This window comes from Nostoc sp. ChiVER01, assembly GCF_034531155.1.
Classification (GTDB): domain Bacteria; phylum Cyanobacteriota; class Cyanobacteriia; order Cyanobacteriales; family Nostocaceae; genus Nostoc.
Map to the genome: position 1 here is coordinate 1 of NZ_JAVRBS010000004.1, position 57,671 is coordinate 57,671.

57 protein-coding genes, 1 tRNA gene and 1 pseudogene are annotated in these 57,671 nt (G+C 41.5%); 31 read left to right on the top strand and 28 right to left on the bottom strand.

Annotated elements, in window-relative coordinates:
- The 4 genes from RMY00_RS06765 to RMY00_RS06780 form a co-directional block, all read left to right on the top strand.
- Window positions 1-609: HEAT repeat domain-containing protein (locus RMY00_RS06765; protein WP_322646812.1), on the top strand; the 609-nt coding region annotated here is incomplete at its 5' end.
- Between the two features lie 300 nt (window positions 610-909).
- The gene (locus RMY00_RS06770; protein WP_322646813.1) at window positions 910-1,155 is read left to right on the top strand and encodes a hypothetical protein; all 246 of its coding nucleotides are present in this window, start codon (window positions 910-912) and stop codon (window positions 1,153-1,155) included.
- A gap of 36 nt (window positions 1,156-1,191) precedes the next feature.
- Entirely contained in the window at window positions 1,192-1,395 is a 204-nt protein-coding gene (locus tag RMY00_RS06775; protein ID WP_322646814.1) for an antitoxin family protein, read from the top strand.
- 160 nt (window positions 1,396-1,555) lie between these two features.
- Window positions 1,556-2,755, top strand: coding sequence for a PEP-CTERM sorting domain-containing protein (locus RMY00_RS06780; protein WP_322646815.1), 1,200 nt, complete (start codon window positions 1,556-1,558; stop codon window positions 2,753-2,755).
- Window positions 2,756-2,895: 140 nt separating this feature from the next.
- On the opposite strand, the gene RMY00_RS06785 is transcribed toward RMY00_RS06780, so the two are convergent.
- Window positions 2,896-3,180, bottom strand: a complete 285-nt coding sequence (locus RMY00_RS06785) for a DUF427 domain-containing protein (RefSeq protein ID WP_322646816.1) — start codon at window positions 3,178-3,180, stop codon at window positions 2,896-2,898.
- A 299-nt stretch (window positions 3,181-3,479) separates the two neighbouring features.
- On the opposite strand from RMY00_RS06785, the gene RMY00_RS06790 reads away from it, so the two are divergent.
- Complete coding sequence (locus tag RMY00_RS06790; RefSeq protein ID WP_322646817.1) at window positions 3,480-3,647, top strand: hypothetical protein; 168 nt, start codon at window positions 3,480-3,482, stop codon at window positions 3,645-3,647.
- Window positions 3,648-3,762: 115 nt separating this feature from the next.
- On the top strand, window positions 3,763-4,134 hold the full coding sequence (locus RMY00_RS06795; protein WP_322646818.1) for a hypothetical protein: 372 nt from the start codon (window positions 3,763-3,765) through the stop codon (window positions 4,132-4,134).
- Window positions 4,135-4,247: 113 nt separating this feature from the next.
- Here the strand turns inward: RMY00_RS06795 and RMY00_RS06800 are convergent, their stop codons facing one another.
- The 4 genes from RMY00_RS06800 to RMY00_RS06815 form a co-directional block, all read right to left on the bottom strand.
- The gene (locus RMY00_RS06800) at window positions 4,248-6,443 is read right to left on the bottom strand and encodes a transglycosylase SLT domain-containing protein (RefSeq protein ID WP_322646819.1); all 2,196 of its coding nucleotides are present in this window, start codon (window positions 6,441-6,443) and stop codon (window positions 4,248-4,250) included.
- Between the two features lie 196 nt (window positions 6,444-6,639).
- Window positions 6,640-6,819, bottom strand: a complete 180-nt coding sequence (locus RMY00_RS06805; protein WP_322646820.1) for a hypothetical protein — start codon at window positions 6,817-6,819, stop codon at window positions 6,640-6,642.
- A 75-nt stretch (window positions 6,820-6,894) separates the two neighbouring features.
- A complete protein-coding gene (locus tag RMY00_RS06810; RefSeq protein ID WP_322646821.1) occupies window positions 6,895-7,308 on the bottom strand; it encodes a type II toxin-antitoxin system VapC family toxin in 414 nt (137 codons plus the stop codon).
- A complete protein-coding gene (locus RMY00_RS06815; RefSeq protein WP_322646822.1) occupies window positions 7,305-7,601 on the bottom strand; it encodes a hypothetical protein in 297 nt (98 codons plus the stop codon). Before RMY00_RS06815 ends, RMY00_RS06810 begins: the two co-directional genes overlap by 4 nt.
- Window positions 7,602-7,860: 259 nt before the next feature.
- Between RMY00_RS06815 and RMY00_RS06820 the strand changes: the two genes are divergently transcribed.
- On the top strand, window positions 7,861-8,481 hold the full coding sequence (locus tag RMY00_RS06820) for a Uma2 family endonuclease (RefSeq protein WP_322646823.1): 621 nt from the start codon (window positions 7,861-7,863) through the stop codon (window positions 8,479-8,481).
- Here the strand turns inward: RMY00_RS06820 and RMY00_RS06825 are convergent.
- From RMY00_RS06825 to RMY00_RS06845, 5 genes are all read right to left on the bottom strand, one after another.
- Entirely contained in the window at window positions 8,463-9,737 is a 1,275-nt protein-coding gene (locus RMY00_RS06825; protein ID WP_322646824.1) for an FAD-dependent hydroxylase, read from the bottom strand. The genes RMY00_RS06820 and RMY00_RS06825 overlap by 19 nt on opposite strands.
- 810 nt (window positions 9,738-10,547) lie before the next feature.
- Window positions 10,548-11,306: a YebC/PmpR family DNA-binding transcriptional regulator gene (locus tag RMY00_RS06830; protein ID WP_322646825.1), complete on the bottom strand. Its 759-nt coding sequence runs from the start codon at window positions 11,304-11,306 to the stop codon at window positions 10,548-10,550.
- 404 nt (window positions 11,307-11,710) lie between these two features.
- A complete protein-coding gene (locus RMY00_RS06835; RefSeq protein WP_322646826.1) occupies window positions 11,711-13,279 on the bottom strand; it encodes a metallophosphoesterase in 1,569 nt (522 codons plus the stop codon).
- A gap of 147 nt (window positions 13,280-13,426) precedes the next feature.
- Complete coding sequence (locus RMY00_RS06840) at window positions 13,427-13,852, bottom strand: type II toxin-antitoxin system VapC family toxin (RefSeq protein ID WP_322646827.1); 426 nt, start codon at window positions 13,850-13,852, stop codon at window positions 13,427-13,429.
- A gap of 7 nt (window positions 13,853-13,859) precedes the next feature.
- Window positions 13,860-14,075, bottom strand: a complete 216-nt coding sequence (locus tag RMY00_RS06845; protein ID WP_322646828.1) for a hypothetical protein — start codon at window positions 14,073-14,075, stop codon at window positions 13,860-13,862.
- A gap of 543 nt (window positions 14,076-14,618) precedes the next feature.
- Between RMY00_RS06845 and RMY00_RS06850 the strand changes: the two genes are divergently transcribed.
- From RMY00_RS06850 to RMY00_RS06885, 8 genes are all read left to right on the top strand, one after another.
- A complete protein-coding gene (locus tag RMY00_RS06850) occupies window positions 14,619-15,773 on the top strand; it encodes a sulfate ABC transporter substrate-binding protein (protein WP_322646829.1) in 1,155 nt (384 codons plus the stop codon).
- A gap of 85 nt (window positions 15,774-15,858) precedes the next feature.
- The gene (locus RMY00_RS06855; protein ID WP_322646830.1) at window positions 15,859-16,860 is read left to right on the top strand and encodes a PstS family phosphate ABC transporter substrate-binding protein; all 1,002 of its coding nucleotides are present in this window, start codon (window positions 15,859-15,861) and stop codon (window positions 16,858-16,860) included.
- Window positions 16,861-16,906: 46 nt separating this feature from the next.
- Window positions 16,907-17,848, top strand: coding sequence for a phosphate ABC transporter permease subunit PstC (gene pstC, locus RMY00_RS06860; RefSeq protein ID WP_322646831.1), 942 nt, complete (start codon window positions 16,907-16,909; stop codon window positions 17,846-17,848).
- Between the two features lie 6 nt (window positions 17,849-17,854).
- Window positions 17,855-18,754 (top strand): phosphate ABC transporter permease PstA, encoded by a 900-nt coding sequence (pstA, locus tag RMY00_RS06865; protein ID WP_322646832.1) that lies wholly within the window; start codon window positions 17,855-17,857, stop codon window positions 18,752-18,754.
- Between the two features lie 51 nt (window positions 18,755-18,805).
- Window positions 18,806-19,633: a phosphate ABC transporter ATP-binding protein PstB gene (gene pstB, locus RMY00_RS06870; protein WP_322646833.1), complete on the top strand. Its 828-nt coding sequence runs from the start codon at window positions 18,806-18,808 to the stop codon at window positions 19,631-19,633.
- A gap of 142 nt (window positions 19,634-19,775) precedes the next feature.
- On the top strand, window positions 19,776-20,000 hold the full coding sequence (locus RMY00_RS06875; protein ID WP_322646834.1) for a hypothetical protein: 225 nt from the start codon (window positions 19,776-19,778) through the stop codon (window positions 19,998-20,000).
- Window positions 20,001-20,365: 365 nt separating this feature from the next.
- On the top strand, window positions 20,366-20,791 hold the full coding sequence (locus RMY00_RS06880; protein ID WP_322646835.1) for a hypothetical protein: 426 nt from the start codon (window positions 20,366-20,368) through the stop codon (window positions 20,789-20,791).
- 81 nt (window positions 20,792-20,872) lie between these two features.
- The gene (locus tag RMY00_RS06885) at window positions 20,873-22,987 is read left to right on the top strand and encodes a single-stranded-DNA-specific exonuclease RecJ (protein ID WP_322646836.1); all 2,115 of its coding nucleotides are present in this window, start codon (window positions 20,873-20,875) and stop codon (window positions 22,985-22,987) included.
- 461 nt (window positions 22,988-23,448) lie between these two features.
- On the opposite strand, the gene psb30 is transcribed toward RMY00_RS06885, so the two are convergent.
- Window positions 23,449-23,592 (bottom strand): photosystem II reaction center protein Ycf12/Psb30, encoded by a 144-nt coding sequence (gene psb30, locus RMY00_RS06890; protein ID WP_114086065.1) that lies wholly within the window; start codon window positions 23,590-23,592, stop codon window positions 23,449-23,451.
- 260 nt (window positions 23,593-23,852) lie between these two features.
- Here psb30 and RMY00_RS06895 point away from each other — a divergent pair, with 260 nt between their 5' ends.
- From RMY00_RS06895 to RMY00_RS06905, 3 genes are all read left to right on the top strand, one after another.
- Window positions 23,853-24,203, top strand: a complete 351-nt coding sequence (locus RMY00_RS06895) for a YkgJ family cysteine cluster protein (protein WP_322646837.1) — start codon at window positions 23,853-23,855, stop codon at window positions 24,201-24,203.
- Window positions 24,204-24,304: 101 nt separating this feature from the next.
- The gene (locus RMY00_RS06900; protein ID WP_322646838.1) at window positions 24,305-24,733 is read left to right on the top strand and encodes a TMEM165/GDT1 family protein; all 429 of its coding nucleotides are present in this window, start codon (window positions 24,305-24,307) and stop codon (window positions 24,731-24,733) included.
- Between the two features lie 90 nt (window positions 24,734-24,823).
- Window positions 24,824-25,126, top strand: a complete 303-nt coding sequence (locus RMY00_RS06905; protein WP_322646839.1) for a TMEM165/GDT1 family protein — start codon at window positions 24,824-24,826, stop codon at window positions 25,124-25,126.
- Between the two features lie 300 nt (window positions 25,127-25,426).
- Here the strand turns inward: RMY00_RS06905 and RMY00_RS06910 are convergent, their stop codons facing one another.
- Window positions 25,427-26,353, bottom strand: a complete 927-nt coding sequence (locus tag RMY00_RS06910; protein ID WP_322647128.1) for a cobalamin-binding protein — start codon at window positions 26,351-26,353, stop codon at window positions 25,427-25,429.
- 669 nt (window positions 26,354-27,022) lie between these two features.
- Between RMY00_RS06910 and RMY00_RS06915 the strand changes: the two genes are divergently transcribed.
- Entirely contained in the window at window positions 27,023-28,804 is a 1,782-nt protein-coding gene (locus RMY00_RS06915) for an ATP-binding protein (RefSeq protein ID WP_322646840.1), read from the top strand.
- Between the two features lie 410 nt (window positions 28,805-29,214).
- Here the strand turns inward: RMY00_RS06915 and cysK are convergent, their stop codons facing one another.
- Window positions 29,215-30,177, bottom strand: a complete 963-nt coding sequence (gene cysK / locus RMY00_RS06920) for a cysteine synthase A (protein ID WP_322646841.1) — start codon at window positions 30,175-30,177, stop codon at window positions 29,215-29,217.
- 18 nt (window positions 30,178-30,195) lie between these two features.
- Complete coding sequence (locus tag RMY00_RS06925) at window positions 30,196-30,666, bottom strand: Rrf2 family transcriptional regulator (RefSeq protein WP_322647129.1); 471 nt, start codon at window positions 30,664-30,666, stop codon at window positions 30,196-30,198.
- A 227-nt stretch (window positions 30,667-30,893) separates the two neighbouring features.
- Here RMY00_RS06925 and cysE point away from each other — a divergent pair, with 227 nt between their 5' ends.
- The gene (gene cysE, locus RMY00_RS06930; protein WP_322646842.1) at window positions 30,894-31,619 is read left to right on the top strand and encodes a serine O-acetyltransferase; all 726 of its coding nucleotides are present in this window, start codon (window positions 30,894-30,896) and stop codon (window positions 31,617-31,619) included.
- Between the two features lie 207 nt (window positions 31,620-31,826).
- The gene (locus RMY00_RS06935; protein ID WP_322646843.1) at window positions 31,827-32,414 is read left to right on the top strand and encodes a Crp/Fnr family transcriptional regulator; all 588 of its coding nucleotides are present in this window, start codon (window positions 31,827-31,829) and stop codon (window positions 32,412-32,414) included.
- 6 nt (window positions 32,415-32,420) lie between these two features.
- Here the strand turns inward: RMY00_RS06935 and RMY00_RS06940 are convergent, their stop codons facing one another.
- Together RMY00_RS06940 and RMY00_RS06945 are read right to left on the bottom strand one after the other, a co-directional pair.
- Window positions 32,421-32,759, bottom strand: coding sequence for an NIL domain-containing protein (locus RMY00_RS06940; RefSeq protein WP_322646844.1), 339 nt, complete (start codon window positions 32,757-32,759; stop codon window positions 32,421-32,423).
- A 22-nt stretch (window positions 32,760-32,781) separates the two neighbouring features.
- Complete coding sequence (locus tag RMY00_RS06945; protein ID WP_322646845.1) at window positions 32,782-33,444, bottom strand: NIL domain-containing protein; 663 nt, start codon at window positions 33,442-33,444, stop codon at window positions 32,782-32,784.
- A gap of 591 nt (window positions 33,445-34,035) precedes the next feature.
- On the opposite strand from RMY00_RS06945, the gene RMY00_RS06950 reads away from it, so the two are divergent.
- Window positions 34,036-34,260, top strand: a complete 225-nt coding sequence (locus RMY00_RS06950; protein WP_322646846.1) for a hypothetical protein — start codon at window positions 34,036-34,038, stop codon at window positions 34,258-34,260.
- Between the two features lie 181 nt (window positions 34,261-34,441).
- On the opposite strand, the gene RMY00_RS06955 is transcribed toward RMY00_RS06950, so the two are convergent.
- From RMY00_RS06955 to purE, 7 genes are all read right to left on the bottom strand, one after another.
- Window positions 34,442-34,708, bottom strand: coding sequence for an NIL domain-containing protein (locus tag RMY00_RS06955; RefSeq protein WP_229461634.1), 267 nt, complete (start codon window positions 34,706-34,708; stop codon window positions 34,442-34,444).
- 149 nt (window positions 34,709-34,857) lie between these two features.
- Window positions 34,858-35,733 carry a sulfate ABC transporter permease subunit CysW gene (gene cysW / locus RMY00_RS06960; protein ID WP_322646847.1) on the bottom strand — a complete coding sequence of 292 codons (876 nt, stop codon included), beginning with the start codon at window positions 35,731-35,733 and terminating at the stop codon, window positions 34,858-34,860.
- The gene (gene cysT / locus RMY00_RS06965; protein WP_322646848.1) at window positions 35,720-36,580 is read right to left on the bottom strand and encodes a sulfate ABC transporter permease subunit CysT; all 861 of its coding nucleotides are present in this window, start codon (window positions 36,578-36,580) and stop codon (window positions 35,720-35,722) included. The genes cysW and cysT overlap by 14 nt, the downstream gene beginning before the upstream one ends.
- A 213-nt stretch (window positions 36,581-36,793) precedes the next feature.
- Window positions 36,794-37,984, bottom strand: a complete 1,191-nt coding sequence (locus tag RMY00_RS06970) for a sulfate ABC transporter substrate-binding protein (RefSeq protein ID WP_322646849.1) — start codon at window positions 37,982-37,984, stop codon at window positions 36,794-36,796.
- A 654-nt stretch (window positions 37,985-38,638) separates the two neighbouring features.
- Window positions 38,639-39,418: a class II glutamine amidotransferase gene (locus tag RMY00_RS06975; RefSeq protein WP_322646850.1), complete on the bottom strand. Its 780-nt coding sequence runs from the start codon at window positions 39,416-39,418 to the stop codon at window positions 38,639-38,641.
- A gap of 161 nt (window positions 39,419-39,579) precedes the next feature.
- On the bottom strand, window positions 39,580-39,879 hold the full coding sequence (locus RMY00_RS06980) for a putative quinol monooxygenase (protein WP_322646851.1): 300 nt from the start codon (window positions 39,877-39,879) through the stop codon (window positions 39,580-39,582).
- 19 nt (window positions 39,880-39,898) lie between these two features.
- Window positions 39,899-40,417 carry a 5-(carboxyamino)imidazole ribonucleotide mutase gene (gene purE, locus RMY00_RS06985; RefSeq protein WP_322646852.1) on the bottom strand — a complete coding sequence of 173 codons (519 nt, stop codon included), beginning with the start codon at window positions 40,415-40,417 and terminating at the stop codon, window positions 39,899-39,901.
- Between the two features lie 158 nt (window positions 40,418-40,575).
- On the opposite strand from purE, the gene nagA reads away from it, so the two are divergent.
- On the top strand, window positions 40,576-41,796 hold the full coding sequence (nagA, locus tag RMY00_RS06990) for an N-acetylglucosamine-6-phosphate deacetylase (RefSeq protein WP_322646853.1): 1,221 nt from the start codon (window positions 40,576-40,578) through the stop codon (window positions 41,794-41,796).
- Between the two features lie 101 nt (window positions 41,797-41,897).
- Here nagA and RMY00_RS06995 read toward each other — a convergent pair whose 3' ends face one another.
- Both RMY00_RS06995 and RMY00_RS07000 read right to left on the bottom strand, forming a co-directional pair.
- On the bottom strand, window positions 41,898-43,022 hold the full coding sequence (locus RMY00_RS06995; RefSeq protein WP_322646854.1) for a site-2 protease family protein: 1,125 nt from the start codon (window positions 43,020-43,022) through the stop codon (window positions 41,898-41,900).
- Window positions 43,023-43,313: 291 nt separating this feature from the next.
- Window positions 43,314-43,733, bottom strand: coding sequence for a DUF6220 domain-containing protein (locus RMY00_RS07000; protein ID WP_322646855.1), 420 nt, complete (start codon window positions 43,731-43,733; stop codon window positions 43,314-43,316).
- A gap of 111 nt (window positions 43,734-43,844) precedes the next feature.
- On the opposite strand from RMY00_RS07000, the pseudogene RMY00_RS07005 reads away from it, so the two are divergent.
- Window positions 43,845-44,172: pseudogene (locus tag RMY00_RS07005) on the top strand (LuxR family transcriptional regulator); the annotation flags it as partial.
- A gap of 249 nt (window positions 44,173-44,421) precedes the next feature.
- On the opposite strand, the gene RMY00_RS07010 reads toward RMY00_RS07005, so the two are convergent.
- Window positions 44,422-46,134 carry a putative bifunctional diguanylate cyclase/phosphodiesterase gene (locus RMY00_RS07010; protein ID WP_322646857.1) on the bottom strand — a complete coding sequence of 571 codons (1,713 nt, stop codon included), beginning with the start codon at window positions 46,132-46,134 and terminating at the stop codon, window positions 44,422-44,424.
- A 670-nt stretch (window positions 46,135-46,804) separates the two neighbouring features.
- On the opposite strand from RMY00_RS07010, the gene RMY00_RS07015 reads away from it, so the two are divergent.
- Window positions 46,805-47,473, top strand: a complete 669-nt coding sequence (locus tag RMY00_RS07015) for a SnoaL-like polyketide cyclase (RefSeq protein ID WP_322646858.1) — start codon at window positions 46,805-46,807, stop codon at window positions 47,471-47,473.
- Between the two features lie 159 nt (window positions 47,474-47,632).
- On the opposite strand, the gene RMY00_RS07020 is transcribed toward RMY00_RS07015, so the two are convergent.
- Complete coding sequence (locus RMY00_RS07020) at window positions 47,633-48,310, bottom strand: phosphorylase (protein ID WP_322646859.1); 678 nt, start codon at window positions 48,308-48,310, stop codon at window positions 47,633-47,635.
- Between the two features lie 181 nt (window positions 48,311-48,491).
- Here RMY00_RS07020 and RMY00_RS07025 point away from each other — a divergent pair, with 181 nt between their 5' ends.
- The 4 genes from RMY00_RS07025 (at window position 48,492) to RMY00_RS07040 (ending at window position 54,215) form a co-directional block, all read left to right on the top strand.
- Window positions 48,492-51,200, top strand: coding sequence for an efflux RND transporter permease subunit (locus RMY00_RS07025; protein ID WP_322646860.1), 2,709 nt, complete (start codon window positions 48,492-48,494; stop codon window positions 51,198-51,200).
- Window positions 51,200-52,216, top strand: a complete 1,017-nt coding sequence (gene hpnA, locus RMY00_RS07030; RefSeq protein ID WP_322646861.1) for a hopanoid-associated sugar epimerase — start codon at window positions 51,200-51,202, stop codon at window positions 52,214-52,216. Before RMY00_RS07025 ends, hpnA begins: the two co-directional genes overlap by 1 nt.
- Before the next feature lie 64 nt (window positions 52,217-52,280).
- Complete coding sequence (gene hpnH, locus RMY00_RS07035; RefSeq protein WP_322646862.1) at window positions 52,281-53,300, top strand: adenosyl-hopene transferase HpnH; 1,020 nt, start codon at window positions 52,281-52,283, stop codon at window positions 53,298-53,300.
- Window positions 53,301-53,753: 453 nt separating this feature from the next.
- Complete coding sequence (locus RMY00_RS07040) at window positions 53,754-54,215, top strand: tRNA (cytidine(34)-2'-O)-methyltransferase (protein WP_322646863.1); 462 nt, start codon at window positions 53,754-53,756, stop codon at window positions 54,213-54,215.
- A 378-nt stretch (window positions 54,216-54,593) separates the two neighbouring features.
- Here the strand turns inward: RMY00_RS07040 and RMY00_RS07045 are convergent, their stop codons facing one another.
- Complete coding sequence (locus tag RMY00_RS07045) at window positions 54,594-54,767, bottom strand: hypothetical protein (protein WP_322646864.1); 174 nt, start codon at window positions 54,765-54,767, stop codon at window positions 54,594-54,596.
- Between the two features lie 239 nt (window positions 54,768-55,006).
- On the opposite strand from RMY00_RS07045, the gene RMY00_RS07050 reads away from it, so the two are divergent.
- Both RMY00_RS07050 and RMY00_RS07055 read left to right on the top strand, forming a co-directional pair.
- A complete protein-coding gene (locus tag RMY00_RS07050; RefSeq protein ID WP_322646865.1) occupies window positions 55,007-57,310 on the top strand; it encodes a peptidoglycan DD-metalloendopeptidase family protein in 2,304 nt (767 codons plus the stop codon).
- 165 nt (window positions 57,311-57,475) lie between these two features.
- Window positions 57,476-57,549 (top strand) — tRNA-Met (locus tag RMY00_RS07055).
- Window positions 57,550-57,671: the final 122 nt, after the last annotated feature.

The window sequence follows — 57,671 nt, forward strand, 5'->3', positions numbered from 1 at the left end:
GAAATTGCGATCGCCGCCTTGGTGCAACTGCTGCAATCAACTACTGTGGATGACTCCACCCGTAGCCTGGCAGCAGATAGCTTAAGGAAAATCGACCCTGGCAATGAAATTGCGATCGCCGCCTTGGTGCAACTGCTGCAATCAACTACTGTGGATGACTTCACCCGTTGGCTGGCAGCATCAAGCTTAGGGGAAATCGACCCTGGCAATGAAATTACGATCGCTGCCTTGGTGCAACTGCTGCAATCAACTACTGTGGATGACTCCACCCGTAGGCGGGCAGCATCAAGCTTAGGGGAAATCGGCACTGGCAATGAAATTGCGATCGCCGCCTTGGTGCAACTGCTGCAATCAACTACTGTGGATGACTCCACCCGTAGGCAGGCAGCATCAAGCTTAGGGGAAATTTTACAGAATAATGAGCATTATTTTGAGGTGGTCAAAGCCTTAAGTGGTTATTTGCAATTAGATAATAATTGCTACAGTATTATATGGAAATGCGCGCAGAATATGCCTTATCCCGATTTCTATCAAGCTTGGCATCAGCATAACGTTGCTACTCCTGCGATGCGAAGCTTAAAGAAAATCCTCTTCACAAGAATAATTTAAGTACTTTTGCAGCAACGTTAAAATGACGTTCCCATGATGACGGCAGCTTGCCCATTTGTTACCAATACAAGTTGTTTCGTTCAGAACGCTTATCCGTTGTTAACGAAAACTTGTCTGTTCGTTAACAACACAAGTTGTTTTGTTCAGAATGCTTATCCGTTGTTAACGAAGACTTGTCTGTTCGTTAAGAACACAAGTTGTTTCGTTCAGAACGCTTATCCGTTGTTAACGAAGACTTGTCCGTTCGTTAAGAACACAACTTGTTTTGTTCAGAACGCTTATGTTTTCGTGACAAAACTTATGCGATCATTAACAACGCTTAAGCAAAGCTTATCAATTAACTTGTTTCGTTACCAGAGCTTATCTATTAGTGGCAAACGCTTATGCGATCGTTACCACAGGCTAAAAGCATCCTCTAAAACGATCGCAAATAACGATTTCTACAATGGGCTACGCCTACGTGCAATTTTGCTTCTGCCAATTTTCGGACTATATTATCATGATTGTGGAAGCGCGATCGGGTCAGCTTCGGATACTTTAGATTAGCTCACACAACTGCTGCACAAGTTTCAGAGGTTTTTTATGAACAAGAGAGTAACAGTTGTATTTGACGGGGGTGTTTTGCGCCCAGATGTCCCTTTAGATTTAGCACCTAACACGCGTTATGTAATTACAATTCAAGAGTTCAAAGAAACATCATCATCCGGCGATGCTTGGGATGTGCTGGAAGCGATCGCGGGAACTATTGACGCACCAGAGGATTGGTCTAGCGAACACGATCATTAAAGGCAAGATTTCACAGGTTTATGAAAATTATTCAATTAGATTTTGAATTTCTGAGTTATCGAAACCCGCTTTGCAAATTAAATTTAAACATTATGATGTATCTATGTAATTGTACAAGTGGCTTTTTTATTTTTTGACAAATTAATACGAGGAGTTTTAGGTGACAAAAAATAATACAAAAAAGGCTGTCGCTCAAGCTATTTCCACAGCTGTTGCTCTGGGTTGGGTAATAATGCAAGTGGAATCAGCACAAGCTGCTACGTTGACGGTTAACAATCTCAATGACAGTGGCGTTGGCTCGTTGCGAGACACCATCAACATTGCAAATAACAATGACGTAGTAGATTTCTTAGTAGAAAGTCATCCTAGTACAATTAGCCTAACAAGTGGGCCACTTGCGCTCACTAAAAACCTAACTATTAATGGCCCAGGTGCTAACTTACTTACCATCAGTAGCAATAATCACTTCCCGGTGTTTGACATTAACGCCGCCGATGTTAAATTTTCTGGGCTAGCGATCGCTGGTAGTTTCAATGCTTACAATTCTAGTAACCTAACCTTTACCAATAGCACTGTTAGCAGCGACAATTTTAAAATAGATAGTAACTTAAGACTTATCAATAGCACTATCAACAGCAACAATATTGAGATTAATGCTGGTGATGTGACGCTCACTGATAATAGTCAACTAGTTAGCAGCAACGATATTAAGATTAATGCTAATAATGTGACGCTCACTGATCATAGTCAACTAGTTAGCAGAAATGATTCAGGAGCAGCAGGCAGTATAACTGTTACAGCTAGTGAAGCTATAACTATTACAGGCAGTGATGTTTTACCGACAAGAGTACCCGAACCAAGCGCAATCGCTGCTGGTAGCAATCATTCAGGACTAGGAGGCAACATAACTATCAACTCTGGCGCTTTGATATTGAGACCCGGTGCTACTATATCCAAACCAGTACCCAAACCAAGCGCGTTAGCGAAGCTCGCCGTAGGCATCGCTGCTGGTAGCAATCATTCAGGAGCAGGAGGTAACATAACTCTTAGAATCCCTGATCTTCTTATATTGAAACCAGTACGCAAACCAAGTGCGATAGCTGATGATAGCAATAATTCAGGATTAGGAGGCAACATAAGTATCAACTCTTCTTTCATAATCGCACCACCTAACGAACCAAGCGCGATCGCTGGTGATAGCAATAATTCAGGAGCAGGAGGTACTTTAACTGTTACAGCCAGTAGCATTTCGCTGACAAAAGTACCTGAACCAAGTGCGATCGCTGGTAGCATACTTGCTTGTAGTATGGCTTTGCTAGCGAAGAGAAAGCAAGGAGCGTTTCGCAAGGCGAAGATATAATTAGATATTAAAATCAATTTACAAATAGTTTAAATAATTAGCCCGCGCAGACATGAGCCTGAGTGGGCTAATTATTTATGGGCAATTAGTCAGACATAATATCAATGTCCCTGAAACTAAAATTCTTTCAGGAACCTGTATCAAGCCTCAACTTTTACACCTTTCCAAAATGCTACATAACCCTCAATATTCTTAGCTTTCTCCTTGGCGCTGGGATAATACCAAGCAGCATCTTTGTTGATTTGCCCATCAACTTCAATACTGTAATAGCTAGCGACACCTTTCCAAGGACAAGTACTGTGGGTGCTACTGTCTGTGAAGTATTGCTTGTTAATGCTGTCAGCAGGGAAATAATGGTTGTTTTCCACAACTACGGTATTATCGCTCTCGGCTAAAACTGCGCCATTCCAAATTGCTTTTGGCATAAGTGAGTTTGCAAATAAACTATACACTTAACATTTTGACACGATCGGCTTATTTTATCCTCTTTAACGGCTAACTGATACCATTCATCAGAGCTTCAAGCAAATGGTCAGTAAGGTTTATAGAAAATTTTCCAATGCCACTATTAATTGGTATCACTTTTGTTTATCAAATTAAAAATTAAAAGTATTTGTTTATCTTATGAATATTTCCTAGCATATTGCTATGGAAACTTAATTAGCAAAAAATGAATTTCAGTTTAGAACTGAAAGGGAAAAACATGTATAAGAAGATTAATTTCATGCCTAAAATCACTAGCGCTCATACAGCCAAAAATAAAGAAAATGACGCATCAATGAACACAGCCGCCAACTCTGACATTTTATCTAGCTATTCCAAGAAGGTAAATTATCTCCAATCCTTTGATACTGCGTTTATTGCATATCAGATGATGGGTCTGAGTGAGTAGTTTGGATGAAATAAAAGTTCAGAAGATAATAACTTGATATCAAGATTCTAAGATTGCTAAAAAATCAGGTTTTATTACTAGGTAAAACTAATTAACCTAGCTCAAGGAGAAATTTATGAAGATTACAAATTTGATAAATTCTGCACTTATTGTTGCTTGTATTGCTTTTGTACCTGTAATTGTTGACGCTCAAACAGTTAATAACAGCAACAGTGTCGGACAAATCAACAGAGATTCGCCTAAAACCAGCTATCTTCAACCTTTCAATATTGCCTTTCTAGCTTATCAAGGTGCTTTTAAAGAGCAGGGTATTCCCAGTGCAGGTAATTTGATATTTCGATTTCAAACAGGAAAGCTGACAGCCAAAGATGTGGTTCAGGCTGCTATCAAGGCTAATAAGTTACCAGCACAAGTTTTGAACGATGAAGGTTATGTTAATGCGGTCGAGTCGCAGTTTACATCAATGATCAATGGTAGTAATGATTGATATAGGTAGCTAAGTACAGATAAAAACTCCACGCCACTTGTGGGATGGAGTTTTTAGGCAGGGAGAGAGTAATCAAACTCACGTATCCAACTTGAGCATCTCATTGGGCAAAATTACTGCGTCGGCAATTTTGGGTGTGTAGTCGAGTACTTTGCTACGACTCCAGAAATCTCTGGGTTGTAAAGTCTCAAATAATTCCAATAGTTGCCCAATACTTGACGCACATAATTTTTGGTTTCATCAAAGGGAATTTGCTCAACAAACTCATCTGGATCTTGTGTGGTTTGAGTTTGCAGCCATTTGGAGACATTACCGGGCCCAGCATTGTAACTGGCGATCGCTAACAGTGAGTTATTGTTATATTGATCGTGGGTATGACCCAAATACCATGTACCCAGCATGATATTATCGTTGGGATTTTCTAGATTTATGGTTTTGATATCTACCTTGATTTGTGGAGCAATCCATTTAGCTGTACTCGGCAACACCTGCATTAAGCCAGTAGCATCAGCGACGGATTTGATTTTTGGCTCAAACCGCGACTCTTGACGCATCAGAGCAGTTACTAGCAGAGGATTAAGTTTACGCTCAATAGACCACTTTTCAATCTCTCGCAGATAGGGAAATGGATAACGTGCTTGCCAGTAGCTGATCTGTTTGCTCAAAGCCTGATATTGGGCAACTTCTGATGATATTTCTCGATCTTCCAATTTAGAAATTGTATCAATTCCGATGAGATTATCTCCCCTTGCCAGTCGCACCAACCCTTCGGTAAATTGCTCTGCTACAGTTGGCTGAAGTTTATTCTGAAATTCTGTCTGCCATTGTAACCAGGCATCGCGGTCTTGACCCAGCAGATATAATTCTTTGAATGTCTCAGAACCAGCAGGCGGTACTGAACGCTGGGGTGTGATTACTTCCGGGTTCATGACGCGCACATTGTCAAAGTTGCCAACATTCAGCCCCAGCATGTTAGCGGCTCTCCATGCATAGTATGAGTATGGGAACTGGCTAATCACATACTCATAAGCAGTTTGAGATTCTTGCTGTTTGCCTAGTGAAGCTGCCCATTTCCCTACCCAAAAGCCAGCTCTTGGAGCCAAAATACTGTTGGGGTTGTTGTTGACAATTGGTTCTGCCCATTGCCAAGCACCGACGTAATCTTTAGCATTGGCTTTACCTTGGGCGATTTTCCAACGATACTCTGCCGCTTCATCAGAATTGCCGTATTTGGCTATGAGTAATTGCCACGCCTGGCTAGCTAACTTTTGATTATTAGTGGCTTGGAGAATTTTAGCTTTTTGTACTAGTGCAGTACCAGCTTGTTTGGGAAATTTACTAATTACCTGCTCAAGATAAGGTAAGCCGTCTTTAGGTGTTTTTGCGGTTTCTGCTAATCGTAGTAATGCAGTTCCAGCTTCCTCGCTGTTGGGAAATTGCTGTACTAGTTGTTTATAGGTAGCGATCGCTTTTTCTTTATCTTTGCCCCCAACCTGTAACCCTCGTGCGATACGGTAGAGGTTACGCGATGTTTTCGGTGCATTGACATAAGCATTGGCGGCTTTGAGAAATTGACTATTTTCCCAATAGCCTGTACCAATTAGTTCCCAGTCTTCGGGTTTGAGGGTAGGCTGTTTTACTAGCTGATCCAAAACGCCCACTATGCCAGGTTGGTCATAGGCATATTTAGCCAAAATCAATTGTAATTGTGGCTGATTGGGATTTGCTTGCAAGCGTTTACGAATGATTTCCCAAGTCAGAGGGTTGGAAGGAAATTGAGCGATCGCTGTTTCCTGTTGTTTTGGTTGAGCAATCAGATATAGGGCTTTGACTGTGGCCGCTTCTTTGGGATACAGTTTCAACACACTTCGTCTAAGATCCGAGGCTTTGCCGTCCTCGCCCAAGATATCTTGTGCCTGCGCCTGTTTCAGCAGAATATATGGTGCGAGGAGGGGATAGTCTCTATCTAGCCCGTCTAGTAAAACCAGCGCTTTTTTCGCTTGGGTTCTTTCAATGTAATCACTCGCCAAAAGATAACGAGCGCGATTTCGGTCTAGCGATCGCGACTGTCCGGCAATTTCTGCTAGTTTTGCCGCCCTTTCTGGCAGAGATTGTGACACCAGTGGAAAGACGGCTGATTTAGCAATGCTACCCTCTGATGTTTGCTCTGTTTGATTTTGACTCAGTTTGAGCCATTTCCCCAGAGACTTACCAATCTGAGGTGCTGATACCATTGCGCCAGCTAAAAAGGCAAACAGTGCCGCACCCGCAATTATCGAAATTTGCTTTTTCTGTAATTTCTTCAGCATGAATACTCGCTGAAAAGTTCCGGTGAATTTCTTGAAACTTTAACACTCTTAACCATCAGTGTTACCAATTTTTAGTTTTAGATTTTTAATTTTATGTAGAAAAATACTAATTTTCAATCCTACTGTTGGCAGTAATGAGTAATTAACACATATTAGATACTATTGCATCTATCTTTGGTATGTCATAACAGTTCAGTTAAGCAATTTTTCCTTCTCTTTCTTCTCTCTGTGTTCTCTGCGCCTCTGTGGTAGCCTGCGGTAAGCCGATGCAGCGTCTATGCAAAAAAAAGACTTTGACAAACAGGAGTAAAGCGATCGCTGACAAAATACTACTATGCGTAGGCGTAGCTAGCCATAAACATGGTTTTGATAACAATTGAGTTATTCTGCGCTGCTACTAAGCTGCTGGGAGCAAATCATCTAACTTTCAAATTTTTCAATAGCACGATTCTCATTCAGGAAATAAAATATCAAAGCCTTCCTGAGAAAAGTGTTTATCATGGGTCAAAACCTCGATAATTCCCAATTGCTGCATGGTGTTCATTGAGATGCAGTCAGTTAGGCTATAACCTTTATCAAGCCGATTCTCATACAAAGTTAAACCAGCCAAAAAAGATTCGTGAGTTTGTTGTTTAACCTCAATATCTGGGCTGTCCAAAATATCTCTGACTAAATTGGCTACTCTTTGCCGCAACTGAACACCTGACTTTGAGTAAAAAGCAAGCAGTTCGACCAGAACTTCATCTGTAGTGATCAGTTTGCAAGGCTCAAGCTGCTTGAAAGCCTGTCTAACCCTTCTGTACCAAGCATCTGCTGGATTAACAAATGCTATCCAGTAAAAAGTATCTGCAAATATGAGCCTCATGCCTCAATTTTTGGAGTGCCGTAAATATAATGGTCGTGTTGCTCTGCACCGTCCGATGGAAGCTTGCTGAGTTCTTCTTCAGGGATATTTTTGACGAAATCTTCTGCAATTTGCCAAATAGACTTTCCTCTCTCAGGAATCTCCTTCGCTTGAGTATTGTCTGGCTGGGAAAGTTTTGGATTTACCTGCGTGATCCCACTCAATTTCTGAGCCAAATGAGCAATTAGTTTTAATTGTTCCTCTGCTGAAAGATTTTCTGCTTGTTGAATTAGTTGAGCTAACTTGGGAGACATTGTTTCTTCCTCTGTCTTTCAATTTCACTATTCGTTCTCAATACCCTGAGAACTTCAAGCAAATCAAAGATTATATTGTTGAATATAATTTGGCCGAATAACTAGCGTAGGTGTAGCCCGCTATAGGCATTGCTTCCAAAATACTACTATGCGATCGCCGAAATAACAAATAGAGTCGCCGATATAAGCGTGGTGAAAAAGCTGTCCGCAGTCGCCTAAATTAGAGATAATACTTCCAAAGCAATAACTTTTAAAAGCCATGACTCAAGCCATACCCAAGCTAGTAACCTTTGAGGAATTTGTCGATTGGCTACCCGAAATTCGACGAGTCCGCTACGAACTACATAAAGGAGAAATTGTTGAAATGGCCCAACCAGTAGGGGAACATGAAGATGTTAAAGGATTTTTGACAATAAAGCTTAGTGCTTTAATTGACCGATTAAACCTTCCTTACACTATCCCCAACCAAGTTATAGTTAGACCTCCTGAAAAAGATTCTGGTTATTTCCCTGATGTGTTAGTGCTAAATCGTGCAAATCTGGCAAACGAAAAATTATGGAAAAAAGAATCTACCGTTAGTTTGGGTGCATCAATACCTTTGGCAATTGAGGTTGTATCAACCAACTGGCGGGACGATTATTATTTAAAGTATGCTGATTACGAAGAGATGGGTATCCCAGAATACTGGATTGTCGATTATGCTGCCTTGGGTGGACGTAATTTTATCGGCAACCCTAAACAACCGACAATCACTGTGTGTAATTTAGTTGATGAGGAATATCAAATAAGTAAGTTTCGAGATAATGAGCGCATTATTTCCCAAACTTTTCCTGAATTAAATCTTACCCCAAACCAGATTTTTCAAGCTGCTGTGGTGTAGCGTTTATGTTTTGCTAATTCTGGAATCCGTCCCTTCAAACCGATCATCAACTTCAGCATAAAAGTCTTTAATACAGGTACTCGCTGCAAAAACCATAAACCCAGGCGACGCACCAATACTACAGGTAAGAAGTTATTAGAAAACATCCGATCTAATAAATCGGTGAAACCTAAAATTGTCAGGTTTTCCAGCTTGCGCCAGCGTTCATAACCTTTAAGAATTTTAATGTCACCAATATCTTTACCCGCTTGGTGCGCTGTTTGGATTACTTGCGCCAAAGCTGCTGCATCCCGAATCCCCAAATTTAAACCTTGTCCGCCCACAGGATGGCAATTGTGTGCCGCATCACCAATTAATGCCAGTCGGGGGAGAACATAGCGATCGCTTTGCATGAGTTGTACCTGGAATACAAAGCGATCGCCTAGTAATTCCAATTTCCCCATCTGATCGCCATAGCGACGGGTAAGTTCTCTTAAAAATTGCTCATCATCTAAAGCACATAAAGCTTTTGCTTCTTCGTGAGGGGCTGTCCACACAATGCGGCAACGGTTCCCCGGTAAAGGTAAAATCGCAAAGGGCCCGCTAGACCAAAATCTTTCGTAAGCGGTATTATTGTGCGGCTTTTCTGGTTTAACAAATGCCACGATGCAAGACTGCCAATATTTCCAGCCGGAGGTTTTGATACCAGCAGCTTGACGAATTGGCGATCGCGCCCCATCTGCTGCTATCAGTAATTTGCTGCGAACTGAGTATAACTGATCGGCAACTTTAATATCTATGGCTACTATATCTTTGTGGTATTGCGTATTTACCACTTCAGCCGGACATAGATAATTCACATTTGCACAATCTTGGACAAACTCTTGCAAAGGCTGCAATAGCGCTTGGTGTTCCGCCACATAACCCAATGCTGTATCTATATCATTTGTGGTAAATTCCACCACATTGGGATAATCGGCATCAGAAAGACGAACTCGGTAATATTTGGCTATTTGAGGCAACATTTTGTCCCAAACTCCAATTCCTTGGTAAATTAGCGACGAAAGCTGATGAACTGCATAAGCTTGCCCTTTAGCTACGGCTGCTGATGCCACTTTCGCTTCAATCAGCAAGATACTCAAGCCAGAATCTTTTAAAGCAGAGGCTAGAGTTAACCCAATAATCCCACCGCCGACAATTACCAAATCATATTCATATCCCCGCAAGTCTGGCGGTGTTGGTTGAGGGGAAATTTGCTCAAGCTGCGTTATGGTCATTGTTAAGTTAAGTTACAGCATCTTAACTCTTATTTTGACGCGATCGCGCCCTCTTGAGCAAGTTAATAAAAAAAACCTGCTGATTGATAGGGATTTCAGCAGGGTTAAATAATACAATTACACTTTCACAGAAACCAACACTAAACTTTATCGAAACAGAATTCAAGAGTCAGGAGCCAGAATTCAGAATGAATTTTGAACGAAAGATGTGGATGAATCCAGAGGTTTAAGACTCCCACTAAATCTGCATATTTAGTAGTATTTAATCTGTGGCTGGTCTGAATCCCCCACTGATAGCGCAGCGTTAGCGAGTCATCGAGCGTCTTCATTCTGATCAAAGGCGGAGGTCTTCGGCTCTGCTCCTAAATTCTGACTTCTGAATTCTTCTTCAATACAAAGCTATTAGAAACTTTTACAACTAATAGTAATTATTTATGAGTTATCTTTTTAGCATGATGCCTGTGATGTCTAGTATGATGAACTTTAGCACTTTTTACGTTACTATGATGGACAGTTTTAGCTTGAGCTTGAGATGCAAAAACGGTTACAGGTGCAGCAAAGATTAAAGCCAAAAGTAAAGCTTTAGCGAACTTATTCACTTGAAAATCCTCATCAGGTAATCAACAATTTAACTATCCAATAGGCGTATGTCATAAGTTTGTAATTGATATGAATCTTTCGTGTCTATTTTTACGTTCGTAAAAAATAAGACTTATGTGGAATATTTGCTAGCATTTCCAATTAAAATGTAAAATTTTGGACATCATCCAAAGAAGTATTATTCGGCTATTATGGCTGTGTGAATTTTAATTAAGAAATGCTCAAAGCCATCAATTCTTCTGCTACATCAAAGTTAGCTGTGACATTTTGCACGTCATCCAAGCTTTCTAGAGTATCAATTAACTTGAAAAGCGATCGCGCCTGATCTGGATCGGTAACTTCTACACTATTACTAGGAATCCAACGCAATTCGGCATCAGTTACCTTAAAGCCTTGATTTTTGAGTGTCTGGCTAAGGGTTTCTAAGTTGCCAATGTCTGTAAATACCTCAGCCATCTCATCTTCAGTCATCTCATAAGACTCAGCACCGCCTTCGAGGGATGCTTCTAAAAGCTGTTCTTCGTCAACCACACCCTGCACTATACAAACGCCTTTTTGGTCAAACATCCAGCTAACGCAACCTGTTTCACCAAGATTGCCACCATTTTTACTAAAAGCAACACGCAAGTCAGCAGCAGTGCGATTGCGATTATCTGTGAGGGCTTCGATTAAAATTGCTACACCACCAGGGCCGTAACCTTCGTAGCGAATCGCTTCAAAAGTAGCATTATCACCGCCAAAAGTGCCTGCACCTTTAGCGATCGCTCGTTCAATATTATCATTAGGAATACTCGCTGCTTTTGCCTTGTCAATTGCCGTGCGAAGTTGAAAATTCAGCGCTGGATCTGGTACGCCACTCCTAGCCGCAACGATAATCGCCCGCGATAATTGAGTGAAGGTTTTTCCCCTTTTTGCATCTACTACCGCTTTTTGGCGCTTAATATTTGCCCATTTACTATGTCCTGCCATAATCTGAAATTATCAAAACTCTATTTAAGATTAAAATATAAACGCTTGCAATAACCATAGCTTTAGATAATTGTGCAACTTTGAAGGTGCGATCGCATCTTGTTTAGAGACTTGCAAAAAATAAATTATTCCAAATTATTTGTAGATTTGTAAGGTGGCACAGCAGCTATGCTACCCACTCTACAATGGAATATTTTTTAACTGGAAATCTTGTGAAGAAGGCAGCTATGCTGAGGGCAGAAGGTAGCAATATGGTGTGCGCCTCACAACCCACACTAATTGCAGTCCACCTGTGGCAGAGATTTTGGTGGGGGACTTAAACCCAAGTTCGCTCCGGTCACGGGCTTCTTGGTAGGAATCAGAATTCCCTTCTGCCTTCTGCCTCCTGCCCTCTGCCTTTCTTGTTAAATCACAAATGGTTCAAGTTCATGGTTGCACCACTCATCTTCAACCCGTTCAGTAATAAGTGGTCTAATGATAAACTTGGGTGGACTACCATCTAGAACATCAATCCGCACACATGAGTAAGGCAGGCGGTTTTGTAAATTGTAATCGTGACGACCCACAAAAAGCTTTGAATCGGCAACTTTCCGAGTAGGTTTACCTGCAATTTCCCTAAAAGTCTCCATCAATTCAGTCCCCTCTCGCCTTTGATAGCGAGGACGATGACCGCTACCACCAGAGATAATACAGTTAATGTGGGAGTCAGCAAATCCGGTGTCAGTTGTGCAAAGATGCTCTAAACAGTGAGCGTGACCGTTTAAAATCAAATCCACTATGGGACGTTCTTTAATTAGAGAACCAAGAGTTTCTGCCACTTGTTCAAACACCCAGCGCAAGCGGTGACGAACCGCCAAGGTTTGTGCTTGATTCCACTTGGTAGCTTCTGTGACGTATGGTGGATGGTGGAAAAAGATTACACGTCCGCGTACTTCGGAGGTATTCCAAGATTCGATTAGTCTGCTACGCAACCATTCGAGTTGTTCAAAATCTATCGCAGGCATTTTATGAGATGCCAATTGTTTCTCAATGTCGATCTTGATTTCGTTTATTTGGTCTAATTTGGCACTAAGCTCATCAAGTTGTTCCGCTTCTGTAGGTTTATCGGGGTTGAGGCCATCGCATATTCCCAATATCTGCAATTCTTCTCGATCTATTTCCTGGCGACGCTTTTGCAATTCCCGGCGATAAATTTCTCCCTCTTGAGTTGCAGGTAAGGGTGATGGTGTATTAAAGGTATTAGAATCTAGTGCGAAAAAATCAATCCCGCCGTAACGGAAAGTGTAATAACGATTGGGTAAACGAGTAAACTGTCCAGGTTTGTAACGCAAACAGCGCCCTGTATCAGTCTTAGCAGTGTAGTGTTGATCTAAATGACGTTCTAATTCTGGGGAAGACATCGCCCCTGTATAGTCCATAAATGCCCGTGCATAAGCATTACCTTGATACGATCCATGCCAGCCAATCTCAATATCTTTGTAGCGGAACAGGCGACGCAATGAAGATGTTGTTCCAGTAAATAAACGATACATCAACGGCACATCGTAGTAATCATGATTACCTGGTACTGGCAAGAATGGTAGATTAAACACCATGCGATCATAAGGAATATTTTTCGGGTTGTCGCCACCGACAAGAAATTCCCGGTAAGGTTCAATAAAGTTTGTTGAATAATACTCTTGGGAACCCACCACATAAATTACATCACCTGTGTGCAACACAAAACTGCAATCATCGCGGTGAGAAAGCATTAGTTCAGCAACTTTTCGTTGGGGATGTTGCCGATAATGCGATTGAGTGCCGGAATCACCGATAACCATAAAGGAAAATTCTGGACTATCTTCTCTGCGATCGTCAATAACTATGCTGGTTTGATCGATTCCCCGTTGTACAAAACTTGGATGCATCCACCGCACCCGTTCCTTCATCTTTTGAATTTTTACAGGAATCGGTGGATCGGAAATCAATTTCATGGCTGATAACTCTTGAATGCCTAATGCATAAGCCGATTGTAACGAAATAATAAGGAGTAGGGAGTGGGGAGTAGGCAGCAGGGGAAAAAGAGAATAACTAATGATTCAATGCCCAGTCCCCAGTCTCCAGTACCCAATCCCCAGTCTTTAAGGCAAATTTTCTCGCAGTAATGCTCGAAAGCCTGCTTGTTGAAAATGCTCATCAGCAGTCAGGGCTTCAGTGATTCCGCTATATTGCATGACAATAAAAGATATGCAATCCCCAAATCCCCATTCTTTCTCTGTTTGTTCTCGATATAGCTCGAAAGCACGTTCGTAGAGTTCTTGGGAAAGAGGGACAATTTCTACTTTTGAGTCTGCTACTAGAGAATTTAATAATATGATTGCCGCTTGACGATAAGGTTGTTGGGATAAGGCATTGCCAATTTCCAACATTACCGCCTGTGTTGTCACCAGACGAGTTTCTGCCGCTTGTAACATTCTAGCTAGATGTAAGGCTCGGTCGTGCAAGCGATCGCTCGGTGCAGATAAGGCAATGGCAAAAGATGTATCAAGAAAGACTTCAGAATGCATGGAAAGTTTACTTACCGTATAAATATTTATCTATATTGGTACACCAGTCAGGTGGCCCGTCTAAGTTAAGTGATCGCGCCGTTTGCAGAAATGATACTGTTTCATGCTCGCTTGGCGGTAAAATTTCAATACTGATTCGCACGCGGGTATTGATTGGCAGTGCGATCGATTCAGCCGGATAGAACACTTTGCCATTAAAGACAGCTGTAATTTTTTCTACCATTGTTTGCAAAAAATGATTTTAGTCTATCCTAAGCTGGTTGTAGCAATACGGGTAGAGTAAACGATGCAATAACTAGTGAAGATACTTATATCTGTCTTACGAATTATATCGATTTTTCAGAATTGTCTAAACCACTAACTGAACTAATGTTAAGTGAGTTTGATGAACCTCTCCCTGTGTTGAAATAAACGTCAAACTTATCAACAACAGGCGAGAGGGACAGATTTTGCATAGCAAAATTTCCCAGAGGCATCTCACGGACAAAAAAGGAAAGTTTTGGGTTTTTTCCAAATTCTTAACAATAAATTATTATGATAATTTTATACATAAATATGTATGTATGCTGTAAATAAATCAGCCTTTTGGAAGTGAGAAAGCGCAGAGATGAAACACTCTTTTTGCTACTTTGCTCGCTAACTCCTCACTCAGTGAAAACGTACTAAAAATAATTACAGCCAGATGATAACTATTGTTTTATATGCCCTATAATTTTCTTAATTACGGTATCTGCCTATAAATACCGTATATTTAGGGGTGATTCTGATGAGTAAGTCGCAACAACTGACACAATTAAGTAAATTACTAAGTGAGGTAATGGCTTATGTTATGAAAGCTTTGCAGGCTATACAACTCTCGTATAAACACACAATTAAGAGTTGGTTCAATAGACACACTGTTCAAAGCTTTGTGAGTCTGTTTCTCATAGGTGCTTTTTTGAGTATAGCAGTTGCCTCTTGCTCTGGAAGCAGTTCAGCTAGCAAAAATGATGTTAAGCTAAAACTTATTTCTTTTTCTGTCACCAAAGCAGCTCATGACCAGATAATCCCCAAATTTGTCGAAAAGTGGAAGCAAGAACATAACCAGAACGTTACCTTTGAGCAAAGTTATGGGGGTTCTGGCGCTCAAGCGGCTGCTGTCATTAACGGTTCGCAAGAAGCAGATATAGTACATTTGGCACTTCCCCTGGATGTCAGCAAAATTCAACAAGCGGGTTTGATTAAATCAGGTTGGGAAACCGAAGCTCCGAGAAATGGTATTGTTAGTAAATCGGTTGCTGCGATCGTCACCCGTGAAGGCAACCCCAAAGGTATTAATACTTGGGCAGACTTGGCAAAAGATGGCGTGAAAGTGATTGCGGCTAACCCAAGAACTTCTGGTATTGCTATTTGGGAATTCTTAGCTTTTTGGGGTTCGGTGAGTCTAACGGGAGGCGACGAAGCCACAGCATTAAATTATGTAACTAAAGTTTATAAAAACACCCCTGTTCTGACAAAAGATGCCCGTGAAGCAAGCGATTTATTTTTCCAAAAAGGTCAGGGAGATGTTTTAATTAACTACGAAAATGAGGTAATTTTGGCGGGTAAAAATGGGGCTAAGTTGCCTTATGTTGTACCCCAAGTGAATATCTCCATTGATAATCCTGTAGCAATAGTAGATAAAAACGTTGATAAGCACGGTACAAGAGAAGTTGCACAAGCCTTTGTTGATTTTCTTTACTCAACAGAAGCTCAACGGGAATTTGCAAAATTACAATATCGTCCTGTTAACCCCACTGTTACCCAAGAAGTAGCATCAAAATATCCACCAATTAAAACTTTATTCACATCTCAAGATTTAGGTGGCTGGGATATTATCCAGAAAAAGTTTTTTGGAGATGGAGCAATTTTTGACAAAGTGCAAGCTTCAAGCAAAGCATGATATATATTTTTTTCATGCAGCATTCTTTACTTTTAGATAGGCAAGCATAAGCAATTCCCAGTCATTTTAGTTAAATTGATAATTTATGAGCTTTCGTAGCAGATTTAAGGATAGCTTTTTATTGACATCTTTAATGCTTATTGCCAGCAGTATCAGTGGTTGTAACGGCGGGCAAGAATTGAAAAGTCAAGTGAGTATTGATGGTGCAGCTGTAGGCTTTCCGATTTCTTTAGCAGTTGCAGAAGAATACGGTAAGGTTAAGCCTGAGGCTCAAGTTAGCGTTGCCTCAAGTGGTACTGGCGGTGGTTTCAGTAAATTTTGTAATGGCGATATTGATATAGCTGGTGCTTCTCGAACCATTAGAGATGAAGAAATCAAAAAATGTAAAAGTAAGAATATTGAATTTATCGAGTTGCCTGTAGCTTTAGATGGCATCGCCGTAATTGCCAACCGTAAAAATAACTTTGCCAAATGTCTAACTATTAAGGAACTGGGTAAGATTTGGGGCGGAAAATCAGACGGCAAAATATTGGCATGGAATCAAGTTAATCCCAAGTTTCCTAACGAAAAGCTGAAGCTGTATGCTCCATCTTCTGATACTGGAACATTCGATTATATGACTCAAGCGGTGACTGGCAAAGCCAAGAATGGTCGTACAGACTACACGGCGACTCAGAATCAAAACCTTCTCGTACAAGGAGTGTCAGGTGATGCAACAGCTTTGGGTTATGTAGGGATATCTTATTATATTCAAAATCAAGAAAAACTGAATCTAGTTGCTGTAGAAAGCCCTACAGGAAAGTGTGAAAAACCAGTGCCAGTGGATAATGTGATCAAAAACATCTATACACCTTTGTCTCGTCCTCTGTTCATCTATGTCAGTAAAAAGTCTTTAGATACCAAGCCAGCAGTCAAAGAATTTGTAGATTTTTATCTAGAAAATTCTTGGAAGTGGGTCGATAGTGTAGGTTATGTAGCATTACCTGATGAAGCTTACCTCAAAGTCAAACAAAAATTTGCTACTGGTGAAACTGGGACAAAGTTTAAAAAAGCAAAACCAGGTGAACCGATCACAAACTTTATTTAAATAAAGTCTCAGGCATAGTAGTTTAATTTTAGTGAGTTAATTGTTTATGCAAAATACTAATTCTCAAGACGATCATTATCTACAATTTAGAGAATCACTGGAGAAAAATGCATCTGAAGATATTTCCGAAAAAATTATTGCGGTAATTTTATTTGCTTGTGCTTTAGTCTCGGTTTTGACTACCTTTGGTATTGTCGTAATTATTTTTCAGGAGACATTCAGTTTTTTCCAAGAAGTCTCCTTTGCCCAATTCTTTCTTGATACTAAATGGACACCTCTATTTGCCGAAAAACATTTTGGCGTTTGGCCATTGATTAATGGCACTTTCTTAACTACAGCTATTGCTATGGCAGTTGCTATCCCTTTGGGTTTATCTTCTGCTATTTATTTGAGTGAATATGCTCAACCCAAAGTAGCAGCTATTTTACGTCCAGCAGTGGAACTTTTGGCGGGAGTACCTACAGTAGTATATGGTTACTTTGCCTTGTTGTTCCTAACACCATTGCTGCGAAATATTATCCCTTTGGAAATATTTAATGCTTTGAGTGCGGGGTTAATGATGGGGGTGATGATTACTCCCACTGTTGGTTCTATCAGCTTAGATGCCATTCGAGCAGTTCCACGTTCTTTGCGAGAAGGATCTTATGCTTTAGGTATCACTAAACTAGAAACCATTTTTAAAGTAGTTTTACCAGCCGCGCTTTCTGGAATCATAGCCTCGATTATTTTGGGTATTTCTCGAGCTGTGGGTGAAACTATGACTGTCCTTATCGCTGCCGGACAGCAACCAAGACTAACTGTCAACTTTGCGGAATCAGTAGAAACAATGACAGCCTACATGGCACAAATTTCTGGTGGAGATAGTCCGCGCGGTAGCCTCAATTTCAAAACATTATATGCTGTAGGTGCTGTTTTATTTCTACTTACCCTTGCTTTGAATATTGTTAGTTTCTGGATTGCTAATCGTTATAAAGAAAAATACGACTAAATAGATATGCCTACAAGTTATCAACAAGATGATTCTCTAAATTCTGCGGCAGAATTTACCGATAATGTTGAAAGGAGAGACACATTAGGGAAAGTATTTGAAGTACTTTTTTTGTTAGGATTGCTGATTGGTTTATTTGTTCTAGCGTTGCTACTTTTTGATATTTTGAAAGACGGATTAGGCAGATTTTTGTCACCCGGCTTTCTCACGGAAACTCCTTCTCGTTTTCCTGACCAAGGTGGTATCCGCCCTGCAATTATCAGCAGTATTCTTTTAGGGTTGATTGTGATTTTAGTTACTGTCCCCGTTGGTGTTGGAGCAGCTTTATATCTAGAAGAGTATGCACCTAAAGCTTGGTGGACAGCGATTATTGAGATTAATATCAGTAATTTGGCGGGTGTACCTTCTATCGTCTATGGATTGCTCGGTTTAGGGGTTTTTAATTATCTGCTTGGGTTTGGCCCTGCTTTAATTTCCGGTGCATTGACTTTATCTTTGTTGTCTTTACCAGTAATTATTGTGACAGCTAGAGAAGCAATTCGTGCTGTTCCAGATTCTCTGAGAAATGCTTCTTACGGATTAGGTGTCACAAAATGGCGAACTATCAGCAATCATGTCATACCTTATGCTGTTCCCGGTATTCTGACGGGGGTGATTATCTCTGTATCCCGTGCTATAGGTGATGCAGCTTCTCTGATTGTTGTAGGTGCTGTGGGTTTTCTCACCTTTAACCCTGGTTTGTTTCAGAGATTCATGGCATTACCCATTCAAATTTACAGTTATATAACTCGTCCTGAACCGGGTTTTGCTAGTGCAGCAGCAGCCACAATTATTGCGTTGTTAATTTTGATTTTAGCTTTAAATGGTGTTGCAATTTATATTCGACAACGCTTCTCAATAAATTAGGTAATTAAATATCTAATTTGGATAGATTCACAGATATTGGAGTTCAACCAAATGACTTATAGCAATAGTAGAAGTAAATCAGATAGTGCCACAATTGACCAAGATAAGAGCGTCTTCAATGTTGAAGGTGTAAAGGTTTTGTATGGAGGATTTCTGGCACTTTTAGATGTATATCTAAAGATTCCTGAAAAGCAAATTATTGCTTTTATTGGGCCTTCAGGATGTGGTAAAAGTACCTTACTGCGTTGCTTCAACCGGATGAATGATTTAATCCCTGGAGCTAAAGTTGAGGGTAGACTGAATTACCGCGATCGCAATATATACGATCCTAAGATAAATTCTGTAAAATTACGCCGCCAAGTCGGAATGGTTTTTCAAAGACCGAATCCTTTTCCCAAGTCAATATACGAAAATATTTCCTTTGGGCCGCGGGCTAACGGTTATAAAGGTAACATCGATGAATTGGTGGAAGATTCTCTTAGACGCGCTGCTATCTGGGATGAAGTTAAAGACAAACTCAAAGAGAAGGGTACTGCATTATCTGGTGGACAACAGCAACGACTTTGCATAGCAAGAGCGATCGCCATGAAGCCAGATGTATTATTAATGGATGAACCATGTTCTGCTCTCGACCCAATTTCTAGCCGTCAAGTAGAAGAACTCTGCTTAGAACTCAAAGAGCAATATACCATCATCATGGTGACTCACAATATGCAACAAGCTTCTAGAGTGGCAGATTTCACGGCTTTCTTCAATACAGAAATTGACGAGCATGGTAAGCGTCGCGGAAAATTAGTTGAGTTTAATCCTACAGCCCAAATGTTCAGTTCTCCTCAAACTAAAGAAGCTGAGGATTATATTAGTGGACGGTTTGGCTAAAGAGGCATCACAGTAGAAGGGGAAAGGTAAAAGTCAAGTTCAGTTGTGAACTACTATTATTCTTTTGCCCTTTAACCTTTCCCCCCGTACAAGCTGAGACTAGGTAATATATATACATCTAACTACGAATTAAAGGCATACAGTGGAAATTCAAGAATTAAAAGCATTGATTAAAGAAACTATGCGTGAAGTTCTGCAAGAAGAAAGACTTCGCCTTTGCCAAATTCTTATTCCTTATATAAATGATGATGAGCAACGCGAACTTGAAGCTGAGTTTGGTGTACCTTCAGATGATGCTGAGGATGAAGTAATTGATATGAGCGATTGGGTAAGATATGGCAATAAAATTTCGCAAAAAAGCGATTAAATTTTTATAAAAAGCAAATCCCGAAGATGTCGAAAATATTCGGGAGCAAATAAAGCGAATTGTTATTGCTGTCGAAGACCAAGGTATTATCCCTTTTACAGAACTATATATCAAAAAGATGAAAGGTGATTGGGAGGGATTTTACAGACTACGTATAGGTAAAAACAGAATTATTTTTACAGTCGATATTGATTCCAAAGACATTGAAATTTACGCTATTGGTGCGAGAGGAGATGTTTATAACAAATAATCCGTAATTAGTAATTTAATAACTGGGAATTACCAAAGTAATTCTGGAAAATATACTGAGGCTTGAAAGTAATAATTTAAAGTAATATTTCAGTTTAGTACTTATACTGCGTATTATGCTTAAGCTTTTGTCCTTGGCTTTAGTTACAGCTACCGTTATAGTTGCATCAATCAATAATCCCAGTGCTACTTTAGCTCGAACTTGTGCCTCTAAGTGTGGGTCACACCCAATTCAGTTTACACCCGGGCAACACATCCGGGTTGAAGTGGTAAATAGCACACCTAACCTGATAAAAATCCAAAAACCTTCTGGGACTGATGCAATATCCTTGAGTCCAGGGCAAAAATTAAGTTTAGAACAAATAGAGGGTACGGAGCCAAATACATCTCTGATATTTTGGAGCGAAAAGGGTTTATCACTACAAGCAATTATCTCCAAACCCAACTTTGGCACATTGCGCCTAGAACTCCGTCCGACTTTGCGCTCTCCAGGCGATCGCTCGTTATATATTATGGATGATGGTAGGATAAACGTATTTTAGATAGCAAATAATGTTATTAGTTATGAGTTAAGAAACAACTTTCAATTCAATACTCATAACTTTTAACTCCTAACTTGTATTGTGCTAGAACGACCTGTATCTGAACTCTCAAAACCTCGCAGACGCTTACCCAACCAGCGCTGGCAAATTTATCCGCAAAAACCAGAATTTGCCAAAAATCTGGCGGTTTTGACAAATATTTCACCCATTATCAGCCAATTGTTGATTAATCGGGGTATGGAAACACCAGAACAGGTACAAGCATTTTTAAATCCAGAGTCTTTAGTCTTACCTTCGCCGTTAGAAGATTTCCCAGATTTGGCGATTAGTTTGGAGTTGTTGCAAAATGCGATCGCTTCTCAAACAAAAATTGCTATTTGTGGTGATTATGATGCTGATGGGATGACTAGCACTGCTCTACTTTTACGTAGTCTCCGCACTTTGGGCGCACAAGTAGATTATGCTATTCCCAGTCGGATGCACGAAGGTTACGGTATCAATAAACGCATAGTTGAAGAATTTCACAGCGAAGGTGTGGGATTAATTCTCACTGTAGATAATGGCATCTCTGCGTTTGAACCAGTTGCTAGAGCTAGAGAACTTGGTCTTGCAGTGATTATCACCGATCACCACGACATTCCCCAAAAATTACCACCAGCTAACGCTATCCTCAACCCCAAACTAATAGCTGAATCCTCACCTTATCGGGGTGTTGCTGGTGTTGGTGTTGCCTACATTTTGGCAGTGTCTCTAGCACAACAGCTAGGGGAAACTAAGGGCTTGATCCAGCCAATGCTAGCACTGTTTACGCTGGGAACGATCGCAGATTTAGCCCCCTTAACTGGTGTAAATCGCCGTTGGGTGAAACGCGGTTTACAACATTTACCCAAATCCAACTTAGCTGGTATACAGGCGTTAATTCAGGTAGGTGGTGTGCAAGCGAGGGGAGATGAGGGAGCAGGGGAGCAGGGGAGCAGGGGAGCAGAGGAGAAAATCCCCAATCCAAAATCCAAAATCCAAAATCCAAAATCGCTAAAGCCTGAAGATATCGGTTTTCGCTTGGGGCCACGAATTAATGCTATTGGCCGGATTGGTAATCCCCAAACTGTGATTGAATTGCTGACTACAGATGATATGGGGCTGGCGCTGGAAAGAGCAATGCAGTGCGAACAAGTCAACGCCTCTCGCCAGGAGATGTGTCAGCAAATTGAACAAGAAGCGATCGCTTATGTGGAGACGCGATATATCGCGTCTTTACAAGATGACCGTGTATTAATTGTTGTTCAACCCAATTGGCATCATGGCGTTATTGGGATTGTCGCCTCCCGCTTGGTAGAACGCTACGGCGTTCCCGTGTTCATCGGTACTTATGAGGATGAGGGACATATACGCGGTTCTGCACGCTCAATTCCAGAGTTTCATGTGTTTGAAGCTTTGGAATATTGCCATGATTTACTAGGGAAATTTGGCGGACACAAAGCAGCCGGGGGATTCTCTTTACCAGCAGAAAATTTAGAGGAGTTGCGATCGCGTTTGATTGAGTTTGCTAACCAGTGTCTTAAACCCCAGCATCTCAAGCCTCTGCTCAAAATTGATGCTGAAGTCAACCTCAATCACATCAATCAGCAGCTTTATCAACAGCTTAATGCTCTGCACCCCTGCGGTATGGACAACCCCGATCCAATTTTTTGGACACCTAATGTTCAAGTGGTTGAGCAAAAAATTGTCGGTAAGGGTCACATTAAGCTGACAATTGCCCAAACTATTGATAATCAGGAGTATAAAATTAAAGCGATCGCTTGGCGTTGGGGCGACTATTTCCGCTTACCACCGCGAGTGGATGTAGCTTACAAATTACGAGAAAATTACTTTAACGGTAACACTACTATCGAGTTAGAGTTAATAGGAGTTAGACTGCCAATTCAGCTTCAACAATTTTTTACTGCGCCACCTACCCCGTCAAGCACTACTTTTGAATATAACCAACGACAGTATACTTGTGGTTTCTATAAAAACGGTATTGAAGCAGAATTAAGAATTAAAAACTCTGAAGGCAAAGTCTTAGCAATGCAGCCAGGACATATAATCGGTTTACTAGGCACTAATCGTCAGAATGCTAAAGAAGTTGATATCTCTCAGCCACAGTATGACTGTATTATCCAAGCTGCCCTTCAGGCGTTATCAGTTAGGAGTTAGGAGTTCTTAATTAACTTATTGTAAATTAAAGGATTTAAGACCCCTATATTTACATCTATAGGACTCATATTTGATTTTTGAACAAAACTCAGTACACCCTTATTCCATCTTTCCAGTCCCCAGTCCCCAGTCCCCAATCCTTTACCTCTAGAAGTGATTCAAAAATTAAATCGGATTCCCATAGCATCAGTTTCAGTCTTTAAAAAGCAGTACGCTATGTGTAACTTGCCTCCCTATAGAGGTAAGACATATCTTACACTGAGCTTACCGAACTGCTCAGGAACCATCGGAGTTTAAATCCACGTCTGAAATGTCTCTGATTTTTAATTTTAAATTATTAACACTTGTGACTGTGACACTGTGAGTGCTGATTTATGAGTTATGAGTTATGAGTTGAGAATAAAATTTAATTCCTCACTCCTAACTCCTCACTCCTAACTCTGAATCAGCACTCAGAACTCTTATAGATTGCCGTTGCGAAATGCCAGCAAAAAGATTACCACTGGCCCAGCAATCACAATTAGCGCCACGGAAAGCAATTGGAAAATAACTTCCCAATTGATACTGGTAAAAGCGTTAAACAAATCAGATACAGCGTCAAACATTTTTCCTTTTCTCCTCCCAATTGCCTTAAAAAATTCAATAACTTAATTACAAAACCCGCAATCGATCATATCTGGCCATGGCCTGTTAGATTTAATTTACTTAACAAAATTATAAGAAAAGACATAAAAACGTAAAATAGAGGAATTGGGAATGGGGCATGGGGCATTGGGCATGGAAAAGAGGCAGAGGGAAAAACTCTTCTCCCTTGCTCCCTGCCCCCTGCTTCCTCATCTCCCTACTCCCTACTCCCCAATCTAAAATGTCAACTTGGCAATGTGTAAAACAATGTGGAGCCTGCTGTAATCTTGATCCAGCAGATCGTCCAGATTTAGATGAGTATCTCTCTCCACCAGAACTAGAACTCTACCTCAGCATGGTAGGCGAAGGCGGATGGTGCGTTAATTTCGACCATACCACGCGAGAATGCCGCATCTACTCAGATCGTCCTCGTTTCTGTCGTGTGGAATCAGAAGTATTTCAAGATATGTATGGGGTTGAGCCAGAAGAAGTTAACGATTTTGCTATTGACTGCTGTCGCCAGCAAATAGAAGGAGTATACGGCGATCGCAGTCTGGAAATACTACGCTTCAATCAAGCTGTTGGGCTGTGAACTCCCTACTGCTCGTTTTAATATCTAGAGTTGCAATTTATTACAACAATCTGAGAATATGATAGAAATATGAAAACAACCTCGCAACCAAACTATTGCCTGTGAAACTTGATTCTGCTCCTTTGGAAATTTCTGGCATATCTCAGACTGAGATCGAGCTAAAACTGAAAGACAGCAATGATTTTAACTTAATTCCTGCGATCGCCAAACCAGTTCAGCCTGTAGTTGCCGATAATCCTCAGAAGCAGCAATCAGCACTAGTAGTTTTTGGTACAACTTTTATAACCATTTTTCTAGCAGAAATTGGAGATAAGACTCAGCTATCAACCCTGTTAATGAGCGCAGAATCTCATTCACCGTGGGTAGTATTTATAGGATCTGCGGCTGCACTGATAACCACAAGCTTATTAGGCGTGCTTTTAGGTAGTTGGATAGCCACCCGACTCAGCCCAAAAACTGTAGAAAAATCAGCAGGCGTGATGTTGTTGGTGATTTCCCTAATGCTCTTTTGGGATGTATTCAAAGGTTAGTTACAAGTTAGGAGTTAGCAGTTAGTAGTTATTCTCCCTCATCCCCCCCTGCTCCCTCATCTCCCCACTCCCCACTCCCCCTTAAATAATATGGATTGGCATCTTTTAGGACTGAGCTTTATTACAGTTTTTTTATCAGAATTAGGTGACAAAAGTCAGCTAGCAGCGATCGCACTTTCAGGGCGTTGTAATTCTCCGCGTGCAGTATTTTTTGGTGCAGCAGGCGCATTGCTGTTAACAAGTCTATTGGGAGCATTAGCAGGAGGTGCAGTAGCGGAATTATTACCTACGCGCTTGTTAAAAGCGATCGCTGCTGTGGGATTTGCCATCCTTGCTGCACGCCTGCTGTTATTTAACCATGAACCATCGACAGATTCTGATCAAACACCTTAAAGAAGAATTCAGAATTCAGAATCCAGGACTCAGAATTACTCTTCGTAGGAGATTGGAAACCGCCAAGATTTTAAACTAATAAGTAACTAGGCAAAATTACTCATAATAAAAGAACCCCACCCCCCAACCCCTCCCCGCACGCGGGAAGGGGAGACAAAGCAAAGCTTTGGCGGGGTAGGGTTCTCCGGATTTAATAAGTTATCAAACGCACATAGTATCACCCAGTGAGACTCGAATTCATACTGAATACTGAATTCTGACCGGAGGCGGAGCGTCTCCGGCTCCGCTCTGAATTCTTCTTTACAAAAGTTCCCAACCAGTTCCTTTATAGCCGTATTGAAAAATTTCTGGATGCAAAATTTCTGCCAAAATTTCTAGAGAATCTACCAGTCGTGGCCCTGGACGATTGAAGTAAGAATTGCCATCAGTGATGTATACCCTACCAGTTTTGGTAGCGTGCAGTTTTTCCCAGTCTGAATGTTGAGTTAATGAATTGGCTTCTTGGCGAGTGCGGTTTAAATCAAAGCCACAAGGCATAAAAACAATTACATCAGGATCGGTTGTTAATAGTGTTTCCCACGGCAATATAGGAGAAGGCTGACCTGTAGTGCAAAATAAGGACTGTCCTCCTGCTAAGTTAACTAATTCAGGAATCCAATTAGCGGCAACCATCAAAGGATCAGTCCACTCAATACAGGCGACGGTAGGCTGTTCATTTAACGAAAGTCCCTGGATTTTTTGCTGACAAATTTTGACGCGAGCTTCTAAGTTTTCTATGACTTTCACAGAGTCTACGCTAAAAGTGTTACCGACTCGCTCAATGTCAGCCCAAATATCCTGGAGAAGATTGGGTTGTAAAGAAATAATCTGCGGTTTACTGTCAATGAGTGTAGCAACTGCCTTTTCAACATCGTGTAAGCTGACAGCACAAACATCACACTGGTCTTGAGTGAGAATGTGGGTAGGCTGCAATTTCTCTAAAACATCTGTTTTGATTTGGTAAATACTAAGAGCAGATTGCAATAAATTGCTCACTTGATCGTGAATTTGGCTGCTAGAGGCATTGGAGTTTAAGCGTGCTTCAGTACAAATAGGACGATTGAGGATTTCTGGAGGGTAATCGCATTCGTGCGATCGCCCCACAATAGCATCAACTAAGCCTAGTGCCGCTAAAATCTCTGTTCCACCGGGAATCAGGGAAATAATTCTCACATTAGTATCCGTCATTCGCTCCACCTCCACAAAACCTGCCATTACTTAAATTTTCTCAAAATTTGAGCGATTAGGCATCTTTCTCTAGGAGAATTAAGCTTGTTTTGGTAGTCAACACTCAGCAATAAATTAAACTCAGTATTCGGTATTCGGAAGAGTCTTTTTTAGCCCTCAGTCCCTAGACGCAAATTTAAAATACTATAAGTAATCGTACAGAATTATTTACACATGAGTTTCTAGTCTATATAAGGGTTTCATGTGTTATTTTTGTATAATTAATTTTATTTAACTACTTACAACTGATACTACTTGATATAAAACTAATATTTAATTTATGAAAAAGCTCGGTAAAGATTGAAAAGCTTGATTCCCTACTATCTACTCCCCACTCCTTACCCACGTAGATAATTTCAAAAATAAAATCTGACTCCTATAGTAAAAGTACTTGATAGTGAAATTCTTGTAAATGCTAATTATTCCCTAGCAAAAATCACTGGGATGAAGTAATAAAAGCAATGAGAAAAATTTAGTTTAAAACTTGTTATCCAAAATCATAAATTTTAATTAGAAAAAATATATATTCCGGTTATGAAAAACAAGATCAAGTAGTTGTAGTTATACAAAGACAGTTTTGCTTTTTCCATAAGGCTGCAAGATAAAATTGTTTCTTCTTGAGGTCAACAAATGCAGGTGGTGTCAGCTAGAGATATTACAGAGCGCAATCAGCCTCAAAAGGCTTTGCAAATTAAAGAAAACTATCGGCGAAAACAAAGCCAGACGCTCGTGCAGCTGGCAAGAAGCAAGACATTTCAGCAAGGTGATCTCAATGCAGCGTTAAAGGAAATCACAGAGGCTGCTGCTCGGACGCTTTCAGTAAAACGGGTTAGTGTATGGTTATATAATCAAGAACGTTCAAAAATTGAATGCATCGATTTATATGATGTAAGCACCAAGGAGCATAGCTTTGGTAACTCGCTTTCAAACAAAAATTATCCAGCTTATTTCCAAGCTTTAGAAAAAGAACGTACCATTGCCGCAGATGATGCCCTAAATGATACAAGAACCCAAGAATTATCCGAGTCTTATCTTTCAGTTTCGGGCATTACATCCTTGCTGGATGCACCAATTTGGTTAGAGGGTCGTTTGATAGGTGTAGTCTGTCATGAGCACATAGGCGAACAACGCCAATGGACTTTAGAGGAAGAGACTTTTGCTGGCTCTATTGCAGATTTCGTGACGCTGGCTATAGAAGCGAAAGAGCGAAACTTCGCACAAGAAGCATTGAGACAGAGTGAGGCGCAATTTCGGGCAATTTTTGAGTGTTCTTCTATCGGCATTGGACTTATAAATATGAAAGCGCAGATAGTCGATACTAATCTGGCACTGTGCAAAATTTTAGGATATAGCCGAGAAGAGTTATACAGCAAGCACTTTACAGATTACATTTGCACACAAAGAGGGGATTTAAAACTTTACAAACAACTGATGTCAGAAATTCACACAGACTTAAAGAGAACTTCGAGAGTAGACTTCCAACCCTCTAAACATCAGGAACAGTTTGTCGAAAAACATCGGATTGAGATGGAGAGACGCTGCCTGCATCAAAATGGTAGCTTAGTTTGGACTCATATCTCTGTTTCTGTTATACCAGCCAGCAATGGTGAACCTGAGTTTTTTCTAGCGATGATTGAGGACATTACTGAACGTAAGGAAACAGAATTGAAACTTCGTGTTTCTCAAGAGGCAGCAGAAGCTGCTAGTCGGGCAAAAAGTGAATTTTTAGCAACCATGAGCCATGAGTTGCGGACACCTCTTAATGCAATTATGGGTTTGTCGCAGTTGTTGCAACAAGAAATAGTTGGCTCTCTCAATGAAAAGCAGAACGAATATGTAAGTTGTATATATAGTAGTGGTGAACATCTGCTAGCACTGATTAACGGTATCCTTGATTTATCTAAAGTAGAAGCAAACAAAGAGGAACTGTTACTCTCACCTTTGCCAGTGTCAGATTTATGTAATTATGCTATGTGGACAGTGCGCGATCGCGCCTCAGAAAAGGGATTACAACTCACCTGTAAAATTGAGGTAGAAGAGGATATTTGTGTTGGTGATGAGCGGCGCATTAAGCAAATGCTACTCAACCTGCTTACCAATGCAATTAAATTCACTCCAGCCGGTCAGGTATCGCTGGTAGTGAAAAAAGTACCCCAAGGGATAACTTTTACAGTTTCAGATACTGGAATTGGTATAGACTCAAATCAGTTTCAATTTCTATTTGAACCATTTAAACAACTTGATAGTCGGTTAAATCGACAGTATGAAGGTACTGGTTTAGGTTTAGCCTTAACACGCAAATTAGCACGTTTGCATGGTGGAGATGTAAGTGTTAAATCGATTTTGGGAGAAGGTAGTCAGTTCACTCTATTTCTACCAAATCCAGTGGAGATGCAAAAAGAACAAGATTAGGATTTACGCACACTCTACGAATTCTTCTCTACGAGACGCTGCGCGATGGCGTCTTCTCTGCAAGACGCTACGCGTTGGCGGAAGCCTCTTGTAGAGAAGGCGGTTCGATAAATTAAGCTTTTCGGCAATTTTTACGTAAGTCCTGAAGATAAAGGAGAACAGTAAGATTACCAACGACTATCTTCTCAAACCAATTCGAGTAGTTTAATTAGAGTCAATATTGACACAATATTTGAATTCTAGCGATTTTTAGATTAAAAAAACACCAATTTAGACCGGAGCGATCGCATATAACAGTCCGATTTGTTTCGTAAAAAATCATTGCCTAATAGAGAATAGGTGCGTTACGCTGTCGCCTTAACACACCCTACTAAATAATTTATTTTTTTAGAAGTCCCTAAAATCTAAAATTAAACTTTGCTCAACCACTCATTCTCCTCTGGATCTTTAAACAGTGAAGTACTGAGGTAGCGTTCACCGAAGCTGGGCTGTATCATCACGATTAGGCGACCTGCATTTTCTGGCCGTTGTGCTACTTGAATGGCAGCATACAACGCAGCACCAGCAGAAATTCCCGATAGCAATCCTTCTTCTTTTGCGAGACGACGGCTGTAAGCGATCGCTTGCTCATCCGCTACCTGAATCACTTCATCCACCAGTTCTGAACGGTAAATTGCTGGGACAAATCCCGCGCCGATACCCTGAATTTTGTGAGGCCCTGATTTACCACCGGCTAATACTGGACTGTTGCTTGGTTCAACTGCGATCGCTTGAAAACTCGGCTTCCGTTTTTTAATAACTTCTGCAACTCCCGTAATCGTCCCACCAGTACCCACTCCTGCTATGAGAATATCTACCTCTCCATCGGTATCATCCCAGATTTCTTCTGCCGTGGTTAGGGCGTGAACTTTCGGGTTGGCGGGGTTGCGGAACTGCTGCAACATATAAGCATTGGACGTTTTAGCTACAATCTCTTCTGCATGAGCGATCGCTCCTCGCATCCCTTCTACCCCTGGCGTTAACTCTAGTTGAGCGCCATAAGCTTTGAGCATGGATCGTCTTTCGTGGCTCATTGTGTCAGGCATCGTTAGAATAAGATGGTAACCCTTGGCGGCTGCTACCATCGCCAGCGCAATTCCTGTATTTCCAGAAGTCGGCTCTACTAAAACGGTTTTTCCAGGGTGAATTAAGCCTGCTTCCTCCGCCGCTTCCACCATACTCGCACCAATCCTGTCTTTGACAGAAGATGCTGGATTCATGCTTTCTAGCTTCACCACAATCTGAGCAACCGCTCCTGAAGCTTGGGGAATCTTATTTAATTGAACTAGAGGAGTTCGGCCGATTAACTCTGTGATATCTTTCGCTATCCGCATGTGGGTACTCCGTCGTGTCTAAATATAATACATTGGACTTTGCTGTGCGCGAGTTTCTCTTTCCTGGCACAAGTCTTGGAGTGTATAACGACCCAAAACTTCAATTGAGGCAGCGTTAGCTTGCTCCCAAACTTCATAAACCAGAGTCTTTTCCAAAGTCGGAAATTCAGAGGTATCTTTCTCTTTCCGCTCGCCTTCTACCAAAGTGACAATTTCAAGTATTGTAATCTGCCAAGGTTCACGAGCTAAAAGGAAACCTCCTTTAGAGCCGCGTTGACTCTGCACCACACCAGCGCGCCGGAGGTTGGTCAAAATTTGTTCCAAATAGCGCTCAGGTATGGGTTGCTTGGCAGTGATCTCGCTCATGGTTAGAGGAAGCTTTTTCCCGTGGTGGCTTGCCAGTTCTAATAGTGCTAGCAGCGCGTATTCCACTTTGGAAGACAGATCCAAGAGAGCGTAGTTTTGGCTATTCAAGGCTGTACTCAACATACTACGGTGAATTGGGGGACTTATCGCAGTTAATGCGAAAATAATTTTTCTCAAACTGTGGAATGTGATAGCATCCCATTTAACTACCCACAAAAACACTCTATCCTATCGACTTACCGTAGATTATTATCCTACACAATTCCTATAAATGACCTGATCTTTTAGTGGGAATTATCCTGAGTTTCTGTTTTCAGAACCTCACTTACCAACGAAAACCTTAACAGAGTATGCTACTAACTGATTTGCAAACCATTTTTGAGCGTGATCCAGCAGCCCGTAACTGGCTAGAAGTATTGTTCTGTTACCCTGGACTCCAAGCTTTAGTGTTTCATCGATTAGCACACTGGCTGTATAAAATTGGAATTCCCTTTATACCAAGACTCATCTCTCATATTAGTAGGTTTTTAACCGGAATTGAAATTCATCCTGGGGCATTAATTGGCCAGGGAGTGTTTATAGACCACGGGATGGGAGTAGTGATTGGCGAAACTGCGATCGTGGGCGATCATGCCTTGATTTATCAAGGTGTCACCCTTGGCGGGACTGGGAAAGAAAGCGGCAAACGCCATCCAACTTTAGGCTCTCATGTAGTTGTGGGAGCGGGTGCAAAAGTATTGGGAAATATTCAAATTGGCGATCGCGTCCGTATTGGAGCAGGTTCTGTGGTACTACGAGATGTCCCCAGTAACACTACTGTAGTGGGGATTCCAGGGCGTGTGACTCGTCAGAACAACTCATCTACCAATGTTCTGGATCATGATAAAGTACGCGACGTAGAAGCTGAAGTCATCCGCGCTTTATTTGAACGCGTCAAGGCTCTAGAGAAACAGTTCGAGGAATTGCAACAATCAAGTTTGTCCCCAACTGAACTTAACGACGAACCAACCGACAACCCGAAAAGCAATAATTCTGATGGGATAATTGAAGATTTTCTCGATGGTGCGGGAATTTAATTTTGGGTATTGGGTATGGGGCATTGGGCATTAGGCATTGGTAAGAGGCAGAGGAGAAAGAGGTAATATTTTTATTCTCCCCCTTGCTCCCTGCTCCTTGCCCCTCTGCTTCTTCCCTACTCCCCTCTTCAAAAGATTCATAGCCTCTTAGAACCTGATATAAATATAATACTACGGTTAATTTATCGGAGAATAGTTTTATATATTATGGTGGCTTTATACACAAGCTTATCTAGCTCAAGTAATAATACTAAAGAAGTTTTTGCCCGTAGGTCATTTCTACCAGAGCATGAAAACGGACTTTGGAAGATTGAAACGGGTTTTATCAGGACTTTTACCTATCTGGAAGATGGTACAACCGTTGCTCTGGGATTATGGGGCCCTGGAGATGTTGTTGGTAAGGCTTTGTCAAAATTAGAACCTTACCAAATGGAATGCCTAACTAAAGTAGAGGCGACGATCTTACCTCTAGAAGAATGGACTCAACTAACAGAAACTCTACTTACCCATATCCAACAGGCTCAAGAATTGATGGTTATTCGTAGCCATAGAAAAGTTGAAACTATGCTGCTCAAGCTGTTGGCATGGTTATCTAAAAAATTTGGTTCGGAAGTTGAAAAAGGACGTTTAATAGATATGCGTCTGACTCACGAAGACCTGGCGGAAATGCTCGGTTCAACTCGTGTGACTATCACTCGTATTCTTGGACAGTTTGAGCAAGAAGGACTGATTGCTCGTCTTTCCTTGCATCGAATTGTACTGCGAGAAGAAGAAATTTGGTACTACGAAATTTAGATTATTTCAGCAAAACCAGCCATCGCCGTCAGCATTCGGCTTACCCACAATTCTCAGATTCAGGGATTCAAGGTAAGCCAGACCGCTAGAGATTTGTGGCACTGTTCCCCGCAATTCAATGTCAAAGTATCCTTCTTCATCTGTATTTGGTTGTAGCATAGCTTTGGTAATATTAACTATCAAGCCATAAGCAGAAATTAACTGCGAAATCACAGGCGCTTGCAGATAGCATTTAGGAATATATATCCGCAGCCGAGTCTGGGTGATTTGGCTTTTTGTGTAAACCGAAGAAACCAGTGATAATCTGGTTTGAGAATTGGTTTGATGGTTATTTAATGTTGCCATTGGGTAGTGACTATTTTGTTAATTACCGTAGGCGTAGCCCGTCGTAGACATCGCTATAAACGCTAGACAAATCTAGCCAAATTGGTAGCCCCAGTTTTTCTAAATAACTCAGGCTAGAGTAAAGTTGCTTTGTTCTCCCCCACAAATCCAAATCAAACCAGCCATCATCTTCGGTATTGGGTTGAAGTCTAGCACTGGTGATATTGACTGTTAGTCCATAACGAGAAACTAACTCAGAAATCACTGGTTCTTCGTAATAAGATTTTAAGACGCACACTTGCAAGCGCAATCGACTGGTTTGACCAAGAGAAATCCATTGCTGGAATTGTTCTTGCCATTGATTTGTCAGCCATGCAGAGTCTTTGGAACTCATGTTAGCTGGATTTGGGAAAGTTAAAGGATGTTGGTTGGGTTGAATTTGAGTAGCGATCGCTAATTCCAGCAAATTCACTCCCAATCCTTGCAAGTAAGATAAGCTATTTGTCAGTTTTTGGGGATTTCCCGAAAGTTCTAAGTCAAACCAGCCATCGCTGTCATTGTCGGATGTCAGAGATGCAGCTTTAATATTGACGGTTAAATCATAACGAGATACCAGTCGAGAAATTACAGGTTGCCTATGATACCTCTGAGGCACGAGAATTCGGCTGTGGACTGAAGCGGGTTCTATAGATTTACTCTGAGACATCAGATTAATTCCCAATAGCAATGCCTACGGTAGTCACTGAGCGCAAGCGCAGCCCACACCTCAGCTGCGCCTAAGCAATCTTTGGGTTCGACAGAGAATCTTGCTGATGCCCTGCCTGGTTGGATGTCAGCCTTATAGAGATTTTCATCTTTTTGGCTTTGATTTAACTACGATAACTCTATCGATTTAATGTATGTAATTGTTATGTAAAGGATGTTCTCACAAATAATGCAAAAAAACAATAAGTATATTCACGTAAATTATCCTGACTTTATGTAGAGCAACTTGAAGTTAAAGCGGTAGTACATAAATTTGACATATCAATTACAATACGGTTCAGTTAAGGCTAAAACTCTTTGTCAAACTCAATTTTTTTAACGAACCGCCAAGGACGCCAAGGACGCAGAGAGAAGAAAGAAATGCTTAACTGAACTGTATTGATATCAATTACACAAAATTGATATCAACTAAATTAAACCTTTTAGAAAAAGCAGCAGTCTAAATTTATAAATCAGTTAAATTACTGAATTATGAACTCACAAAGAATTTAACTGAATTAATCCCAGATAGTTGAACAAAGGAAAACTCGTTATGAAACGGATGCTTGCAGGCAGGTATATTAGTTGCTTTACCACTGTTCATTACTGCTATGTCAAAACAGGCGTCAGCATTAGTAATCAATCTTGGTGGGCATCATCATCAAAGATGGATTCCTGGGCATTGGGAGAGGATACATCACCGCAGAGTATGGATTCGCGGTCATTATCAACGTTAGTAATGAATTTAGCTAAATTCACAATCACCTCTATCCAATAATTCTTTTATTTAGATAGAGGTAGTGAATTAGCATAGTTTAAATTAAGGTAATTTTGCTAGATAAATAAGTTGCTAGTAAGAACTTTAGTCCTGATCTTAACTACTGAAGCGACTCAAAGCACCTGGCGTGCGATTTCCAATCGCCGAGGCAAGTAAGAAATTAGATTTTTAAAACAACTTCTTACCAATCAGTTGCTTTAGTGTCATCCCAGACTTCCAATTCCAAGTCGTGGAGATAAGTTAACCCACTCTGAATTTGTGCATCTGTTCCTTGTAATTCAAGGTCAAACCAACCATCACCGACAGCATTCGCTCCTAAAATCGCTGCGGTGATATTCACAGTCAGTCCACAATCAGATACCAGGCGAGAAATTACAGGTTCCTGGTGATAGTCTTTAGGAATTCTTAGTCGAATCCGTTTATTGGTAAGTGTATTGTCAGTAGCCATATCTGAATTATTTCAATTCCTGATAGAGATTGGTACAGAACTACTCTTAACCCTAACGGTAATTTCCTGATAGGTACTAAGTAGATCGTACCATGTCCTATGATTTGCTTGTATCCTATTCAAAGGATAACTATAATCTCTTGATTTTTCTATTCAACATCTTTAATGCGGGTTTTCCGTTCCAAAATCTCCTTCAGCACTAAGGTTACTACTGCTAGCAATGCTAACAGTACAGCCGCAGAGAAGGCAGCTTCAGTTTCATATTGTTTGTAAGCGTCTTCTACAAACAGTGGTAAACTCTGGGTTTGGTCAGCAATGTTACCAGATACCACCGAAACCGCACCGAATTCACCCATTGCTCTAGCATTGGTCAAAATTAAACCGTAGAGTAAACCCCAACGGATACTGGGTAAGGTGACACGCCAAAATATCTGCCAATCTTTTGCCCCTAAAGTTCTAGCAGCTTCTTCTTGATCCTTGCCAAATTCTTCTAAAACAGGAATTACTTCCCGCGCCACAAAGGGCATACTCACAAAGGCTGTAGCCAGCACCATACCTGGAAAGGCAAAGATTATTTTCATATCATGAGCCTGGAGCCAAGGGCCAAACCACCCATTGCGACCGTAAAGTAGCACAATCATCAATCCTGCGACTACGGGCGAGATGGAAAAGGGCAAGTCAATAATGCTCAAAACTACGGCGCGTCCAGGAAATTTATGACGAGCGATCGCCCAAGCTGCACATAAACCAAATACTGTATTTAAAGGTAGAGAAATCACAGCCAGCAATAGGGTTAGCCAAGCTGCATGGAGAAAAGCTGGGCGCGATAGGTTGGATAGAAACGGCCCAACTCCTTTGCTGAAGGCTTGGACAAAAACGTTAATTGCCGGGATATATTGAACTAGGGCTAAATAGGCGATCGCTATACTAATTAAAACTATTGGCACCCAACTCTTCTGCTCTTTCGGCTTGGTCGTATGTGTATCAGATGCAGATGAGTGAAAACTTGGCTTATCTACTGTCATATCGCCTTGCCCATGCTTGTAAGAAATTAATTGCCAATAGTAGTATTAAGGAAATGGATAGTAAAACTATGCCAATTACTGTTGCACCAGAATAGTCATACTGCTCTAACCGTTGGAAAATCAACACAGGTGCGATCAAATCTTGATAGGGCGTATTAGAAGAGATAATCACAGTTGAACCATATTCCCCGACTGCACGGGAGAAACCCAAGGCAACACCAGTTAAAATTGTCGGAAATAAAGGTGGCAAAATCACTTTCCAAAAGGTCTGCCATTGAGAAGCACCCAGACACCAAGAGGCTTCTTCAATTTCATGTTCCATTTCTTGAAGCACGGGTTGCACAGTTCTCACGACAAAAGGTAGCGAGATAAATATCATTGCCACTGCAACTCCTGTGCGGGTAAAAGATACCTTAATTCCCAGTGGTGCTAATAGCGAACCTATCCAACCATTATCACTGTAGACTGTTGCCAGTGTTAACCCTGCTACCGAAGTTGGTAGTGCAAAGGGTAAATCCACTGTGGCGTCAATCAAGCGTTTTAAGGGAAAGTCGTAGCGAACCAAAACCCAGGCAATTAAAGTACCAAATACGCCATTGAGCAAGGCTGCAAATATTGCTGTAACAAAAGTAACGTTATATGTTGCTAATGCTACATCACTGGTTGCGATCGCCCAAAATCTCGCCGGAGGTTCCGTACTCGCTTTCAAGAACATGGCAATTATGGGGATAAACAACATCACTGTCAGGTATCCTATGGTGATTCGCCAAGTCCAAGGAACCCGCCCCAATTTCTTCCAGAATGGTGTTTTGTGTTCAACTTTCAGAGACGGAGATACAGTTGTCATAGTCAAAAATTCAAAATCTAAAATTCACAAGAAGTTTTGGCGTTGCTGATTAGGATATGAAAAATAATTTTGCATCATTTTAAAATCTTTGTAGAGACGTTACATTGCAACCTCTCTACATCCACCTTCATAACTCGATTCAGCAGCACCGAAGTTTTTTGTTAGTGATTGGGTGTTTTTTCTACTGACCACCCACGATTGACTAATGACTAATTACTTTTTCTTGGCTTGAATCTGGTCAAAAATCGCTCCCTCTGCGAAGAACTTTTTATTGATTCCATCCCAACCGCCGAAGTCTGCAACTGTACCTAAAGTTTTCACCTTAGGAAATTTGTCTGCAACTTCTTTACTTAGGGTCAAAGTATCATCCACTGGTCGGAATCCTAATTTTGCAAACTCTTGTTGAGCCTCTGGAGTATATAGATATTTGACAAAACCTTCGGCAACTTCACGCGTACCGTGCTTATCAACATTTTTATCTACTACTGCGATGGGATTATCGATAGATATATTGACATCAGGGATAATCGCAGTCAACTTTTCACCCTTTTGTTCTGCCAAGATAATCTCATTTTCATAGTTAATCAGGGCGTCACCTTGACCCTGCTTGAAAAAGGCATCAGTAGCTTCACGAGCATCTTTGGTCAACAAAGGCACGTTTTTGTACACTTTGGTAACAAATTCAGTTGCTTTAGCATCATCTCCACCAGTTTTAATCACTGAATTCCAAAGAGCTAAGAAATTCCAACGAGCAACTCCTGATGTTTTAGGATCAGCAGTAATTAGTTTGATACCGTCTTTAGATAAATCTTGCCAAGTCTTGATGTTTTTCGGATTTCCTGGACGGGTGACTAATGCTGCCACCGATTTGGAGACAATACCATTATTGGGAACTTCTTTTTCCCATCCTGGTTGAATTAATCCAGCCTTCTCAATCTTTGAGGTGTCTCCAGCTAGTGCCAAGTGAACAACATCTGCTTCCAAACCATCGATAACGGCGCGAGTTTGGGAACCAGATCCGCCATAGCTTTGCTTGAAGACGACAGTTTGGTTATGATCCTTCTTCCACTGTTCGACAAATTTAGGAATAATTGCTTCGTGAGCCGCTTTGGTAACTGCAAAGGACACAAGAGTTAGTTCAACATTATCCTTGGTTGCAGCAACAGGGCTAGCAGCAGGGGTTTCAGAGGAAGAATTACTCGTTGTTCCACCAGAGCAGGCAGCAAGCGCCACACTCAAAACAGTCCCTACTAAAAAGAGTGATACAAAGCCTTTGAGCGAATTTAGTCTGAACCGATACGTTCTATTGAACGCGTTGATGCGTTCGCGTAGCGTCTCGGAGAGAAGCAGCTTGTCGTAAGACATCGCTTTTAACCTTTTCAGTGGGCGTTGCCACAAACTCATTCTATTTCCTCCGCTAAATCTACAAATAATCGATGGGAATATAGTTATATAGTGTTTATCATACTTGATAATTCTATGTATCTAGTTGCAAACACCAACAAACCTCACATTCTTTATCAAGAACATGGTGATTCTACCAGTTTTGTGAGGAATTAGAAATGTTTTTACTTTAAAGTATCAAGTTGTCATCACAATTTGCTACCTGATACAAGTAAAACAGCGTAAATAATTAAAGGTTTGTAGTAAGGACTTCAATCCTTCTTTTAGGACTAAAATCTTTACTACAAAATCAATTCCAATATTTTTACATTACTTAATATAGTTTTATTTATTCGCACCGACTTACTTATCAAGCAACTTGCTAGGGAATATAGGAATCGCATTTGATTTTTGAAACTATCTCCGTGGGCGGGGAGTGGGGAGTAGGGAATAGGGAATTAGGCTTTTAATTTGTACCGAGCTTTTTCAGAAATCAAACATTAGTCCTATAGTAAGTTTTTACTAAAACGAGCCTAAAAGTGTTAGGAAAATCATTGTTGGCAAGCGACTGTGGTACATCAATATGAAAAGTACGAAAAACAAAACCCATCTAGAAAGTATCTAAATGGGAAAATTTTCTGGTTCATTTTTGAATTGGCCAACAGGATCAGATTCTTAACTGAATGCATATTTCAGGGGCAGCCCGTCCTGAAAAACTAGTAATTCTCCCGGTTGGATTTGTGTCCAAACTTCGTTGTCAGTCAGGGGAGTGGTGGCAATGACAGCGACGCGATCGCGTTCTGTAGTTACCTCCCGAAAATCTACGGTCATGTCTTGGTCAATTAAATGGGCAGCTGCAAAGGGCGCTTGGCGGACAATGTAGCTGAGTTTAGTTGAACAATAAGCAAAAAAGTGGACTCCATCTGATAATAAGTAATTAAATATACCGACGCTTGCAATTACAGCAGTAATTTCTTGCAGCACAGGGTACAGTTTCTTGATGTCAGGTTTACCCCCAGGAAAGCGCGATCGCAATGTTTCTAGGATCATACAGAATGCTTTTTCGCTATCGGTGTCACCTACGGCTTGATAAAAGCCCAAATTTTCTGGATCAAAATCTGGCAAATTACCGTTGTGGGCAAATACCCAATACTGACCCCACAATTCTCTGCGGAAAGGATGGCAGTTGTGTAAGGCAACTTCACCCTGAGTAGCTTTACGGATATGGGCAATAACATGGGTTGAGTGAATGGGATAACTCCGCACAAACTCTGCGACAGGAGAAGCAACAGAAGGTTGGGCATCTAAAAACATCCGACATCCCTTTCCTTCAAAGAAAGCAATGCCCCAACCATCGCTATGATCATCCGTTTTTCCTCCCCGTGCAGAAAACCCTTCAAAAGAAAAGCAAATATCCGTTGGAACATTGCAATTCATTCCGAGCAATTGACACATGAATGTTGTCGCTCTCAATTTTTGACTACGGCCTCAGAATCAAGATACTTCAGAATGCTGTCTTGATTCTGGAGCGATCGCTTCAATCTTAGAATTGAAAGCTCAGATATTCCAAATGATCCCTAAAAATAAAGAATCTGCTTCAAGTGAGCAATATGATACTATGCCAAAAGATGGTATCGACGGATATCAGGTGCAGTAGTCACTAAAGCTTCTAGTTTGGCTACCCCCGCTTGGAGATGGGGTGAATCTAGATGAGTAGTTAGGGCTTCATGAGAAGTCCACTCCTCTACAAAAGTAAAGTCTGTTGGGTCGTATTGGTTTTGCAAAAGTTCATAGTTAATCGCACCTGTTTCCTGTCGGCTTGGCTCAATGAGTTCCAGAAGTACAGCTTTTAGTTCTTCTACTTTGTTAGGCAAAGCAGTAATACGGGCAACTACGCGAATAGTTTGGTTAGTCATTTGTCAATTACGAATTATCTTAAAACATTTGCTGTAAATATTGCTCATAGCCTAATTCTTCTAGTCTTGCTTGTTTTGCAATTACTGATTCACATAGGTTTTGGCGATATTGCTGCACTCTTTCTAACAATTCTGGTTGATGAGTTGCGAGAATTTGTACTGCTAAAAGTCCGGCATTTTTGGCATTACCGATCGCTACTGTTGCTACAGGAATACCAGCAGGCATTTGTAAAATAGAATACAAAGAATCAACGCCTTGTAAGTTACGGGTAGGTACAGGAACACCAATAACAGGAAGTGGAGTTAAAGACGCTACCATTCCCGGCAGATGGGCAGCACCACCAGCACCAGCAATAATTACTTTAATACCGCGTTGGTGTGCAAATTGAGCATATTGCACCATGCGTTCTGGGGTACGATGAGCAGAAACGATCGCCACTTCGCTTTCAACGCTAAATTCTTTACAAACTGCGATCGCGTCTTTCATAGTGGGCAAATCGGAATCGCTGCCCATGATAATACCAACTAAGGGAGTCATAATATTCAAAATTTAAAATTCAAAATTCAAAATTATTTGAGCTAGCTTATGGAAGCTAGGTAATGCCGATCATCATCTCATTTATTGGCGTTGTTTGAATTGATTTATTGATATTGGTTGCATCTAAAATCAGATTTAGCTATCTTCTCGTCAGTGTGATGACCCAAGCAACACAAAATCCTGTAGATATTATCAATGCTAGAGTGCCTGGTTACAAAGATTTGCAGATGCTCTTAATTAACCAGGAGGGCATAATTGAGCAAATCTTGCCAATGGGTACAGTAGAAATGCACAGATGTACCTCCCTACTAGATGTTGGTGGTGACTGGATTTCTCTAGGCGGAGTTGATTTGCAAATTAACGGTGCGTTGGGTTTGGCATTTCCCGAATTGACGTCTGAAAATGCTCACATACTCCAGAAAATCTCACAATTTTTGTGGGATGTTGGGGTAGATGGATTTTTACCGACACTTGTGACAACTTCAGTCGAAAATATTCAGCGATCGCTTGCTATTATTGCTGAGGTTATCCCTACTCAAAAAGCTGGTGCCAAGATTCTGGGAGTACACTTAGAAGGCCCATTTTTGAATCTCCAAAAGCGCGGCGCACACCCAGCAGAGTACTTGTTACCCTTAACAATTGATCAGGTAAAGCGGGTTTTGGGTAATTATGCTCATGTGGTGAAAATCATCACCTTAGCACCGGAGTTAGATCCTACTGGTGAAGTAATTCCATATTTGCGTTCTTTAGGAATTATTGTCAGTTTAGGGCATTCTCAAGCAACAGAGGCCCAAGGGCAACGAGCCTTTGAGGAAGGTGCAACAATGGTAACTCATGCTTTCAACGCCATGCCACCATTACATCACCGCGAACCAGGATTATTAGGGGCAGCAATTACTCATCCTAATGTAATCTGTGGTTTTATTGCTGATGGTGAACACATTTCGCCTACGATGCTGCAAATTTTACTTCGTGCTAGCTATCAAGAAAAAGGGCTGTTCCTCGTCAGCGATGCCCTTTCACCTCTAGGGCTACCCGATGGCGTATATCCTTGGGATACTCGGCAAATTGAAGTTAAAAACGGTACTGCACGACTGCCAGATGGTACTTTATCAGGGACGACTTTACCTTTATTGGTGGGAGTGCAGAATTTGGTGAATTGGGGAATTTGTGACGTAGAAAGTGCAATTTTACTCGCTACTAATGCACCTAGAAAAGCGATTGGTTTACCAGGAATTGCCAATAGTCAACCCGCTAATTTATTACGCTGGCATTGGAATGAGACTACAAAAAAATTAACTTGGCGACGTGTTCTTACCGCAGAGATGGTGAAGAAGGCAGGAAGTTGGAATTTATCTGTTGCTCTCAACCCCATCTAATGGGACTTCTAAATGAAAAATACCCCATTGCTTTTAAGGCAAGGGGGCAGGGGGCAGGGAGCAGGGGGAAAAGAGGAAATCTCCCCTGTCTCTTCATTGAACTATGCAGGGTTAGGTTGGGTTCGGCTTTGAAGTAGCTGGATAATAGCAGCTTTTTCTAAGATTCCAACTAGAACACCATTCTTGCGAATCACCGGAAGCACAGATAGCTTTTGTTGTTCGAGTAACTGCATGACTTCCAGCAGAGGTTGATCTGATTGAACTGTGGTAGATTCAGTAATTGGTCGCATGACGTCTTTTACTTGAGTTTCTGACCACATTGCTGTTGGGATGGTTCGTAAATTATCAATAGCGATCGCACCTACTAATTGTCCATCATCATCAGTCACTAAGAACCGATGCCAGTTTTGCCCACTTATGACTCGCTCATCGGCAAACTCTCGCAGAGTAAGATTAGCAGATACAATCGGGCTATCATGGGTTACAGCATCTTCGGCTGTCAAACCTGTGAGTTTTTCTTGCACTCTGGCAAATTGAGCCGAATTACCAGCATTTTGCAACAAGAAGAAGCCAACTAACAAATTCCAGAAGTTACCAGCGCTGCCAAATAATATTAGGGGAAGTACACCTGAAAGAATTGCTACCCAACCAAAGATTTGCCCAACTCGACTAGCAAAGGTCACACCTTTATAAGGATTGCCTGTAATTTTCCAAACGATGGCTTTCAGTATATTTCCGCCATCTAATGGTAAGCCAGGAATCAGATTAAACAGCGCTAATGCCAAGTTAACAGAAGCTAAAACACCTAGAATTGCAGCTAATGGCCCTGATGCAGTAGTAGTAACACCAATTACTGTAACGATACCGCACAGTAGGAAACTTACTAAAGGCCCTGCGATCGCTACCCAAAAAGCTTCACCTGGGGTTTTTGACTCTTTTTCTAAGCTAGCTAAACCGCCAAATATAAACAGAGTAATAGATTTAACATCAATACCCTGACGAATTGCAACGAAACTGTGGCCTAACTCATGGGCGACGACAGAGGCAAATAACATTAGCGCTGTCATCAATCCCAGAAGCAAAGTTAATCCCGCAGACAATTGCGGAAATTGTGCCCCCAGTCCACTGCTATAGCTCCAGGTTACTAAACCCAGAACTAAAAACCATGACGGATGGATATAGAAGGGAATTCCGAAGAGATTACCAACGCGAATTGTGCCATTCATGTCGTTCACCTTTGATTTCAGCTTTGAGAAGTTTGCTTTCTTCCTTCTCAATGTCTTTAGTGTAACGAAAGGTTAAGAGATTTTAATCTTGATGGCGGTAGTGGTGTCCGTCTGTAAAGGTGCGGTTATTAGCAATATTGGCAGCATCGCAAGTAACTCTCACTACCTCTCTATAGTTACATCAGGTAGACGGCTCCACTCATTCCAAGAGCCATCGTAATTCCGAACCTTCGGATAACCTAAATATATATTTCTTGAGTAATAGCGCTAAAAGAATTGAAAGTTACAGATTTAGCCTTGGTTGTGGTTGGGAAATACGATCTGCGATGTCCGATGAACTAGGGTTGTGGAAATAGACAATAAGGAAAAACCTATGAGTGGGTGGAAGACTGCTAAAGGAAAAGGAGTCTTCAAGTGAATTGTGAGAAATTGCAGTCCCAGCAGCACTGGAATACTTGCTGTCAGGCGCTGGACTTTTGGGGGAAACCGCATTAAATATACCCAAATCAACAAAATTAGTGAGAATCCGCTATATCCTCGTACCAACCAAATATGTAGGTTCCACCAATCAGAGTTGTAAAAGTAAGCCAGTCCAACACTGAATACTTGGATTGCTAAACAGAGATTGAAAAACACTACTGCGATAAAAAAACTGATTTGAATCCAGCGCCCGGATATCTGTGTATTATCAATGCCAGAATTTACAGTCATGCTTAAAATCCAAAAAAAGCAAATAAGGGAAAAGACTTGATGTGACTAAAGCTAAGATAGGTCTGGTTGCTATACTGCGCCTAGACCTCGAAAGGGTACAATTTGCCAATAATGATTGCCTTACAAGCTCTATTTCATGCAATTGCTCAAGCTAAAGATTGAAGAGACATTGTGTAGGCGTAGCCCGGCGTAGGCATCGCACATACGCACAGAAATGAGTGAGTATTTTTCAGCTACACGATGTGGGCTGTTTTTCTTTGCTCAAATTCCTCTACTTAACAGCAAGCTCCAAAAAGCACTGCAAATTGCATTATCACCCCAACACAATCCAGTTGCACGCTACTTGCTAGAACGCCATGTCCCTGTTCATGAAGCTTTGGTAGTAGAACCTAAGACATGGCAGTTGATTTGTCCTCGTCCTGATCACTGGCACGTCATGGTATAATTAGGACTTACGCACACTCTACGAATTCTTGGCGTTCTTGGCGTCTTGGCGGTTCGATAAACTAAGCTTTTCGGCAATTTTTGCGTAAGTCCTGATAATATCAAAATTAAGGTGAAACGGCTGAAGGGAAAAGAAAAAGGCTTTGAAGACATCCTTTACCTTTTCCCACACCACAAGCAGGTGAATATTACTTATCCGAAACGTATTCGGGTAACTCTTTGGCGAATAATAGCATCTACATTATTATGCTGCAATTACCTCTATCTGCTGAGAAATTTTCTGCAACATCGAGGCAATTACATCAGCAGGGACAGGACGACTGAAGTAGTAACCTTGACCTTCATCACATCCCTGCATTTTCAGGTAGTCAAGCTGTTCTTGGGTTTCTACTCCCTCTGCCGTAATACTCAACCGGAGGCTTTTTGCGAGGGCAATAATGGCATTGGTGACGGCAACGCTATCAGGATTGAACATGACATCCTGCACGAATGACTGATCAATCTTCAGTATATTCACAGGAAAGCGCTTCAAGTAGCTTAGGGAAGAATAACCAGTGCCAAAGTCGTCTAGAGCCAACCATATACCGAGTTCTCGTAATTGTTTTAAGGTTTTAATTGATCGCTCGATGTTACCCATCAAGAAGCTTTCTGTTACTTCCAGTTCCAGATCGGATGCTTGGAGTTCAGTTTCCTCAAGAATTTGATTGATGACTTCAACCAGATACGGTTGTTCAAACTGTCGAGATGACAGGTTCACAGACATCCTAATTGGCGTAAATCCAGCAAGCTGCCAAGCACGGTTTTGGGCGCAAGCAGTTCGCAAAACCCATTCGCCAATTTGTACGATCGCACCATTGGCTTCTGCAATTGGAATAAACTTTGCTGGAGAAATCATACCTAAAGTAGGATGCTGCCAGCGAATCAACGCTTCTACAGCTGTAATTTGTCCACTATGTAAATCAATCAGAGGTTGGTAATAAACCACCATTTCCTTGCGCTCAAGCGCCCCATGTAATTCATTTTCTAATGTCAGTCGCTCCTGCAACTGAGTATTAATTTCTGGTGAATAGAATTGGTATTGGCTACGCCCTTGTTGCTTTGCTTGGTAAAGCGCTATATGAGCCTGTTGCAAAAGTTGGTCTACGCTATTGCGCTCATTTAAGTCATTAATTGTAATCCCAATGCTGGCGGTGATATGAATTGAGTTACCCTCAACAGAAAAGGGTTTGCTCAGAGTACTTAACAGCACTTGAGATAGCTTAATCACACTTTCAAAAGAATGAATCTCTGTTCGGACAAGGGCAAATTCATCTCCGCTCAAATGGGCAAGGATATCTGTTTGTCCCATACAGGTTGATAACCTCTGGGCAACTGCTCTTAACAACAAATTTATTGTCTCATGCTCTAACCCATGACTTATACCAGTAAAATCATCAATACTTAGCAAAAAGATAGCTACAAGGCGCTGGTTGTTTTCAGGTTTAGATAGAATTTCATGGAGGCGATCGCAGAATAAATCACGATTGGGCAATCCAGTCAGATCATCATAATTACTGATGTAGTGAATTAACTCATCTAATTTATGAAGAGTTTGTGAGGTATCTGCCATCAATGTACCCGCTTCATCAGCAAATTCTGTGGGCAATTCAGGTAGGGTTTTGGTGTTCAGATAATTTTGCAATGTAGCAGATGTCAAAATGACTGGTTTGAGGAGATGGTTTAGCGCATAGAGGGTGGCGGCTGTACCCGCTAACGTCGCCAACAGAGCAATAATCATAACTCGCGCCGCCATTTCCCAAGAATAGGAGTTTGAGATGACGAAACTCAAAAGTAAGGTCAAAAGTGGTACGTGAGTGCCCAAAAATGCCACCAACATAATTTTAGCGGTGTAACTTTTTTTGAGCCATCCGAAATGAGCTAAAAACGAGTAGAGGTAGAGCTTGTGATTGAGTTTCATAAATAATATTTGATAGTTGGCTAATTAGTTCCGAGCTATTCTGACAAAAAAGGATTTTTGATTCACAATTTACTGGAATAAGCTCTTGTGGAACCTAACCCTCTAAGGCTATATATTATGCTTCCCAATTTAGTTTTCTACTTGATATATATAACTATAAAGTTTGTGTAAAACTTATTCTATAAAAAATTTCAGCATTAATACGTAACTGAATTGATTGTTATTCTATTAATATTTATTAGTTTGTCTTCATGTCATATTAAAGCAAATATAAGACAATACGGTTCAGTTAAAAATTTCTTTCTTCTCTCTGCGTCCTTGGCGTTCTTGGCGGTTCGTTAAAAAAATTTACTTCAATAAGCAGTTTTAGCCTTAACTGAACCGTATTGAAATATAAAATTCTGGCTTGAATCTTGAAAGCATACTGAGGTTCAAAACTAGTTTTTGACCCCTCTTTATTCCCTCTTTATGATAAATCCGGGTTAAGCTTCAAGCGTGGACAAGTCTGATTTGGTGCAGCCTCTTAGATAATTGGTATTATTTGGATTTGTACAAAAAGTCAATTTTTTTCAGCTAATTATAAATATTTTTTAATTTTATATATTTTTTGATTGACTTGTATCTAGAAAACTTTATTCTAAGAAACGATGTTTATAGCCAATCAACTTGTATGAGTAGCGAAAAAACTACAGAAGTGCCACTCTGGTTACAAGATAGAGATATAGTCATTGCTCATGATGAAGAAGTACAGTGGCGAGAAGGAAAACGCCCGGATTATTCTTTCACTAATGAATTTCTTCATCAAGAAAGTAAATTTCAGCATCCAGAAGGTTCTTTAGAAGCGATCGCACAAAACTTAGTCCGAAATTTTGAGATGGAAGCTTCTAATAAATCTAATCCTCAACAGTGGCTTTCGATTGTTACTGATAAGTTTAAAATGAGTACCAATGGAGGACAACAATACACTGCTCAGGATGTCGCAGTCGAAGGTACTTATAATCTCTTCCTGGGTGAAAGTGAGCAATATAGCTCTGAAACAGAAACCTTTGAATCTTCATTTCAGGTTTTTCATAATGCTTTTCCTAATGGCTTCCTTTGGGAATTAACAGAAGTCCTTTCGGGGCCACCTAATGTTACTTTTAAGTGGCGGCATTGGGGAACATTTAATGGTTCCTATAAAGACTATGCACCCACAGGAGAGACGATAGAAATCGTAGGACTTAGTATTGCTCGCGTTAGTGATGATTTGAAGATTGAGTTTTTAGAGCATTATTTTGATAATAATGTCTTTCTTCAAAAATTAACCGCAGGGGGTTGTCCCTTCCATTCCCAAAAGTAGTAGCCTTGACGGCTAGAAGTCGCACTAGCTTAACTACATGAGACAAAATCTGCCTTCGCAGCAGGGCAAACCTTTGATTTTGTATTAGTCCACCTCCGTAGACTACCCTGCGGAAAGCCACAAAGCGTCTATGTTTTTGTAGTAGCGACTTCTAGCCGCCTATTTATTGCTAGAAAAGAGCCGATTTGTAACTTGTTCTAACACTTTTAATGCTGTTAACGAACCTCGAATCAGTCGAGTAGCAGCAAGGGGTTGTCGAAGCATTCCTATCGCTAAAGGGAAAGGATTTAGGGAGCCATCAGAGTTAATTGCTGGTGTGAGATCGGGGATATCGTGCTGACAATTGTCGCTGACTACTCGTAGCATTGCCACTGTAACTCCAGCCGCATTGAAAAACTCTAGGGCTGTAAATCCTTCCATATCAACAACATCAGCAGCCATCTCACCTAAACGGCGTTTTTCGGCAGCAGACCAAATTACGCGATCGCTTGTCATAGACTTGACTAATGAGGCTTTTTCTGATATCTCAGAGTGTAATTGTGTTGTGAAAGTGCGATCGCACTCTAACCGCTTCCCTTGATAAACACAATCTTGATACAGGACAATATCACCAACTGTATAGCGATCGCTCAAGCTGCCACAGATACCCATAATCAGCACTCTGGATGGAGCTAAAAATTCTCCTTGTTGTAGATATTTAAGTAAAGGCTTCATGCCAACAGGTATCGCTACTACCGTTGGGATCGAACCAGTAACGCCGCTTAATCCGCGACAGACAGCTTTATATTCTGCTCCCTGAGGTACCAGAATTGTGTTGATGGGCAAAAAATTAGGCAATAGTCCTATGCTCAACAGAACCAAGTTTCATCTTTGAAGTTTCCTTTTGTATTAAAGATTAGGTCATATCTGAGTGACAATAAGTAATATTGCTGTTTAGTAGTAACCAAAACTCGCAAACCGAGGGTGATTGCTGTAGCATGACTAAATAATTGTGTCACCCACACGATAATTTTCCAAGATGGTAAAGCTTCATAACTCCAAATCCGCACGAGAAGTCTTCAATATTTCTAAATTGGCGATTCAATTTTCGTGGCTGACAGTGAGTTTTTGGATTGCCGTAACAGTAGCTGGTGTTCTGGCTTTCAGTTCCCTCAAGTATGCCTTGTTTCCAGATATTACATTTCCAGTGGTAGTTGTGAATGCTACAGCCCCCCTGACAACTGCCCTGGATACAGAAGCGAAGCTCACTAAACCCCTGGAAGAACGCCTCCGCTCCCTAGAAGGACTGGAGAATATTCGCTCATCCACTTATCCTAGTCAAACAGCCGTTAGCCTTTCTTTCGCCGTTGGGACGAATTTAGAAACATCGACTAAAGAAGTTGAAATTGCCCTCAAGCAGGTGACTTTGCCTCAAGGCGCAACTTCTAAAATTATTCCTCTGAATTTAAATGAGTCAGCCGCCATTAGTTATGCCATTGAGAGTTCCTCACGGAATCTTACTGATTTGACAAAGTTGGCGAAAGACGAGATTGTAAGTGCGATCGCTAAACTGCCAGGAGTGCTAAAAGTCTCACTATTGGGTAGTGCTACTGCAACTCCTCCCCTAAATCCATTGAATGCGAGTGCAGCTATTCCCCAAGCAGGGGCAACATTAGTCCGGTTCAACGGGCAAAATGCACTCGCATTTCAGGTAATCAAACGTGGCAATGCTAACACTTTGGAAGTAGTGAGTCGAGTTGAGAAAGAAGTCCAAAGGCTACGGTCTAGTCTGAAGGATGTCAAACTCACTTTAGCTGCTACTCAAGCAGAATATATCCGTCGAGCCACACAGTCAACAATTGATGCGCTGTTGGAAGCAGTCTTGTTGTCAATAGTGGTAATTTTCCCTTTTCTATGGAATTGGCGAGCCACCCTAATTTCTGCCTTGGCGATTCCTACGTCTTTGTTGGCGACGTTTATCGTCATGGCGATTTTCGGCTTTAACCTGGAAACAATTACCCTGCTGGCTTTAGCTTTGGTGATTGGTAGTATTGTTGATGATGCGATCGTTGATGTGGAAAACATCATGCGACACGTAGAAGATGGAGAAACTCCTCGCCAAGCAGCGCTTTTAGCTACAAATGAGATTGGGTTGACAGTCACCGCCGCCACTTTGACAGCAGTAGCAGTTTTTCTACCCATAGGTTTAATGGGTGGGGTAATCGGTCAGTTCTTTAAGCCTTTCGGCATCACTGTTTCAGCCGCGATGCTTGCTTCGATGCTAGTTGCTCGGACTTTATCTCCAGTTCTCGCTATCTACTGGCTAAAACCTAAATCCTCACTCTCCCCGCGTCGAGAAGCAAAAATCTGGGTAGCCTTTACCCAATTTTACAGAAACTTGCTCAGTTGGTCTTTGAATCATCGCAAGATAGTTATCGGGTTAGCTGTACTCAGCTTCATCGCAGGTATAGCACTGATTCCACTAATTCCCAAAGGCTTTATTCCTAAACTTGATCGCGGCGAATTTAATATTGCTTATACAGCTCCTTTGCCGAGTATCCCTAGTGGAGCAGAGGGGCAGGCGGGCAGAGAAGCAGGGGAGCAAGGGACAAACCCCAATCCCCAATCCCCAATCCCTAATCCCCAATTCTCCATTCCCAATCCTTTAAATGATTCTCTTGAAGTTGCAAAGAAACTAGAAGAGGTTGTAAGAAAATCACCAGCAGTTGAAACGGTATTTACCACTGTTGGTTCTCGTGAGGGTGAGCCGAACAAAGGCACACTCTATGTAAAGCTTAAAAAAGACCGCACAATCACAACTGCCGAACTACAAGACCAATTCCGCTCCTCATTACCTACTATTTCTGGGGTAACTACTAGTGTCGAAGATATTCAATTTGTCGATTCTGGCGGTCAAAAACCCCTCCAGATAGCTTTACGCGGTAATGATCTCCAAGCCTTAAGCAAAGCAGCCAAAGCAGTTAAAGAGAGAATTCAGAAACTACCGGGATTTGCTGATGTCACAGTCACAGGCGAAACAAATCCACAGGGTACAGTTTTTCAAATCGAGCGTCTGAATAATCAACGAGTGGCTTATGTGAGTGCTAATCTTGGCAAGGATTTATCCTTAGGTAATGCTACTGACAAAGTGGTAGCTGAAGCTAAGGCGGTGTTACCTCCTAATGTTTCATTAAATTTAGGTGGAGATTCTGCTAGCCAAGGTCAGGTTTTTAGCAGTTTTGGCACTACTTTAGCTTTATCTGCCTTGTGTATTGTCATCGTACTAATTTTGCTGTTCAAAAGCTGGGTAGACCCTCTAGTAATTGGTGTCTCTTTGCCTTTAGCAATAGTGGGGGCAATGTTGGCATTACTAATCACCAAAAGCGACTTTGGCATGATCTCACTGATTGGCTTCGTGTTCTTGCTGGGGCTGGCCAATAAAAATGCCATTTTACTAGTGGATTACATCAATCAGTTACGCAACGCTGGCTTAGACCGTACCGAGGCAATCCTCAACACCGGACTAGTGCGCCTCAGACCAATTATGATGACCACTGCCTCGACTATTTTAGGGATGCTACCGATCGCATTAGGTTTTGGTGCTGGTTCGGAATTGCGATCGCCAATGGCTGTAGCGATCGCTGGTGGACTGGTGACTTCAACTATCCTCAGTTTGATTGTTGTGCCGGTAGTTTACGCAATTTTAGATGATTGGTTTCCCCGATTTCAGACGCGGGAGAGAAGTTGATGCAAGTTTTTGTCACCGGGGGTACAGGCTTTATTGGTGCCCACTTAGTACGGTTGTTGCTGCAACAGGGATACAATGTCAAAGCCCTGGTACGCTCAAGCAGCAATTTGGAGAATCTACGCGGTTTGAAGGTGGAAATTGTCAAAGGCGATTTAAACGATCCAAATCTCTGGCAACAGATGAAAGGTTGTCAATATCTATTTCATGTGGCAGCCCATTATTCCCTCTGGCAAACAGACCGGGAGTTACTCTACCAGAACAATGTTTTGGGTACTCGCAATGTGCTGGCAGCAGCTCAGAAATCTGGCATTGAGCGCACCGTTTATACCAGTTCAGTAGCGGCAATTGGGGTAGGATCATTTGGTCAAGTCGTCGATGAGACACATCAGAGTCCCTTAGAAAAGCTGGTTGGTGACTACAAAAAGTCTAAGTTTCTCGCTGAACAAGAAGCCATACAAGCCGTTGCTAAAGGTCAGGAGGTAGTTATAGTCAATCCCAGTAGCCCAATAGGCTCGTTGGATATCAAACCTACCCCGACAGGTGATATAATCCTGCGGTTCTTGTGTAGGCAAATGCCTTTTTACTTAGATACTGGTTTAAATTTTATCGATGTGCGGGATGTGGCATGGGGGCATTTACTGGCTTTGCAACGGGGTAAATCAGGCGATCGCTATATCTTAGGTAATCAAAACCTAAGCCTCAAGCAACTACTCGAACAACTCGCCGATATCACAGGTCTAATAGCACCTCAACGAACAGTACCCGCTTGGCTCCCCCTTAGTGTTGCCTGGGTTGATGAAAAGATTCTCGCACCCTTGGGGAAATCGCCCTCAGTGCCATTAGATGGTGTTCGGATGGCAAAACAACCTATGTATTACGATGCCGCCAAAGCAGTACGAGAATTGGGTTTACCCCAATCTCCGCTAAAGGTGGCACTTAGGGATGCTGTAGATTGGTTTGTTGCTCAGGGATATGTCAACCCTTCTAGGGAATTCAAAATCCAAAATTCAAAATGAAAGACCCCGCAGATAAATCTTGGGGTTGAGAACGTGGTGTTTTTACCAACAGAGGAGTAATAAGATGGCAGTTAATCTACAACAAGCTATGGATATTGGGAAGTATCTTGTTACCCAGCGTTTGAAAGGACGTAAACGCTTCCCCTTAGTATTGATGTTGGAACCGCTTTTTCGGTGTAATCTAGCCTGTACTGGTTGTGGTAAGATTCAACATCCAAAGGAAATTTTAAAGCAAAATCTTACCCCAGAACAGTGCTTTGCCGCAGTAGAAGAGTGTGGCGCACCAGTTGTCTCAATTCCGGGGGGAGAACCGCTTCTACATCCTCAGATTGATGAGATTGTTCAGGGATTAATTGAGCGCAAGAAATATATTTACTTGTGTACCAATGGCTTGTTGTTAGAAAAGAGCCTGGATAAGTTTCAACCTTCCCCTTACCTGACTTTTAGCGTCCATTTAGATGGGATGCGGGACTTGCACGATCAGTGTGTTGATCGCAAAGGTGTTTTTGATATTGCTGTCAAAGCCATTCGCGCTGCTAAAGCTAAAGGCTTTCGTGTCACTACTAACACCACTATCTTTGAGGGTACCCAACCCAAAGATATGCAAGAGTTCTTCGACTTTCTGGAAACCCTTAATACTGACGGGATGATGATTTCTCCCGGTTACAGTTACGAGTGGGCACCAGATCAAGATCATTTTCTCCATCGAGAACAAACACGCACCTTATTCCGGCAAATTCTGGCTCCATACAAAGCTGGTGAAAAAAACTGGAACTTCAATCACAATCCACTGTTCTTAGATTTTCTCACTGGTGAAAAAGACTATGAATGCACGCCTTGGGGTAGCCCTAGTTATAGCGTTCTCGGCTGGCAAAAACCTTGCTATCTGCTAAATGAAGGTTACTACTCTACCTTTAAGGAATTAGTGGCACAAACAGACTGGAGTCAATACGGCCAAAAGAGTGGTAATCCCAAATGTGCCGATTGCATGGTTCACTGTGGCTACGAACCCACCGCCGCAATGGATGCAATGCAACCGCAAAATATGGCGCGTGCCCTTGGCAGTGTGTTTGGCAGGGCCTAATAGGCTGTTTCATTAATTTTGAGGGGGTTGAGAAACAAACCGCATAAACCCAAAGAAAGAGGTTATTGTCCAGTAGTTCTTTTCTCCCCCTGCTTCTCTTCTTCCCATGCTCCACCTGCCTCAACCAAAAAACTCCTTAACCTAACGGTATTGAGTACACGCCAATTAAAAATTCTTAATTTTTAATTCTCAAAAGTGAGTTGACTTCTGTCTTGCAGTACTAGACCTAGAAGACACAAGCCTTTTCTATTTCTACACAAAACTTAATATTTACTAATTTTAACTAAACATCCCCTTAGACATTGTTTTGGGAGCGTTTGGGCCTCGTTTTAAAAATCTAATTAATGGAGGATGCTTGATTATTATTAACAAAACCTATGAATCGCCTCTACCGTTTGGTAGATTTAACATAGACAGGAAATTTTTTTATACAATACGTAGATTACACGGTCAATGCCCCAGGTAGTTTTAGTTAACCCACAAATTCCTCCTAATACAGGTAATATTGCCCGTACTTGTGCAGCTACGGGTACAGAGTTGCATTTGGTGGGGCCTTTGGGATTTGAAATTAGCGATCGCTACCTCAAAAGAGCAGGATTGGATTACTGGCCTTACGTTAAACTGCATTATCACGAATCGCTAGAAGCCTTTAAAACCGTACATCAGCAGCGTGGAGGCAGATGCTTAGGTTTTAGTGTCCGTGGAAAATGTAATTACGTCAGCTTTCAGTTTCAACCAGATGATTGGTTGCTGTTCGGTAGTGAAACTACCGGCTTACCACCAGCAATTTTGTCAGATTGCGATGCTACTCTGTATATTCCCATGAACCAACCGGGAGTTCGCAGCTTGAATCTTTCAGTAAGCGTAGCAATTAGCTTATTTGAAACCCGTCGTCAGTTAGGCTATCTACAATAGTTATTTACCTTCATATTCATAAGTAAATATACTTACAAATTTTCTAGTTATCTATTAGACGAAAGATTTGTGGCAGTAAAAGTTTTCTTGATTACTGCAATAATATGTAAAACAAGATACCTAAAATTGGTTTATTTACGAAATTGTAGTGGAAGATACTTACAAGGATAGGAGGGTTATTATAAGAAATCTGTATATAAAAGTTGGAATATTGCCAAATTTGAATGATAGATTTTGATGAATCTGAAGCATCCTAAATTGGGGGTAAAAATAGCTAAATCCAGTCATATTAAACGTTTGAGCCATTTTAGTTCGAGCAACGTTAGAAAGTAGGCCCAAAGTAGCCGATAGATCATACGGTTGTTTTTTAGGGAATAATCAACGTAAAGTCTCGTGTTGAGAAGACTGATTGGGTAGAAATATCTTGAAGATATCTACAGTGGGGGGCATCATTTTTCCAGAAGTCGCAGCAATTTTATTCTCGGCAGCGACTATGGACTTGGCATATAGTTTGTCTAGTCCCCGCGATTGACGCAAGACAATAGCGGACAATGGTAAAAAGTAAAACGTCCTAAGTGGTGTGAGGAGTGGTTCGGACAAGTAAACACAGCAAAATTTAACTTTTGCTAATACGTGTGAACTTGTTTAAATCAGAGAAGCAGGTTAATCTTGCGTAAGCATCTCTGGTGAATGTGATCTTGATCTATCATTCGTTGTGATCTAAATCATTTACTAGTATCCAACTGAAAAATCGAGGTCAGTTAAGCGCTAGTGATCATAGGAGGTCGTCTTTGAAACGAGCATTGAAAAAGAGAGTGAAAGCTGTGTTGAACAATAACCCCAGCAGCGATGATGCCCCGGTAGAACTGCTAAATGTGATAAATCCAAAAGTTAACCGCCGGGTGCGGACAAAAGCCGCCATGATTGGCTTGGCAATCTCTATGGGAGCAACCAGCCTTTTGGTGACTCGACAAAGCGATCAAGCCCAAGCAGCAGTGCCTGTAGGTAGCCAAAAGGCAACCTCAACAATTCCTGCTATTCCTGACACTGAGGTGAAATTTGCCTCCACAAAGCTGGAGTCCCAAGCAGTCTCATCAGCGAGCGTGCCGGAAAATCCTGTTATCGTGGAACCAACGGCAGTCTCACAAGTGCCTGGGCTTGAAGCTAAATGGCAAGTCGCAGCAAAGGGAATGTCTTTGCAAGTTCCTGCATCAGAAAGGTTTTCCCAAGGAACAGCAGTTTATAAAAATTCCACCTACTTGAAGCCCCAAGTGGCACAGGGATTAAACAATACCTTAGCAGAGGCTAGTTTCCCAACAGTCAATAATCTGTCTGAGTCTAGTGCTGATGGTGTTGGTATTGCAAATGCATCACTAACTGCCCAGCCACAAACAGTGGCAACGTCAACGGCAGTCAACAGTGAAATAAATGCACAACTTAAGGCGCAACAAGAGTTCGCACTGAATCGTTTACAAGAAAAATCGAACCGTTTAAGAAACAGTCTGGCACAGTTGCGGTCTGGGGAGACTAAAGATTTATCACAAGCTGATATGGGGTTGGCACAGCCAACAACTGTGGTTGAGAAGACTGTATTAGCCCAGTCGGACACTTCTGGCGATGCAAGCAAAGCGAAGTTGATATCGAAGTTAAAACAGAAGACACAGACAACTGCACTAACACCAGCTAAACCAACAGTTATTGCGTCCTCGACTCGAACAGCCTACGAAGTTAAGCCTGGAGATACACTAGCAGCGATCGCCAGCAGATATAACACTTCCGTATCAGAACTAGTCAAGGCAAATAACCTCAATAATCCAAATGAACTGAAAATTAGCCAACAACTAATTATTCCTGCTGTTCAACAAATTGAGGCAACTGTAGCAAGTAACGCCACTGTAGCGAGTCCTACTTTTGTAGAGTCCAGAAAAGCTCCAAAAGTAAACAACTCCCCTATAAATATTGGTAGTGCCAACTCATATTTACCTAGTTCACCATCACCAGCTATTGCCGACAACAGTAACATTACCGTCCCTACACCGGTAACTGTTCAGGTTCAGGCAAATAGTGCAACCGACTTAGAAACAGCCCCCACCACTACTTCTTACGGCGTCGGTGGTGAAAATCAAGTGCCACAAACTTTTGCCGAAATGCAACAGTTTAAAGCACCAGCAAATAGGGTAGCAAGGGTCAACAATAACAATAATGACCGTTTGCGGAGCTTACAAGCTGAAATTCAGAGATTACAGCAGAAATATCGCACCCAACAGTCTGGTAACTCAGTTGTGGCAGCAGCACCTTCTGAAACTAATCATGCTGCGATCCTCACTCCTGTTTCTACTCCCAATAATTTCACCGTACCCAATGCGGCTCAACCGAATAGTGTAGCAATCCAAATTCCAGTTCCTACACCGATTCGGAGTAACTATAGCGTTCAGCCAATTAAGCCCCAATTTGGTACTCCTGTACGCCCTAGTGAGGCATTAAACCCAGAGTTCTTGCCTAATCTAGGTTCTCCTAGTAAGTGGACTCCCTCTCGTACTCCAGTAGCCGTAAAGGTTGCAACACCTTCTGGAAGAGTAAATGCTTCTGACTCTTTAGGAATGATGCGGGGAAGAACTGTTTCTCCACAGGTAATACCACCTTTGGCAGCAGTTGATCAATATCTGCCCAAACCCATTGACGAACTAACACCTCCTCCATCTTCTTCCTCAACCATAGCTTTCACCTGGCCAGCAAAGGGCACTCTTACCTCTGGCTTTGGTATGCGCTGGGGAAGACCGCACAAGGGAATTGATATTGCTAACTCCACTGGTACACCAGTTGTTGCTTCAGCTGAAGGTACGATAGAAAAAGCTGGCTGGAACAACGGTGGCTACGGCAACCTTGTTGAAATCCGCCATCCTGATGGCAGCACGACTCGCTATGCTCATAACAGCAAAATTCTGGTACAACCTGGTCAGCAGGTGCATCAAGGAGAAACAATCGCTTTAATGGGTACTACTGGTCACAGCACTGGCCCACACAGCCACTTTGAAATTCATCCAGGAGGTAAAGAAGCTGTTAACCCAATAGCCTTCCTACCCCAACGCGTGTAAAACAGGCTATCTATAACGAAATCATTGCCTTGTTAGTTGAGGGAGGTAAACTCCCTCTTTTGCTTTCTATTAGTTCAACGGAGATGAAAGCTGTAAAAAAATTGCAAAAAAGGCTAGCCTTGAGCAAATTTATATGCTATATTAGTTAATGATTTGGAAAGACATGGCTCAGTAGCTCAGTTGGTTAGAGCACGGGACTCATAAGCCTGGGGTCGTTGGTTCAACTCCGACCTGAGCCACTTTAAAGTTTATAAGTAGTGAGCGATAAGTGGAGTTGTTGTACATTTACAAATTAGATGTCGCCGTTCACACATTAATGTCGCTCTTTCACTAATTGGTGTTGTGAGTCTTCGACATAACC

Coding starts and splice junctions, on each gene's coding strand:
- cysT (WP_322646848.1), bottom strand. CDS start 36,580: ATGACAACTGTATCTCCGTCTCTGAAAGTTGAACACAAAACACCATTC.
- RMY00_RS06905 (WP_322646839.1), top strand. CDS start 24,824: ATGGATTGGCATCTTTTAGGACTGAGCTTTATTACAGTTTTTTTATCA.
- RMY00_RS06945 (WP_322646845.1), bottom strand. CDS start 33,444: ATGTCTCAGAGTAAATCTATAGAACCCGCTTCAGTCCACAGCCGAATT.
- RMY00_RS06995 (WP_322646854.1), bottom strand. CDS start 43,022: ATGAATGGCACAATTCGCGTTGGTAATCTCTTCGGAATTCCCTTCTAT.
- nagA (WP_322646853.1), top strand. CDS start 40,576: ATGACCCAAGCAACACAAAATCCTGTAGATATTATCAATGCTAGAGTG.
- RMY00_RS06910 (WP_322647128.1), bottom strand. CDS start 26,353: ATGACGGATACTAATGTGAGAATTATTTCCCTGATTCCCGGTGGAACA.
- RMY00_RS06785 (WP_322646816.1), bottom strand. CDS start 3,180: ATGCCAAAAGCAATTTGGAATGGCGCAGTTTTAGCCGAGAGCGATAAT.
- RMY00_RS06810 (WP_322646821.1), bottom strand. CDS start 7,308: ATGAGGCTCATATTTGCAGATACTTTTTACTGGATAGCATTTGTTAAT.
- RMY00_RS07040 (WP_322646863.1), top strand. CDS start 53,754: ATGCCCCAGGTAGTTTTAGTTAACCCACAAATTCCTCCTAATACAGGT.
- RMY00_RS07025 (WP_322646860.1), top strand. CDS start 48,492: ATGGTAAAGCTTCATAACTCCAAATCCGCACGAGAAGTCTTCAATATT.
- RMY00_RS06850 (WP_322646829.1), top strand. CDS start 14,619: ATGAGTAAGTCGCAACAACTGACACAATTAAGTAAATTACTAAGTGAG.
- RMY00_RS06855 (WP_322646830.1), top strand. CDS start 15,859: ATGAGCTTTCGTAGCAGATTTAAGGATAGCTTTTTATTGACATCTTTA.
- RMY00_RS06815 (WP_322646822.1), bottom strand. CDS start 7,601: ATGTCTCCCAAGTTAGCTCAACTAATTCAACAAGCAGAAAATCTTTCA.
- hpnA (WP_322646861.1), top strand. CDS start 51,200: ATGCAAGTTTTTGTCACCGGGGGTACAGGCTTTATTGGTGCCCACTTA.
- RMY00_RS06770 (WP_322646813.1), top strand. CDS start 910: ATGCGATCATTAACAACGCTTAAGCAAAGCTTATCAATTAACTTGTTT.
- RMY00_RS07010 (WP_322646857.1), bottom strand. CDS start 46,134: ATGAAACTCAATCACAAGCTCTACCTCTACTCGTTTTTAGCTCATTTC.
- RMY00_RS06895 (WP_322646837.1), top strand. CDS start 23,853: ATGTCAACTTGGCAATGTGTAAAACAATGTGGAGCCTGCTGTAATCTT.
- cysE (WP_322646842.1), top strand. CDS start 30,894: ATGCTACTAACTGATTTGCAAACCATTTTTGAGCGTGATCCAGCAGCC.
- hpnH (WP_322646862.1), top strand. CDS start 52,281: ATGGCAGTTAATCTACAACAAGCTATGGATATTGGGAAGTATCTTGTT.
- RMY00_RS06975 (WP_322646850.1), bottom strand. CDS start 39,418: ATGTGTCAATTGCTCGGAATGAATTGCAATGTTCCAACGGATATTTGC.
- RMY00_RS06825 (WP_322646824.1), bottom strand. CDS start 9,737: ATGACCATAACGCAGCTTGAGCAAATTTCCCCTCAACCAACACCGCCA.
- RMY00_RS06940 (WP_322646844.1), bottom strand. CDS start 32,759: ATGGCAACATTAAATAACCATCAAACCAATTCTCAAACCAGATTATCA.
- RMY00_RS06835 (WP_322646826.1), bottom strand. CDS start 13,279: ATGAAATTGATTTCCGATCCACCGATTCCTGTAAAAATTCAAAAGATG.
- cysW (WP_322646847.1), bottom strand. CDS start 35,733: ATGACAGTAGATAAGCCAAGTTTTCACTCATCTGCATCTGATACACAT.
- RMY00_RS06955 (WP_229461634.1), bottom strand. CDS start 34,708: ATGGCTACTGACAATACACTTACCAATAAACGGATTCGACTAAGAATT.
- RMY00_RS06830 (WP_322646825.1), bottom strand. CDS start 11,306: ATGGCAGGACATAGTAAATGGGCAAATATTAAGCGCCAAAAAGCGGTA.
- RMY00_RS06970 (WP_322646849.1), bottom strand. CDS start 37,984: ATGAGTTTGTGGCAACGCCCACTGAAAAGGTTAAAAGCGATGTCTTAC.
- RMY00_RS06980 (WP_322646851.1), bottom strand. CDS start 39,879: ATGACTAACCAAACTATTCGCGTAGTTGCCCGTATTACTGCTTTGCCT.
- psb30 (WP_114086065.1), bottom strand. CDS start 23,592: ATGTTTGACGCTGTATCTGATTTGTTTAACGCTTTTACCAGTATCAAT.
- RMY00_RS06800 (WP_322646819.1), bottom strand. CDS start 6,443: ATGCTGAAGAAATTACAGAAAAAGCAAATTTCGATAATTGCGGGTGCG.
- RMY00_RS06935 (WP_322646843.1), top strand. CDS start 31,827: ATGGTGGCTTTATACACAAGCTTATCTAGCTCAAGTAATAATACTAAA.
- RMY00_RS06820 (WP_322646823.1), top strand. CDS start 7,861: ATGACTCAAGCCATACCCAAGCTAGTAACCTTTGAGGAATTTGTCGAT.
- RMY00_RS06880 (WP_322646835.1), top strand. CDS start 20,366: ATGCTTAAGCTTTTGTCCTTGGCTTTAGTTACAGCTACCGTTATAGTT.
- cysK (WP_322646841.1), bottom strand. CDS start 30,177: ATGCGGATAGCGAAAGATATCACAGAGTTAATCGGCCGAACTCCTCTA.
- RMY00_RS06845 (WP_322646828.1), bottom strand. CDS start 14,075: ATGGTAGAAAAAATTACAGCTGTCTTTAATGGCAAAGTGTTCTATCCG.
- RMY00_RS06925 (WP_322647129.1), bottom strand. CDS start 30,666: ATGTTGAGTACAGCCTTGAATAGCCAAAACTACGCTCTCTTGGATCTG.
- pstB (WP_322646833.1), top strand. CDS start 18,806: ATGACTTATAGCAATAGTAGAAGTAAATCAGATAGTGCCACAATTGAC.
- purE (WP_322646852.1), bottom strand. CDS start 40,417: ATGACTCCCTTAGTTGGTATTATCATGGGCAGCGATTCCGATTTGCCC.
- RMY00_RS06795 (WP_322646818.1), top strand. CDS start 3,763: ATGAAGATTACAAATTTGATAAATTCTGCACTTATTGTTGCTTGTATT.
- RMY00_RS06915 (WP_322646840.1), top strand. CDS start 27,023: ATGCAGGTGGTGTCAGCTAGAGATATTACAGAGCGCAATCAGCCTCAA.
- RMY00_RS06950 (WP_322646846.1), top strand. CDS start 34,036: ATGAAACGGATGCTTGCAGGCAGGTATATTAGTTGCTTTACCACTGTT.
- RMY00_RS06775 (WP_322646814.1), top strand. CDS start 1,192: ATGAACAAGAGAGTAACAGTTGTATTTGACGGGGGTGTTTTGCGCCCA.
- RMY00_RS07000 (WP_322646855.1), bottom strand. CDS start 43,733: ATGACTGTAAATTCTGGCATTGATAATACACAGATATCCGGGCGCTGG.
- RMY00_RS06840 (WP_322646827.1), bottom strand. CDS start 13,852: ATGCATTCTGAAGTCTTTCTTGATACATCTTTTGCCATTGCCTTATCT.
- RMY00_RS07015 (WP_322646858.1), top strand. CDS start 46,805: ATGAGTAGCGAAAAAACTACAGAAGTGCCACTCTGGTTACAAGATAGA.
- RMY00_RS06790 (WP_322646817.1), top strand. CDS start 3,480: ATGCCTAAAATCACTAGCGCTCATACAGCCAAAAATAAAGAAAATGAC.
- pstC (WP_322646831.1), top strand. CDS start 16,907: ATGCAAAATACTAATTCTCAAGACGATCATTATCTACAATTTAGAGAA.
- pstA (WP_322646832.1), top strand. CDS start 17,855: ATGCCTACAAGTTATCAACAAGATGATTCTCTAAATTCTGCGGCAGAA.